The organism is Natrialba swarupiae (genome assembly GCF_008245225.1).
Taxonomy (GTDB): Archaea; Halobacteriota; Halobacteria; order Halobacteriales; family Natrialbaceae; genus Natrarchaeobius; species Natrarchaeobius swarupiae.
The window spans coordinates 115,344-162,510 of record NZ_VTAW01000005.1 but is presented as its reverse complement, the minus strand read 5'-3'; the positions used below and the strand labels follow the sequence as shown (position 1 = coordinate 162,510).

Below are 47,167 nucleotides of genomic sequence, written 5' to 3'. Positions count from 1 at the left end.
CTCTCAATCGAGTGATTATCCGTCAGACCCAGCCGTAGACCACGGAACGTGTGGTTATACTTCGGAAGTACTGCTAGTCCGAGCACAAACTGGGACATTTATTTATATTTTTGTTGTGGACGGCACGCCGGAAGGAGGTTCAGGTGCGTTTCGGGCGCTTCCCTCGGACGGCTACTGACCCCGTGTCCCGGAGGGGCTGTCGTTCGGGCCACGATCCACCGAAACCGACGTCTAGTAGACCGTCTCATACGGTCTGCGATGACTGATTTCCGGCCGATCGCACGCCGGTCTGCGATCGACCGGTACCGACTCATCGCGGTCCGTCTCACGCCTCGAGTATCTCGTCTTCGTCATCCTCGGGGACGACCAGCGAGCCGTCGAGGACGGTGACGCCACGACCACCCACGCGCAGTTCCGACTCGAGGCGGACGCGGACGACGCCCGGCCGGTCGACGTAGTGGCCCTGCTCGAGGCGCATCTCCTCGGGCGTGTCGTCGTCGAACGCGCCGAAGTGATCGAGATACGCACAGACTGCGCCGCTTGCCGTTCCCGTCACCGGATCTTCCGGAACGCCGGCACCGGGTGCGAACATCCGCCCGTGCAGGGTCGACTCGGCCTCGAGTACGTCGAACGAGAAGAGGTAGACGCCGGCGGCATCGACGTCGTCGGCGAGTTCCGCGAGTGCGGCCATATCCGGTCGCGCACTCCCGACGTCCGAGAGGTACGTGATCGGTGCAATCAGGAAGGGGAGTCCGGTCGACGCCACCGCCAGCGGGAGGTCGGCGCGTGCGCCCTCGAGCGCGGCCCGGCCGACCCCGAGCGCGTCGGCGACCCGGCCGTAGCCGACGTCGACCTCGTGGACGGCCGGCGCATCCTGGGTCATCCAGACCGTGCCGTCCGCGGCGACGTCGATCTCGAGGACGCCGACGTTGGTCTCGAGCGTGGTCGTCCCCGGCTCGAGGCCATCCTCGTGGAGGTGGGCGAACGAGCCGATCGTCGCGTGTCCACAGAGGTCGACCTCCTGGCTCGGCGTGAAATACCGGATCCGACGGTCGGCGTCGTCGCTCTCCCGTAGGAAGGCGGTCTCGCTGACGGCCATCTCGTTGGCGATCGCCTGCATCTGGCTTTCGGAGAGGCCGTCCGCGTCGGGGACGACGCCCGCGGGATTGCCGGTACACGGCTCGTCGGTGAACGCGTCGACCTGGACGATCCGAGTCGTGTGCATACGCGGTGATGAGACGGAACGCCCTTCGCTCTTTTCACTTCGTGGACCTCCCCGGGCGACGGCGGATGGCTACGTCGTCGCGCTCGAGCCGCCGGATCGGCGCGTCCACAGGCGGCCCACGCCGTACTCGAGTGCGCCGACGAACAACGCGATGCCGAGGACGACAACCCACATACCGACGTACAGGACGTAAGGATCACCTGGGCCGCTTACGTGCTGTTGGGAGTGGACGCTGTTGACGAACAAACCGATTGTGACGGCAGTCGGTAGGCTCAGCTCGTGACGAACCAGAAGATAGACGGGAACTGCGAGTACGACCACGCCGCCGATAGCGGCCCAGGTGATGGTGGCCGCGGAATCCGTCATCCCCCACCCGGTGGCAAATCGGACTGACGCGAAGGCGTGAACGATGCCAACCGACACGGCGAGTACTCCTGCCGTCCGCCGATCGGTCGGCACCGGGACGTCCCAAGCCGGATCGGGGAGCCACGTGCTTCGAGTGCGGACGACGTGTTCCCAGAATCCCACGACTGCGGTACCGACGAGCCACGCGTACCAGGCGGACACGTACCGGGTGAGGTACAGTCCGTCGCTGACGACGGTGTGGCCGGTCGGTTCGTCGATCGCGGGTTCGATCTCCGCGACGTCCTGAAACGTCGGTGCGGGCGGCGTGAGTTCCCAGTAGAGTGCGAGTCCCGCTAGCAGACCGACGACGAGGACGGGGACGACGAGTCGATCCTCGAGGGCGAGCCAGATCGGGACCGCGCCGAGCGCGATCAGGCCGCCGTAACGAACGGCCGACTCGAGGGGCGCGGCGAGCGTCGGGCCGACGCCGTACCCCAGTCTGATCGCGACACCGACGACGAGGGCGGCGTGAGCGATTCCGACGGCGACCGCGATGGCGGCGTGGAGGGCGCGCCGTTGCATATCGACTTTTCGAGGGAGGATCCTGTTAACGTTTTCTCACGTTCGGGTGCCGACGAGACGGGCTTGCGGGTGCGATCAGTCGTTACTCGGAGTCTCGAGTGACACGTCTTCGCCCGGGTCGTCGTCCAACCCGCCGTCCGGTGTCGCACTCGTATCGTGCGTGCCAACTGGCGGCAAGTTCACCTCCGCCGCGGCCGACGCCTCGAGATCCGTCTGCGTCTCGAGGTGGTTCATCTCGCCGTCAGCGTCGCGGGCGTCCTGGTCGATCCGCATCGAACAGAACTCGACGCCACACATCGAACAGAAGCGGGCTTCCTTGTAGTTGTCTCCGGGCAGGGTCTGGTCGTGATACTCCCGAGCGCGGTCGGGGTCGAGCGCGAGGTTGAACTGCTCGCGCCAGTCGAAGGTGTATCGGGCCTCCGAGAGCGCGTCGTCCCAGTCTCGAGCGCCCGGTAGACCGTTGGCCACGTCACCGGAGTGGGCGGCGATCCGGTAGGCCGCGAGGCCGTCGCGGACGTCCGCCTCGTCGGGGAGGCCGAGGTGTTCTTTCGGCGTGACATAACAGAGCATCGCCGCGCCGGCCTGGGCGGCCATCGCGGCGCCGATCGCGCTCGTGATGTGGTCGTAGCCGGGCGCGATGTCGGTCACGAGCGGGCCGAGGACGTAAAAGGGCGCGCCGTCACAGACCTCCTGCTGGCGCTCGACGTTCTCCGCGACCTTGTGCATCGGGACGTGGCCGGGGCCTTCGACCATCACCTGCACGTCGTACTCCCAGGCGCGCCGGGTGAGTTCGCCCAGCGTGTCGAGTTCGGCGTACTGGGCCTCGTCACAGGCGTCGGCCAGCGACCCCGGCCGCAGGCTGTCCCCGAGGCTGAAGGTGACGTCGTGTTCGGCGAAGATCGAACAAATCTCGTCGTAGACCTGGAACAGCGGGTTCTGCTCGCCGTTCTCTTCCATCCACTTCGCCACGATCGAGCCGCCACGCGAGACGATGCCCGTTTTGCGGCCGTCGGTCAGCGGGAGGTGTTCGGCAAGAATGCCGGCGTGAATCGTCATGTAGTCGACGCCCTGTTCGGCCTGTTTCTCGATCACCTCGAGCAACAGCTCCGTCGTGATCTCCTCGGGACCCCCCGCCTGCTTGACGGCCTCGTACAGCGGCACCGTCCCGATCGGGACCGGCGAGTGTTCGACGTGAGCCTCACGAATCTCGTCCAAGTCGCTTCCCGTCCCGAGATCCATCACGGTGTCCGCGCCGTAGTGGACCGCCGTGTGGAGCTTTTCTAACTCGGTCTCGAGGTCGCTCGTGGTCTCGCTGTTGCCGATGTTGGCGTTGACTTTCGTCGAGAACTCGCTGCCGATGATCATCGCGTCCAGCGCGTGGTGGTTCCGATTCGCCGGGATAACGGCCTGCCCCTCGGCGACCTGCTCCCGGACGAACGCCGGATCGCGGTTCTCGCGTTCCGCGACGCGTTTCATCTCTTCGGTGACGGTTCCCTCTCGAGCCGCTGCGATCTGCGTGTTCGCCATCGATAACTAGGTTGTATGATTGAGTTATAAATAGTTATCTCGTCGTCTCGAGGCGAAAACGAGGGCGATCGCTGGCTACTCGACAATCGTCGTGGCGGCCCCGTTCGAACAGCGATGGCTAACGGGTATCGTCGGATGGAGGAACGGCGCGTATTCAGCCCACTTATATCGATAGCGACCCCTGACTCGAGTAGGTGGCCACCAGTGTCCGAGTTACCGGACGATTTCGACTGTACGATCACGAACTGGGAGTACATTTACAGCCTCTGTCGGGACGTCAGCGACGAGGTTCGTCACGACGAGTTCGAGCCGGACGTCGTCGTTGCCCTCGCACGCGGCGGGTGGTTCGCGGGCCGGTGTCTCTGTGATTTCCTGGGGCTCGACGATCTGACGAGCCTGAAGATGGAACACTACGTCGGCACCGCCGAGAAGACCGGCGAGCCGACCGTCCGCTATCCCATGCCGGAGGGCAGCGTCGAGGGAAAAGACGTCCTCATCATCGACGATATCGCCGACACCGGCGGCTCGATCGAGCGCGCTTACGAGTACGTCGACGACCGCGGCGCCGAGGAAGTCCGCACCGCGACGCTTCAACTCCTCCAGACGAGCGAGTTCGAGCCCGACTACATCGGCGAACGGTTAGAGGAGTGGACGTGGATCGTCTACCCGTGGAACTTCATCGAGGACATGATCGATCTGATCACCGGGGCGATGGAGCGGGCCGGCCAGGAGACGTTCTCCCAGGAGGAGATCCGTCACTTCCTCGCCGAGTATCACAGTATCGAGCGCATCGAGATGGAGATCGCCCAGCCAAACCGGATCCCGGAAGTCCTCTCGGAGATGGAACGGCGTGATCTCGTCGAGATGCAACGCCCCGACGAGTGGGCGTTGCTCGAGAGGTGAACACCGCCGGTGTCGTGAGCAACCGGACGACCTGGCATCTCACGCGCCGTCGACGAGCGATCTGGACGCGTTAGCGGCGACGAGTGCGGCGGTCACGACCGCTGCGGCCGTCGCGAACAGCGGGTTCAACAGGCCAACGACCGCGATCGGAACCGCGATGGCGTTGTAGACGAGCGCCAACCCAAGATTTTGTCTGAGCCGACCGCGCGCAGCGGTCGCGAGATCGAACGCGCGCTCGACGCCCGCGAGTTCCTCGTCGACGATCGCGAGATCGGCGGCATCGGACGCCAGTGCGGTTCCGCTGCCGAGCGAGACGCCGAGGTCCGCCTCGGCCAGCGCCGGGGCGTCGTTCGTTCCGTCGCCCACCATCGCGACCCGGCCCTGTCCTTTGAGCCGTTCGACCGCAGCCGTCTTTCCGTCCGGCGGAACGGCCGCAAAGACGTGATCGACGCAGGGGTGGTCCACGAAGCGTCCGGCCGCCGTCTCGGCGTCCCCGGTCAACACGACGACGTCGACGCCGCGTTCGTGGAGACTCGTGACCGTCTGCTCCCAGTCCGCTCGCGGCTCGTCGCCGACGACGATCAGCCCTTCGACGTGGCCGTCGCGGCCGACGACCACCGGTAGTCCGCCGTTTTTCCGCTCTCGTTCGATCCGCTCTTCCAGGGCCGGCCCGAGCCCGCCCGTCCGTTCTCCCACGAGGTCGGGGTGACCGACGACGACTCGGTCGCCCGCGACGATCCCTTCGACGCCGATCGCGTGGCTCCGAAACTCGCGAACGTCCGTCGCCGGCGTCCCGTCGCCCGCATCGGGTACCGCCGCGTCGGATTCGCCGCTCGAGCCGCCGTCCGACCGTGGCGATTCGGTCGCTGCTCGCCGGCTACGTCCGTCACGGGGGCCTGGCCCGTCGTCGGCGGCGTCGACGATCGCTTCGGCCACCGGATGCGACGAGTGTCGCTCGAGTGCCGCCGCCACAGCCAGGAGGTCGTCCGATAGGTCGGTTTCGCGGACGCTCATCTCGCCGGTCGTCAGCGTCCCCGTCTTGTCGAAGACGACGACGTCGACGTCTCGAATCCGTTCGAAGACGGTTTCGTCGAAGACGACGATCCCCCGTTCGAGCGCCTCGTGGACGCTCGCGGCGACGGAGACCGGCGTGGCGAGTGCGAGCGCCCACGGGCTCGCGGCGACGACCGTCAGGAGTATCGCCGCCGTGGCACCCGTCGCACCCGAACCGACCCCGTAGCCGACGACGCCCGCGAGGATCGCCACGCCGATGACGGCTGGTGCGACCTTCGCTGCGAGCGCGTTGCCGTGGCGTGTCATCCCGTGTGTCGCACTCTGAACGTTCCAGACGGTCTCCGTGAGCTGCTCGAGTCGGCTCGTCGGTTCTCCGCCCACGTCGATCACTGCACTCCCGTCGACGACGAGCGAGCCGCCGACCACCGTCTCGCCCGGTGTCACCACTACTGGCAAGGACTCCCCCGTGACCACCGCTTCGTCGACGGTACACTCGCTCTCGAGCAGGACGCCGTCGACCGGAATCCGTTCGCCTTCGCGGATGAGGACCCAGTCGCCGGGCTCGAGTTCCCCGACCGGAACCGATCGCGTCGATCCGTCCGCCTCGAGTCGCCGCGCCTCGTCGACCTGGGAAATCGTCAGATCGACGAGGCAATCCATCGCGCGTCGTTTGACCATCGCGTCGGCGAAGACGGCGGCCATCACCAGCGCGGCGACGACGATCGTCAGGTCGTAGTAGACGTCGATCCGTCCGAACGCGAGCGAGAGCGTGCCGTAGGCGTACGCAGCGAGGATGGTGAGCGCGGCGAGCAGGTGGGCATTCGGCTCGCGCAGCCTCAGGCCGACGTACGCCCCACGAAGGAGGGGCCAGCCGGTCAACAGCAACACCGCGCCGGTCAACACGAACAACACCGGGAGAAAGACGCCCCCTTCGAGGGACGTAAACGCACCCTGGTAGTGAGCCAGCACGCCTCGACTCGAGTACGCCGAGAGATAGACGGGGTAAAACACCGTCGCGTACGGGACCAGCAGAAACGTACCGAAGACGACGCCAGCGACGTACCGCATCTCGAGAATATCGTCGCTCCGGCGCTTTCGGACGCCGCTCATCTCGCGTGATCGCCGGGTTCCGCCGGTCGATTCGCCGCCGACATCGCCACCGCTTGCCCCCCGATCTTCGGGGTTTGCCTCTTCGCGCCGGTAGGCGGTGTACCCCAATTGACTCACCGCGCGCTCGAGTTCGGTCTCGGAGATTCGGTCGGGGTCGTGGTCGACGGAGAGCGCTTCCGCGACGTAGCTCGCCTCGGCGCGTTCGACGCCCTCGAGAGCGCCGGCGACCGACTCGAGGTACGTCTCGCAGGTCGCCGAGTGCATCCCGTCGATTCGAAGGTGTGTTCGCTCGAGGCGACCATCTCGGGCCCTCTCGTCGTCCCCGACGGTCGTCGACGCCGCTCGCTCGCCCGAACGTGCCGGGAGCGCGTCGTCGACGGCACGACAACCGGTCGAACAGAATCGCGTGCCCGCCGCTGTCTCGACTGGGGTCGTCGAGTCGGAAAGCGGCGCTCGACAGAGCGAACACCGCCGTTCTGGCTGGCGGTCGTCCACGTCGGACGTCCGCGCTCGAGGGCAATAACCGTGACCGTCACCCACCGAAATCGAGGTGGATCACTCCGCGACCGACTCGCCCTCGGGTGTGGCGGGCTGGCCGCGGTCGCCGTCCTCGAGTATCGAGCTCTTCCACGTGCCGCGGGTGAACCAGGCGGTCGCGGTGAGCGCGCCCACGAGGTCGCCGACGACGACGCCGACCCAGATGCCGGTCTCCCCCCAGCCGGCGACGAAGACGAGGTAGGCGGTGATCGGGAGCCGGACGATCCACAGCCCGAGCACGGCGAAAACCAGTGCCGTCTTCGTGTTCCCCGCGCCACGGAACGCGCCCAGGATCACCTGGAGGACGCCCATGAAGACGAACGCGAACGCGGCGATCCGCAGGTAGTCGACGCCGTGGGCGATCGTCTCCGCGCGGCCGGCTTCCTCGGCCGTCAGAAACACCGAGACGAACGGCTCCGGGAAGAGGAAAGCGACCAGGCCCGCGAGCGCCATGATCACGCCGACCACGGCCGCCCCGAGCCACGTGGCTCGCTCCGCTCGCTCGGGTCTGTCCGCACCGAGGTTCTGGCCGACGATCGAGTCCATCGCCTGGCCCATCCCCATCGCCGGCAGGAACGCAAGCGAGATCAGCCGATTGCCCAGCCCGTAGGCCGCCACGACGGCCGGCGGGAACGTCACGACGATCGCCGTCATCACGACAAGCGCGAGCGCCGTCATCGACTGCTCGATCGACGTCGGCACGCCCAGGCGTGTGATCTTGCTGACGTACTCGAGTCGCGGTTTGAGGTGTTCGGGCTGAATGTCGGGGCCGACGTCGGTGTAGTACAGCAGGTAGAAGCCGATCCCCGTCGCGACGCCCCTGGAGATAACGGTCGCGACCGCCGCACCTGCGACCTCGAGGCGGGGGATTGGACCGACGCCGAAGATCAGAAGCGGGTCGATCGCGAGGTTGATGACGACGCTGACGGCCATCACGCGCATCGGCGCGCGAGTGTTCCCGTAGCCGCGCATGAGCGAGACGAAGACGAAGAAGCCGAAGACGAACGGGAGCCCGAGGAAGAATATCCGCAGGTAGTCGGCGGCCAGCGGAACGATCGCGGCTTCCGTGTCGCCCTGTGCCGGCAGGAGCGCGAGCATCGGATCGGTCGCGACGAAGCCGACGATGCCGAGACCGATCGCGACCAGCGAGACGAACGAGAGCGTCTGTCCGGCGATCAAGCCGTCTTCACCGCTCTCGGCACCCGTGTGCTGGGCGATGAGAATTGCGCCAGCGGTCGTAAAGCCACCGCCGAGTGCGATCATCAAGAACAGAAGCGGAAACGCCAAGCTGATCGCCCCGACCGCGTCGGGCGAGAGCGCACCCAGCCAGAACGTGTCGCCGACGTTGTAGGCCACTTGCAGCAACTGAATCACGACGAGCGGCCAGGCCAGCATGAACATCGGCCGGACGAGCGATCCCTCCGTGAGATTGCTCTCGGCCGACTCCGCACCGGAGGACATATCTCAGCAGTATCACTGGACGCACTTGACATCTCGTGAGATGTGATATCACACTCGTCGAGACCCAGTTCGAACACTACGCTCGACCCTACTCGAGTCCCACCGGATCGATTCTACTCGAGGCACCCCACGTCGGTCTGTCCGACGTTCACGACCGATCGAACTCGCGGTCGGGCGGTGCCGTCGATCCATGGTCTGGACCGGGTTCGGAGCGCGGTGGTGCGTCGTCGGAGTGTGGTGGGCCGTCACCGGAGCGTGGCGCGTGACCGTTGACGTCCGACGACCGATCTCCGGGCCGCGACCGCCCGTCGGCCGCGGAGTTCTCGTCGACGGCGTCGGCGCCACCCGCGTCCGCGAACGGGTCGCACGGATCGACCGCACACGTTTCGCAGTAGACGTTCTCGCCCGATTCCAGGACGGCGATCGTCGACCCGAACAGGACGCGCCGTTTTTCGTACCGGCGGTACTATCCCCCGTCGGCGGGCTCTCCGCACTCGTCGCAGGCGACGTCCGGGGCGTCGACGCGGCCCGTCCGGACCTCCCGTTTCGTCCCGATCGTCTACACGGGGTCGCTCGAGGCCGTCGCGGCCTGCCAGCAGACGATCAACCCGACGAGAAACAGGAATCCGCCGATCCACGGGTAACCGAGAAATCCCGGCACGAACAGCACGGAGACGAGGATCCAACACCACAGCAACGCGAATCCAGCGTCGTTCGCGAGGCGGCGAAGCCCTTCCCCTGCGCTCGGACGTCGACCTGGCCGTGTCATCGCCGTGTCACTCGATACGATCGCCCCGCGAGAGATAATAGTTCCGACGACGACCTGACCGGCTCGCCCTCCCCCGTTTCGCGAGCGTACAGGGTCGAGCCGTGACGAAATCACTTTGTGCCATCGGTTCGAGAACCGACCGATGCCCTCCCTCCGTACGCTCGCCGTCAGTGGCTTCCTCGCGCTCGCGGTGTTCCCCGCCGGCGTGAGCGCCCAGGGAACGTCCGACCCTGCCCTCGAGTTCGGACTCCAGTTTCTCGTCTCGTTGACCATCTACGCGATTCTCGGCGTCGCACTGGTCGGAATCGGACCGCAGTACGCCCGCGAGACCGTCACCGAACTCCACGAGGAGCCGATTCGTGCCCTCCTGTGGGGACTGCTGGCCGGGGTCGTCGTCCCGATCGTGCTCGTGTTGTTCGCGATCACGATCATCGGGTTGATCGTCACGATCCCTGGACTGATCGTCCTCTTCTGCGTCGGCGTCGTCGGCCTCGCGGTGGCGGTCGTCTGGGTCGGTGATCTCTTGACCGGCGGCCACGGAGCGGTCGGTGCCGGGACGGCACTGGTCGGTGCCCTCGTCCTCGCCATTCTCTCCGCGATACCCGTCCTCGGCGAATTGGTCACGACGATCGTCGGCTACCTCGGGATCGGCGTGGTCACGAGACGGCTCTATCGCTCCTGGAGCGGGTGAGTCGACAGCTGACGATCACTACGGAAAAGCCGTTCAGTCCGCGACCGCCTCTCCGGCCTCAGCCTCGAGCGTCGGCCGCTGGATCCAGAGATCGCCGAACAGTTCGTCTTGCTCGAGTTCGATCCGGCCGCGGTGGGCGAGAAAGAGCAACGCGAGGTAGGTCATCACGCGCGAGCCGCCGACCTCCTCGATCTCGGCGTACAGCACTTCGGCGCGTCCGTTCTCGTACTGTTCTTCGAGCGCGGCGTCGACGCGGTCGATGACGGTCTCGATGTCCGCCTCGTGAGTCGCGTGTGTGACGTCGTCGCTCGTCGGCTCGTCGTCGACGCGGAACTCGTCTTCGGCGTGGTAGGACAGCTCCTGGACGCCACGGTCGTACCCCCGCGGCGAGTCGCTCGTGTCGTAGCTCCGGGACTCCTTCCACCAGGTGCCCCGTTCGGCGTTCCTGAGCTCGCGGACCAGCTCGTCGAGCGTCTCGGGTTTCCCGCGGGCGTGTTTGCGCTCGAGTCGCCGTTCCATCTCCGCCTCGAGGTTCTCGACGGGGTCGAACCCTGGCGGGTGGTCTCCGTCTTCACCACTGTCCATCGGTCCACCCGCGTCGTCGGCGAACGGTGCCTCCCACGGCGGCAGTTCCTCCTCCTCGGGTTCGTCGGGCGCGAACAGTTCGTCGCTTTTCATCCGCAGGAGCACGCTCGCGTAGAACAGCGCCCGTCCCGAGGTCCGCAGGTCTGCGTCGTCTAGCGCCTCGAGGAACTTGTCGGTGACCTGCACGACGTCGATATCCCACGGATCGATCTCGCCGTCTTTCGCGAGTTGGACGAGGAGTTCGACGGGTTCGACCTCCTCGTCGCCGTCGTCGGAATCGTCACCTGCGTCGGCTGTGTCGTCGTCCGAATCGCCGCCGACGTCGCCCTCCGAGAACTCGAGGACGGTGCCGTCGTCGTTCGACGGCTCGGAGTCACTCGACGGACGTTCCCGGTCTCCGTGGCCGACGATGTTCAGCGGGATGTCGTCGTCGCCGCCATCGGTTCGGACCTCACGATAGAACTCCTCGTGGCTCGCCTCGCTCTCTCGCGGGTCGTCACTGCGCTCCTCCCCGCTCACGGGTCGCTTTGCTCCCCGCTCGCGTTTCCGCGGCGCGTTGCGCCGCGCTCCGGTCGACTGTTCGGAGTCGCTTCGCGACTCGTTGCTCGCGGCGTTGCCGCTCGCTTTCTTGGAGGACCCCGTCGTCGCCTTCGGCTCCTCGGGCCCCTCGCTGTCTCGCGGGTCGCTTCGCTCCCCGCTCGAGTTTCCGGAGCCGCGTGGCGGCTCCCTAGTCATCAGCCGGCACCTCCTCACTACTCAGATCGATGCCGGTGACCGCGCTCACGTTGTCCTGTTGCATCGTCACTCCGATCGCCCGCTGGGAGCGCTCGAGCATCGCCGAGCGGTGGGAGACGACGACGAACTGGGCCTGATCGGCCAGTTCCTCGACCATCTCGCCGATCCGTTCGGCGTTGACGGCATCGAGGAAGGCGTCGACCTCGTCTAACGCGTAGAACGGCGCGGGGTTGTGTCGCTGGATCGCGAAGATAAAGGCGAGAGCAGTCAGGGACTTCTCCCCGCCGGACATCGCATCCAGACGCTGGATCGGCTTGTCGCCCGGCTGGGCTTTCATCGTCAGCCCGCCCTCGAACGGATCGTCGTCGTCCTCGAGATGGAGGGTTCCGGTCCCCTCCGAGAGCTTCTCGAATATCTCCGTGAAGTGTGCCGAGATCGCGTCGTAGGCGTCCATGAACGTCCGTTTCTTCTGGGACTCGTAGCGCTCGATCCGGTCGCGAATGCCGTCGGCCTCCTCGACTAAGGTGTCGCGTCCCTCCTCGAGATCGTCGAGATCGGAGTGTACCTCGTCGTACTCGTCGATCGCGAGCATGTTCACCGGCTCCAGTGTCTCCATGTCCGCCTCGAGCAACTCGATCATCTCGAGGACGGTGTCGTGGTCCGGCACGTCTTCGGGGTCGTACTCGCCGACCTCGCCCTCGAGACTCTCGATCTCCCACTCGAGGTCGGAGACGCGCGTGCGTTTGTCCTCGAGTTTGCTCTCGACGGCGTTTACCCGGTCCTGTTGCTGGTCACGGGCCGTCCTCGCGTCCGCGAGTTCGTCTTTCAGCTCGCTTCGGTCGGCTTTCAACTCGGTGAGTTCCTCCTCGAGATCCGCGACGGCCTCGCGTTTTTCCTCGAGGAGGTCGCGTTTGTCGTCGATAGCCTTCTCGCAGTCGTCGATCCGTTCTTCGTGTTCTGCCACCCGGTTTTGGGCGGTCTCGATGTCGTCGTGGAGGTCCTCGATCGCGTCTTCGGCGTACTCCTTCTCGAGGCCCAGTTCGTTCAACGTCCCGTCGATCTCGTCGATCCGGCCCTCGCGCTCGTCGATTTCGGCCTCGAGGTCGTCGATTTCGGCGGTGAGTTCGGGAATCTTCGAGTCGGCCAGTTCTGCCTCGAGATCGTCGATGTCGGCCTCGATCTCTTCGATCTCGGCCGTCTGCTCTTCGATCGCGGTCGAAATCTCGTTCATCCGCTCGTCGACCGACTCGCGTTCCTCGCGTTTCTCTTCGAGGTCGGCCTCGAGGCTCTCGATCTCCGTTTCGATCGATCCGCGCCGATCGTCGAGTTTCTCGATCTCGGCTTCGATCGAGCGAACCTCGTCGGCGGCGTCGGTCTTCCGGTCGCGGGCGTCGTCGAGGCGCTCCTCGACGCCTCGGAGCTCCTCGCGTAGCGAGTCGCGTTCGTCCTGGAGTTCGGTGATCTGTTTCGCGACGCGTTCGAGTTGGCCCTCACCGCCGCCGGTGAACGAATAGCGCGACCCGCCGCCGGAGCCGCCGGTCATCGCGCCGCTTTTCTCGACCAGGTCGCCGTCTAGGGTGACCATCCGGTACTCTCCCATGTACGCTCGAGCGGTCTCTACGTCCTCGACGACCAACGTATCGCCGAGAACGTACGAGAAGATCCCCGAGTACTCCGGGTCGAACTCGACCAGATCGTACGCGAAGCCGACGACGCCCGGGTCGGTCGGCGCGTTCGGCAGCCCTCGCTCGCGCATGTCGGTCAGCGGGAGAAAGGTTGCCCGGCCGGCGTTACGGGATTTGAGGTGTTCGATACACTGCTGGCCGATGACGTCGTCGTCGACGACGACGTTCGCGAGTCGACCGCCTGCGGCAGTTTCACAGGCGACCGCGTACTCGCCGGAGACGGTGCCCAACTGGGCGACCGCCCCGTGGACGCCGTCGATCCCCGAGTTGAGTATCGTCGTCACCGCACGGCCGAACGAGGAGTCGCCGCTCTCGCTGGCGTTTGCTTCGAGTTCGGCGTACTCCTGTTGTTTCGCCTGGAGCTCGTCGTCGATCTCGTCGAGGTCTCCCTGGAGGCCGCGCTTTTCGCCTTTCAAATCCTCGACGACGCTCGCGATGCTCTCGCGGTTCTTCTCTGCTTTCTCGAGTTCGCGTTCTAAGTCACCGCGTTGGCTCTCGAGTTCCGGAATCTCCTCGCGGCGGTTCTCGATCGTCTGTTCGTTCTCGCTGATGGCGTTCGAGCGACGGCGGGCTTCGTCGAGCAGGCGGTCCTGTTCGCGCTGGAGGTCGTTCTTCTCGGTTTTGGCCTCCTCGAGGTCCGCCTTGCGGTCGGCGAGATCCGCTTTGAGTTCGTCGAACTCGGTGTCGACGGAGTCGATCTCGGCTTCGAGTTCCTCGCGTTTCGTCTCGCGTTCGGCGATCTCGGTCTTGATGGAGGCTTTCTCGAGTTTGTGTTCGCGGATCTCGTCCTCGAGGTCGGTGATCTCCTCTTGTTTGCGATCGATCTGGACGAACGCCTCGCGGCGGTTCGACTCGGCTTCCTCGATCTGTTCCTCGCTGGCCTCGATCCGGTCCTCGAGCCGGGAGATGTCGCCTTTGATCTCCTCGATCTCGCTTTTGATCCGGAGCTGTTCGTCCTCGCCTTTTCGCTCGATTTCGGCGTTTAAATCCTCGAGGTCCTCCTGGAGGCGGACGAGCGTGCCCTGGCGCTCGTCGAGTTCCCGTTGCAGATCCTCGAGGTCGTCTTCGAGGCTCTCGACGCGGCCTTCGGCGGCCTCGAGTTCCTCTCGTTTCTCCTCGAGTTCGCTGGCCTTTTTGTACCCCTCGTACTCGGCTTTCTCGTCGCGAAGCCGGCGATACCGGAGGGCAATCCGACGCTCGTCTTCGAGTTGGCCGAGGCGGTCGCGTTTCTCCCCGATTCGGAGTTCGGCCTCGTCGATGCGCTCCTCGACGACCTCGAGTTCCTCGAATGCGTCCTCTTTTTTGGCGTCGAACTCGGCGACGCCGGCGATTTCGTCGATGATCCCCCGACGGGCGTGGGGCGTCATGTTGATGATCTCGGTGACGTCGCCCTGCATGACGACGTTGTACCCCTCGGGCGTGACGCCCGCTTGCGCGAGCAGGTTCTGAATGTCAGAGAGGTTCACCGAGCGGTCGTTCAGGTAGTAATAAGAGTAGTAGTTGTCCTCGGTCTCTTTGACCCGCCGGCGGATGCGAATCTCGTCGACGTCGCCGATCTCCTCGCTGCCGGCGGCGTTGACGACCTGCGAGCGGGTGAGCGTCTCGTCGTCGTTGTCGAGGACGACCTCGACGGTTGCCTCGCGTGGGCCACCGCTTCGCTCGCCGTCCTCGTGACCGGGGTTGTAGATGAGGTCAGTCAGTTTCTCTGCGCGGATACCGCGGGTGCGGGCGAGTCCGAGCGCAAAGAGGACGGCGTCGATGATGTTCGACTTGCCGGAGCCGTTCGGGCCGGTGACGACCGTAAAGTCCTCGTAGAACGGAATCTTCGTCTTCCGGCCGAAGCTCTTGAAGTTGTCCAGAACGACTGCTTTGATGTACATTTCCTCCTCGAGACCTCCGTCGGAACGCTCACGGCGGTTCGTCCGTCACGCGGTGATTCGTCGGCCGTGTGAGCGTCCGCGACCGGCAGTTCGCCGGTCACGCACCCCACAGCCGAGCATGCGGTTACGCGACAATTATGTCGTCGCTACCTGAGTCTTCCGCTTCGTCACCGGGTACTCCGTCGTCGGCGTCGGCCGTCGCGGCCGCGACGTCGTCGGGTTCGGCCTCGGGTGTAGACTCGTCGTCCGACTCCGCCGATTCGCTGTCTCGTCGGTCCGGGACGCGGGTCGGCGTCTCGGTATCGAGCTCTGCCTCGAGAACGCGGATGCGTTCTTTCGCTTCGATGAGCTCGTTCGTCAGACCGTCTACCGTCGACTCGAGTTCCGCAACCGTTGATTCGAGCTGCTCGACGCGGTTGTTCGACATATTCCCTAGGGGCGTACCCTGACACATAAACGTACGTCAGACACAGCTAGTCGTGCTGGCAATAACGAGGACGTTCCTGTCGACGGCGTAGTAACGATGTGGACGTTCTCGGCGGCAGCCGTTAGCGCTGTCGCGTCCGTCTCCTCGGCGAACCTGCGGAAGCGCGTGGCCCGGCACGGAGAGTGGGTCGGGTGGCGTTAACATGTACACATCCGCCTATTTGCAGTGTGAATCTGTACCATAGGTATGGCGAACGAGCCACAGGACGGTGCAATCTGACTATGACGACTGATCCAACCGCAGGTTCGACGGAAGGGGGTATGGACAGACGAACGGTGATGAAAGCAGTCGGTGGCACTGCGCTTGCCGTTGCGCTCGCGGGCTGTAGTGACCTCCTTCAGGAGGAGGACGATCCGATCGAGGACGCCGAGGTTCCCGACGAGCCGATCGAGGCGGGTCTCCAGACCTTCCTCGAGGGAGCGCCGGCGGTTCTCGGCGTGCAAGCCCAGTACGGTGCCGAAACCGCCGTTCGGCGGATCAACGACAACGGCGGGATCGCGGACCGCCAGGTCGAACTCGAGGTCGTCGAGGAAGGAGAAGAAGCGCTGGAGAACTACCAGCAGTTCGTCGACGACGGCATGGACGTCACGTTCGGCCCGATCTCGAGTGGGAACCACGAGGCGATGGTGCCGGAGATCAACGACCAGGGGGTGATCAACGTCGCGACCGACGGGACGGTGACGACGCTGTACGAGGAGGACCACCCGCCCGAGGACAACCAGTACTCGTTCCGGTTCCAGAACCACGACGTGATGGAGGCGCTGGCCGCAGCGATCGAGGCGGTCGAACTACTCGGCGAAGACGAGATAGATACGTACGCGGGGATCAACCCGGGCTACGCCTTCGGGTTCGACGAACAGGAGATCTTCGCCGCCGGTATCGAGCAGTTGACCGGTGCGGAGCTGGTGTACGAGGGCTTTCCGGACCTCGGGACCGACGACATGTCGACACACATCGAGGAGGTCAACAGCGAGGAGCCGGACGTGTTGTTCTCGAGTTGCTGGGGTGGCGACGCGACGCTCCTGCTCGAACAGGGCCACGGTGCCGGGATGTTCGACAACGTGGAGCTACTGGTCGGTCCGGTGTTGTATGGATCGGCGAACGACCTGAGCGAGGACCTCACGGACGGACCGATTCGGGCCGGCTCGCGGAACTTCTACTGGGACCAGCCGGACACGGAGCGCTGGAGTCCCGGCGATGAACTGGTCGCGGAGGTACAGGACGAGTACGGCGTCCTACCGACGGCCCACTTCATGAGCGGCTACGGCGCGGTGACCGCGTGGGCGACCGCGGCCGAGAAAGCCGTCAGGCTGCTCGGTCGCTGGCCCGACCAGGAGGAACTCGCCGAGGTACTCACCAATCACGGCTTCTTCACGCCGGCGGGCTACCACACCATCGGCCCGGACCACCAGGGATACTCGAACGCCCACTTCGGCGAACTCGCGTGGTCCGGCGAGTACGACGCCGCAGTCATCGAGGACGTCAACGTCTACGCGGCCAAGAACGTCTCGCCGCCGCAGGGTCAGACCTCCCTGGACTGGATCGAGAGCTGGTGATCGTGACGCATGATCGAATCGTTCGTCACCCACACGCTCAACGGGCTCTACTACGGGTTCATCCTGTTTATGATCGCGTCGGGGCTGACGATCATCTTCGGCGTGCTGGGGGTCCTCAACCTCGCTCACGGCGAACTCTACGCGCTCGGTGCGTTCGTGACGTTCACGATCGTCGGCTACCTGACCGGGCTCGTCGCGAGCCCAACCGGCCCGGTCTCGGCGCTCGTCTTCGCGGTGGTCGTCTTGCTCGGCTCGCTCGCGGCCGCCGCCGTCCTCCTGCCGGTCGGGGCGATCGTCGAATCGGTGTTCGTGCGGCCGATCTACGAGCGGGCAGAGGTCTATCAGCTCCTGTTGACCTACGCGTTGCTGTTGATCTTCATCGACGTGATGAAGTTCGGCTGGGGGGCGACGCCGGTCGACCCCGGCGTCTACAGTACGCTCAATCAGGTTCCGACGACGGAGCTGGTCGGATTCGGCTACCCCAGCTACAACGTCATCGTGATGGTCGTCGGGCTCGCCGTGTTTCTCTGGCTCGTCTGGTTTTTCGATCGGTCGAAGACGGGCCGAATCGTCCGTGCGACCGCGATCAACCGCGATATGGCGACCGCGATCGGCGTCAGCACGGACCGCACGTTCACGCTCGTCTTCGCGATGGGCGCGTTCTTCGCGGGCTTCGGCGGCGCGATGGTCTCGATCGGCCCCGGCACCGCCTTCCTCGAGATGGGGCTGGACCCTCTGGTGCTGTCGTTCGTCGTCATCGTCATCGGCGGTCTCGGGAGTCTGAAGGGAGCGTTCGTCGGCGCGTTGCTCGTGGGCGTCATCAGCCGGTGGGCGATCTGGCAGTATCCGCCCGTCGAGTTGGCCGCGCCGTTCGCGGTGATGCTCGCGATCCTGTTGGTCAAACCGGAAGGGCTGTTCGGAACGTGGGGTGAGATCGAATGAGTCGCTTCCCGCTGGTCGAGGACCGCGACGGTCAGACCGTGGTTCGGATTCCGCTGACGCGCGGGCTCGGCCTGACGCCGCTCCAGACGGTGTTCGCGTTCCTCGGTCTCGTGGGTCTGTTTGCCCTTCCCTTCCTGGCCGGTCTCGTCGGCCTCTCCTGGGAACGACTGTTCCGGGGGATCCTGTTCGGCCTCGCGGCCGTCGGTCTCAATCTGTTGTTGCGCCACACCGAACTCGTCTCGTTCGGCCACGCCGCCTTCTTCGGCGGCGGCGCGTACGGCGTCGCCGTGCTGGCCGCCCACTACAACGTCTCCGAGGGGCTGTTGTTGCTCCTCGGGGCGGTGATCGTCGGCACGACGCTCGCCGTCGTCATCGGTTACTTCGTCGCTGGCTACGTCGACATCTACTTCGCCCTGCTGACGCTCGCGTTCAACCAGGTACTCTTCGCCACCGTCTTCCGGAGCGGCTTCTTCAACTACAACGACGGCCTCCAGGTCCGGATCGGTGGCGACAGACCCACATTGTTCTTCCTCGAGTGGACGACGCTCGGCTACGATCTCGTTCTCTACTACACGACGATCGTGCTCATGCTCGTCATGCTGTTGGCGATGTGGAAGCTGATCAACTCGCCGTTCGGCCGGGCGCTCGACGCGATCGGACAGGATCGCACGCGAGCGCGATTCATCGGTATTCCCGTCGAGAAGTACGTCTGGCTCTCGTTTACCATCTCCGGGCTGTACGGCGCGTTCGCCGGCGGCGTCTACGCCTTGCTTCGGCTTCACGTCCAGCCCGAGCCGACGCTGTACGTCTTCGTCTCCGGCGAGATCCTGTTCATGGCAATCCTCGGCGGCTTCACGACGCTCGTCGGGCCGCTGATCGGCGGCATCATCCTCGTCTACCTGCTCGAGGCCGCCCGGTTCTGGGTCGAGTACTACCACGCGCTGACCGGCCTCGTCTTGCTGGCGATCGTCTTCTTCATGCCGAAGGGGATCGTCGGCTCGCTCCCGGATTTCAACGCCTGGGTCGCCGGCAGAGTTCGGGAGCCGGGACGGTTACAGGAGGACGTCCGCAGCGCCACAGCGGCCGTTCGAGAGGGCGTCGACCGCGCTACGACGACGGTTCGAATCATCGTATTCGGGGTGAAATGAGATGCTCGAAGCACGCGAGTTACGAAAGGAGTTCGGCGAACTGCGCGCCACCGACGACGTCTCGGTTCGGTTCGGCAAAACGGAGGGCGAACGGGTCTTCATCGTCGGCCCGAACGGTGCTGGTAAGACCACGCTCGTGAACCTCTTGACCGGGCTGCTCGAGCCCGATCGGGGCGAAGTCGTCGTCCACCGCGAGCAGAACGGTTCGACGGTCGAACGTGACATCACCGAAATGGCTCCCGAGAAGCGGGTCAAAGCCGGGCTAGTCAGAAGCTTCCAGATCGTCCACGTCTTCGAGGAGATGACGGTCAGGGAGAACGTCCGCACCGCAGCACTCTCTCGTCACGAGAAGACGCTGAGCATGCGCTCTCGCGATGACGGACACGGAGACGTCGAACGAGACGTCGACGACCTCTTGGCGGACTTTCGCCTCGAGGGGATCGAAGGCGAGATCGCCGAGACGCTCCCCCACGGCGATCGGAAGCTGCTCGACGTCGCGATGTCGTTCGCGCTCGATCCGGAGTACCTGTTGCTCGACGAGCCGACGTCGGGGGTGGCCACCCAGGAGAAAGAGTACGTGATCGAGACGATCGTCGAGGCCAGCGAAGCCGAGAGCGTCACGACGGTCACTATCGAACACGACATGGATCTCGTCAAGGAGTACGCAGACCGGCTCGTCGTGCTCCACGACGGACAGGTTTTCAGGGAGGGCGATCCCGACCTGCTCGAGACCGATCCCGACCTCCGGCGGGTCCTCCTGGGGGTGGACGAATGACGTCCGATCCCCTCCTCGAGGTGTCGAATCTCTCGGCGTTAGTCGAGGGGTTCGAGGTGACCCACGGTATCGATCTCGAGGTTCGCGAGGGCGAGGCGGTCGCACTGGTCGGACGAAACGGTGCGGGCAAGACGTCGACGTTTCGCTCGATCATGGGTCTGACGCCCGTCGCGAACGGGTCGGTCCGGTTCAAAGGGGAGGAACTGATCGACCGCCGTGCGGAACTGATTCCGAAACGCGGCATCGGCTACCAGCCGGAAAACCGTGACCTCTTTACGGGGATGACCGTCGAGGAGAACTTCCGGCTCCCGATCTGGACCTCCGGCGACGCCCGCGACATCGAGGACGAGGAGGCCGTCGTCGAGGACGTCTTCGACCTCTTTACCGAACTCGAGAACCGACGTAACGCCGAAGTGCAGAACTTGAGCGGCGGGCAAGGGAAGATGACTGCGATCGGGCGTGCGCTGGCGCTTCAGCCGGATCTACTCTTGCTCGACGAACCGCTCGAGGGACTGGCCCCCGTCGTCGTCGAGAACCTCAAACGCTACATTCGGGAGATCATCGACAGGGAGATCTCGGTGTTGGTTGCGGAGTCGAACGCGAGTCACGTCCCCGAAATCGTCGACCGGATGTACGTGATCGAACGCGGCGAGATCGTCGATAGCGGTGATCCCGAGGTACTCGCCGAGAACGAGGAGATTCAGCTACTGATGCAAGGCGGCGGTGAGTAACGCGGTCGCCGATGAAAAACGAAAATCACGTACTCCGCGGTTCGACCGCGGTGGATGCCGTTTGCGCCGCGTTTCGGCCGGTAATCGCGACGACGACCATCGAGAGACCGGTCGCGAGGAGGCCGACACCGACGAGAACGCCGATCGCCCAGGCCGCGTCGGCGGGAAATCCAAACCAGAGGAGGCCGGCGAGGACGAGTGAGAGCAGTCCGCTGACTGCGACCGACGTTCGGCCGGGCTGGTCGTCCATTCGCATCGCCATCCACAGTTCGGCGACGGCGTCGACCAACAGATACGCGATCGCCAGAGCCGTGAGGGTCACGAGTCCGATCACCGGGTTCACGAGCAAGATTACCCCTGCGACGACCGAGACGACGCCGAGGGCGACCTGCCAGAGCGATCCGCTCCACCCGCGTGCGGCAAACGCGTGTGCGCCGTGGACGATCCCGCCGAGGATGAGGAGGATGCCGAGGCCGATCGTTACCGAGAGACCCGTTACCAGCGGAAACGCGACTGCGAGGAGGCCGATGAGGCCAACCACGCCGCCAGCGATTGCGAGGGTCCGCCATCCACGCTCGAGGGAGTAGCCGTACGATTCGTCGGTTGCTGTAACTGCGTTCATAAGAACACCGGTAACACATACGGTCTGTCAATGCATAAACCTATTTTGCGAATTTATAGTAGGTCTGACCGATTGATCGGTCCAAAACATCGGGAACAACGTGGTGAAACCCGAATCAGGATTATGAACGGTCAGGAATCCACCGTCAGTTCCCAGCCGCGTTCCGTCCGACGAACGATTCCCTCGTCGGCCATCCGCTCGAGTAGTTCGGCGACGACCTCGCGAGAGGCACCGATGTCTCCGCTGAGTTCGCCGACGGACTTTGGCTCCGATCGGACGCTCGCCAGGAGATCCGCGTAGATTCGACTCTCCGGCCCAGCGCCGACCGTCTCGGAGATGTCGTCCAGGACGTCACAGAGTCGTCCCTGGACCCACCGCTGGGCGAGTGAGAGTTCGTTTTCGAGCTGTTCTAAGTCCTCGAGTGCGCGTAACAGGTCGTCGAGTTCGCCCGCGTTGTCCCAGGAGACGTCGAGCGAGAGGTGTCGACAGGTGGTGATGTCGAAGCTACTGTTTTCGGGGTAAGCGCTCTTGCTCGCGAATCCGTACGGGGAGACGTTGACCTCGAGTCGAACGTTTCGAGCGATATGAAAGTACTTCCGACGCTGATCGTCGACCCGGCTCTCGACGAGACCCGCCTCCTCGAGCTTTCGAAGGTGCTCGATTACCGCCTTGGGACTCACGCCAAGATAGTCGGAAATTTCGGTCACATAACAGGGTTTTCGGGCGAGCAGTCGAAGGATCCGTCTGCGGTTTTCGTTTCCCAGTAAATCCAGCAACGCGGCGGAGTCCATCGAGCGAGCGTATGGTGTCGGCGCTGAAAAGGGTGTCTGCTCGAGCGAAGTCGATCGGTCGGAACACACTACGTGTCGTCGGATCCGAGGTCGGGACCCTGTCCCTCGTTTCCGCCGGATTGGTCCGGCGGACCGGCATCGTCGGCTGGGCTCGAGTCGGTACCGGTGGCGGCCGAACTCGAGCCATCGCCCGACCGATTGGCCGGGTGGTCGTCGTCGCTCTCGGCGACGGCGGCGTCGAGGTCGATCTCAGTCGCTGCGGCGTTCTCGTCCTGCGCTGGTGGTGTCCAGTTTCCGTCCCCGTCGAGAACCGAGTCGTTCTGACCGGGTACCGTCCAGTTTCCGTCCTCGTCGAGAGCCGAGTCGTTCTGACCGGGTACCGTCCAGTTCCCGTCCTCGTCGAGAGCCGGTGGACCACCGTCGAACTGTTCGAGGCCGGCGATTCCGCGCGCCTCGGCCGCAACCGCCGAGCCCGAGAGATCGGACGCGTTCGATCGGAGATCGTCGAGGCGATCCCGGTCGACACCCGTTTCGTTCGCTCGCGGAATGGTTCGCTCGAGTGAGCGCTCGAGGGCGACGATTCCGATCGCGAGTTTCGCCGATCGCGCCCGGTACTCACCGGTGGAGACGTTCTCGTCGACTTCTTCGAGTAGCTCTCGCTCGGCTTCGAGCGCCTCGAGTTGTGTCTCGAGAGCGGCCGTACGATCGTCGACGAGCGCCGCTCGCTTATCGTCGTCGGCGTTCTCGTATTTCGTCTCGAACAGCCCGGATTCGACCGAACTTTCCGCGTCAGCGGCGCTCGATTGCATGAACGACGAGACGGTGAGGTTTCCGCCGGATTGAGTGCTCTCGTTCGATTGCGCGTCGAGGGACGGGGTCGTGACATCTCCGGCGGCGGCTGGTGCGGCCGTCAGCCCGAACATCACGGCGATCGTGAGGAAGACGACCAGCCGAGTGGATCTCATCGACGATACGTCCACCCGAACGACGTAAAAAGAGCGAGAGTCGTTCGAACCGTTTACGCGAACGTGACGACAAACGAGCGTATTCAAAAGCGTTTATACTCCGCTCTCTCCTTTTCACTCACACTATAAATTTAAGAAATATTTAACTAGGTCGGGACCGTCACCGGTCGATCGACCGTTAAAACCGACCGTACCCTCCGTCAAGAGATCTAACGAACGACATGAATAGTCGACTCGAGTGGCAGATCAGGTACTAATCTGGTCGACGAGTTTCAAGACAAGTACATTGATAGCGATACTGTTTAAATCTATCCACAAATAGTTATCCCGCGCCAGACCATGTGTCTAGTTAGCATGTTCGAGGTGTTCTCCGGAAGCTACTATCTCGGACGGTTGTACGTGACTCCCACCGACGGAGAGTGTGCGGTCATGCACCGAGCGCAACACGAACGCATCAACCAAGAAGTGTATGCGACCGGCGACGGCGTCGAACGGCTCGATGCACCGCTCGTGATGAAACTCGAGTCCACACACTTCCCGGTTCACGGCGACGAGGCCGTTCCGTCGAACACGCTCGCCATCCCGGAGTCGATGCTCGAGGGGACGCGGATCCGGAACCCGCCCTCGCTACGGGAGGTGTTTCTCGCCCGTCGAGAGCGTGCCCGACAGCTACTCGAGTTCGCCGGGGGATAGCAGCCGGCCGGAGACGATTCGTCTCACGTCGACGACGGGACCGCGGGCTAACGCGTGGCGTTCGGGGCCCGAGCCGGGAGAACGTCACGACCCCCGAAGGCCCCACACGAGAGACCGGCGCGATCGGACTCCGTCTACGTTCGAGCCGGGTGACGGGCGATGCTCCGCAGGACGGGGACGGCTTCGCTCGCTCCCCGGAACCTAAAAGTAGCTCCGCTTCGCGTCTTCGCCCGGATGTTCGACGTCGACGAGTTGCTCGGACGCGCATCGCTCAGAGAGCGCATCGACGAACTTGAGGATGAAAACGAGCGACTGCGAAAGCGCTACGAGGCCGAGTCCGACCGCCGTGCGGAGGCAACGACGGCGAGACAGGACGCCGAAGAGCGGATCAATCGTCTCGAAGACCGGATCGCACAACTGGAAGGGGAACTCGACCAGGCCGGGGAGGACGACCGCGGCCTCGAGTTTCGACGTCGCGACCGGATCGGTGGGACGGAACTCGCCGGTGTCGTCGATCGACTCTCGTCGTTTCGAACCGAACCAGAAGGTGCGCTGACGGCCACGCTCGGCGGCGACGAGCCGATTCGTGACCTCGATCTCGATCTGGAGGGTCGTCTCGGCGAGCGCATCGCCCTTCTGGAGGACGCCACGCCGTGTCTGTACTGCGCCGACGACGCTGGCCTCGTCTCGGTCGCCCTGAAACCGCCGGTCGAGCCGACGATCGAATCGGGTTGGGACGATCGGTTCTCCCTCGAGCGCGAGTGGTTCCTGCCGACCGGACGCCACGTCCTGGCGCTCGTCCGAGCCGACCTGTTCGCACTGGGCGTCTACGACGGCGACGACCGAATCGAGTACCGGGGCTTCGAGAGCGACGTCAAGGGCAGTCACTCGAAAGGTGGATTCTCGCAGGCCCGGTTCGAGCGAATCCGTGACGACCAGATCGACGACCACCTCGATCGCTGTCGGGAGACCCTCGCGGAGTACGTCGCGGAGCCCTCGGCCGAGGAACCGCTGTATCTGGTCGGCCAACGCGGCGTCCTCGAGACGCTCGTCGACGAGTCGGGCCTCGAACCCGACGCAACCGCCGCCGTCGACGCGACCGGCGATCCGAACTCCGCCCTCGAGGACGCCGTGGATTCGTTCTGGACGACGGATCTGCTGGTTCTGTGATCCAGACGGAAACGTCGTCGGTCATGTAAGCTGTAAGGCGACGAGTGGGTCGTCAGTCGTGTGAGGCAGACGAGGGGTTTGGCCGGATTTGCTGGTTCTTTATGATCGCTCCGTCTGTACCGAGGGGTATGCGCGTTGCAATTTTGGCCCACGAACAGTTTCCCGACCGTGCCAAGACGGCCCTCGGCGTCCTCCGGTACGCAGACCACGACGTCGTCGCGGTCCTCGACCGCGATAATCCGGGGGAGCAGGTCTCGTCGTTCGTTCCGGATGTCCAGGATGCGCCGATCGTCACCGGGATGGACGACCTCGAGCCCGACGAGGTCGAGACACTCCTGATCGGTATCGCGCCCATCGGCGGCGGCCTCGAGGAAAGCTGGCGCGCGGACGTCCGGACGGCCCTCGAGTACGGCTGTGACGTCGTCTCTGGCCTCCACTACTTCCTCTCCGAGGACGAGGAGTTCGCCCGGTTGGCCGCGGAGAACGGCTGTGAACTGCGGGACGTGCGTCGGCCGCCGGACGATCTGACGGTAAGCGACGGCGTCGCTGGCGACGTCGACGCCGAGGTCATCCTGACCGTCGGCACCGACTGCTCGGTCGGCAAGATGACGACGACGATGGAGCTGGCTCGCGACGCTCGCGAGGCGGGGTACGACGCCGCGGTGATCCCGACTGGACAGACGGGGATTATGATCGAGGGGTGGGGGAATCCGGTCGATCGGGTCGTTAGTGACTTCACCGCGGGTGCCGTCGAGGAGATGATCGTAGAGAGAGGCGACGAGTACGACTACCTCTTCGTCGAGGGTCAGGGGAGTATCGTCCACCCAGCGTACTCGGCGGTCACCTGTGGTATCCTCCACGGCGCGATGCCCGATCGGCTTGTCCTCTGTCACGACGCTGGCCGCGAGGCGATCCACGGCTACGAGTCGTTCCCACTGCCGTCGATCCCGAGTTACGTCGACCTTTACGAGAGCCTCGCCGCGCCGGTCAGCGAGGCGTCCGTCGTCGCCGGCGCGCTCAACACCGCCGGGCTCGACGACGACGCGGCTCGAGACGCCCTCGAAGAGTACGCCGCCGAACTCGACGCGCCCGCGACGGACGTGATCCGATTCGGAACCGACGACCTGCTCGAGGTCCTGCTATGAGTCTCGAGACCACGTTCAAGCGACGGTCACTCCCACTCGACCGTCCGTTTACCATCTCGCGGGGAACGACGACCGAGACCGAGATCGTCACCGTCGAGATCGTAGACGAGGATGGGACGGTCGGTCTCGGTGCCGCCGCACCGGCCTCACACTACGGCGAGACCGCTGCGACGGTCGAGGCAGTCCTCCCCGACCTGCTCGAGGTGGTCGAAGACGTCGGCGATCCCCACCAGCTCGCGCGGATCGAACGCCGGATGCGCGAGCGAGTGAATCGAAACCCGTCGGCGCGGACGGCGGTCAGCACCGCGTTACACGATCTCGTGACGAAACGCCTCGAGATCCCGCTGTACCGGTACTGGGGGCTTGATCCGGCGGAAACGCTCGAGACGTCGTTTACGATTGGACTCGACGACACCGAGACGATGCGGGAGAAAACCGAAGCGGCCGTCGATGCGGGGTACGGAACGCTGAAGGTCAAACTCGGCACCGACCGCGACGTCGAGATCGTTCGAGCGATCCGAGAGACAGCGCCCGACGCCCGACTGTTCGTCGACGCGAACGAAGCGTGGACGCCCCGCGAGGCAGTCGAGACGATCGATCGCCTCGCCGAGTTCGACCTCGCGTTCGTCGAACAGCCCGTCCCGGCCGAGAATCCCGACGGGTTGCGATTCGTCTACGAGCGCTCGCCGGTTCCGATCGCGGCCGATGAATCCTGCGTAACTGTCGCGGACATCCCGCGGATCGCAGACCGCTGTGACGTCGCGAACCTGAAGCTGATGAAGTGTGGCGGCCTCCGGGAGGCACGGCGGATGATCCACGCCGCCCGCGCACACGGTCTCGAGGTGATGCTTGGCTGTATGCTCGAGTCGAACGCCTCGATCGCCCCGGCCTGTCATCTTGCGCCGACGCTCGATTACGCCGACCTCGACGGCGCGCTCTTGCTCGCCGACGACCCAGCCGAGGGAGTCGGGACGCCCGATGGCCGGATCGATCTCGACGCGCTGGATCGACCGGGAACCGGTGCCGTCCTCGAGTAATCGGACGAGAACCGTCGATCAGGGCTCCTTCGCCGGGTTCTCGAGTCGCTCGGCCCCGACCCGGCCCCCGTCGCACTCGAGGGCGAAGCCGAACGTTCGGAGGCAGTCGGGTGCACGCCCCGGCCCGTGAATCAGGACTTCGACCAGATCGTCCGGTTCGTCGACGTCGGTCCCGAGTCTGAACGAGTCGACCTCCTCGAGCGATACGCCCGCCTTGCGAGCGATTTCGCAGTGATCGAGATACGACGTTCCGTGGTAGTCGACCCGAAACTCGGGGGTGCGAACGACGAGTGCGTTCGTTCCACCGCCCCGACCCGGTGCGATCGCGACGTCCGCGTCGGTCGCGAACAGCGACTCGAGTGCGGCCGGGGTCGCGAGCGCGAGGTCGGCCATGACGACGGCGATGGGGTCACCGCCTCGATCGGGGAGTCGAGCGTCGACCGCGTCCGTCAGCGCACGGTCGTCGATCTCGACCGAAACCGACGACGGAACCGACTCGAGTTCGCCGTCGAACGACAGCGGCGAAGTCGAGACGACCGTCGGCTCGTGGCCCGCCGCGTCGATCGCCGCCAGAACGTCCGCGAGCATCGCTCGAGCGAACCGGAGGCGCTCTGAACGCGTGAGTACGCCCTCGAGGCGGGTTTTTGGTGTTTCGGCGGCGAACGGGACGACGACCTGCATCTCGGCGGGGGTTACCCGTACGCGCTCAAAAGAGCGTCGGCTCGCGTCGGAAAACGTGTTCGTTATCGATACCGCACGGTCGAAGACGGGTCTGAAACAGCACACCACAGCGACCGCAGCATCGTGTCCCCCGACACGAACGCGACCACAAGTTCGCAGCGTCGTACGATTGCTGTACCGGTATACCGCCGCATCCGGAGATCGGGTCCAGGGCGTGGCAGTACTGGCTGATAGGGATCATCGTCGCCAACCGACAGTTTCGCCCCCGTCTGTCGTGGCTGTCTCTCGATTCGTCACAGGAAACCGATGAACGTCTCCGATAATCTCTATAACAGCAGGCCGTATCAGAACAGCGGCTCGAGTTCGTCCTCGTCGTCTTCGACGAGTTCTTCCAGGTTCTCCTCGCTTTCGGCCTGGATATCCTCGATGTTGTCCTGTGCTTCGATTGCGACCTGCTGGAGGCGCTTGATCCGCGGGACGTTCGTCACGCCCGAGAGCAAGATCGCCGCCGCGACCTCCGGTTCGCCACGGGGGTAGTCCCCGCCACGAACCTCCATGCTCCCGGTTTCTTCTTCGAGCCACTTTCGTCCGCGCTCAATTCCTTTCCGATTCAAATACTCCGACGGCCCGGCGAGGACGAGCAGCGCGCGTTCGGTTCCCTCGATCTCACACGGTAACGTGAGCCGGCCGAGTGCGGCCTTTCGAACGAGGCTCGTAATTCGGTTGGTCGTGTTCGCAGCGTCCAGATCGTCGTCACCCCCATCGTCGGCCGTAAACCGCGACAGGAGACCACCACCATTCGTGAGTTCGACGCCCTCGCTCGCGTAGCCGACGGTGGAGACGCCACCACCCGAGAGCGTGTTGATGATCTCGGAGGAGTCGACGACGCTCTCGGCGACCTCCTGGTCGCCGGTTACCTCACCCGCGCCGAAGAGGATGCCGAACCGACGGACGATCTCCTCGTTGATCTGCTCGTAGCCACCCTCGACGGATTCGCCGGTCTGTCGCCAGGAGTCGTTGTCGAAGACGAGCAGGTTGTCGACCTCGCGGACGAACGTCTGGAACGAGCGGGCGGCGTTGAGCGTGTAGATACCCCCTTCGTCCGTTCCGGGAAGAACGCCGAGTCCGTAGACGGGAATCGTATAGATTCGCTTCAGATGTTTCGCGAGCACCGGCGCGCCACCGGAGCCCGTTCCGCCACCCATCCCGGCGACGATCAGAAACGCGTCGACCTCGTGGGTCGGGATCTGATCGATCGCGTTCTGGACCTCGTCGATGTCCTCCTCGGCGATTTCCGCGCCGAGCTCGTTGTCCGCACCAACACCGTGGCCCTTCACGCGAGCCTGGCCGATCAGTACACGATTGTCCTGCGGGATACGCTCGAGACCCATCAGGTCTGCTTTCGCGGAGTTGACCGCGATCGCAGCCCGGACGATCCCGCTGTTCGTTCGATCGTCGTAATCGAGAAATCGATCGACGATCTTGCCACCGGCCTGTCCGAATCCGATCATCGCCAGCTTCATTGTTTGTCAGGGGGCTCCGTTGGATTGGAACAGTGCGATTAAGACTATAAGTCTTTTGATGATGTGAATTTCTCGCATAATTCCATATTACCCGAAATCGGGAGACTGCGTCGATTTTCGGACGTCGACTCCGATATGTAAAATATAATATATTGTTCCGAGTACTACTCTTTATACTATTGTTTCGGCCGGATGGGGTGGTCGTGACCGCGGTGGCAGCCACGACGGCCACGGAGTGTCAGCGAGGCGGTCTTCCGAGATACGAGCCAAGCGTCGTCAACTCGGCCTCGTCGACGCCGAAGGCCGTCACGTCGTTGGTCGCGACGGTGTTGTTCATCTCGAGCGAGCGTGCCTGATCCGGACCGAACGGGACGAACGGGATGGGATTCGCGAGCGCCAGTCCAATCTTCGCGAACGGCATCGGAATCGGGAGTACGGTGACGGACGTTCCCTCCGCATCGTACGCGAGTTCGGTCACGTCGGCCAGGGTGAGTACCTGCGGTCCGGCGACCTCGTAGATCTCGCCGAGATGCTCGTCCTCGAGGCCGTCGGCCAGTATCGGGACGAGGTCGCCGACCCAGATCGGCTGGAACCGGGTTCGTCCGCCGCCAGGTAGTCCCGTCACGTACGGCGTCGTCAGCGTCTTCGTAAAGCCGACGAACTCGTCGCCCTCGCCGAAGACGACCGACGGGCGGAAGATGGTCCACGCGAGATCGGAGTTTCTGAGGTACTCCTCGGCTTCTCCTTTCGTGCGGAGGAACTCGGTGTCGGCGTTCGGATCCGCATCGAGTGCGCTCATCTGGACGAACCGATCGGCGCCGCCACTCTCGGCCGCTCGAACGAGATTCTCCGTTCCCTGCAGGTGGACCTCCTCGTGGCTCGTTCCCGCAGGCGGCTGAAAGAGCGGCGACAGCGAGACGAGGTTGACGACCGCGTCGTGTTCCGCGACCACGTCGACGATCGAGTCGTAGGCGCTGACGTCGCCCATCGCGAGGTCGATCTCGGTCGGAAGATCTCCTCGGTCCGGATTTCTGGAGAGCGCCGTCACCTCGTGTCCTCGGTCGTTCAGTTCCGCACACAGGTTCGTTCCGATGAAGCCGGTGCCGCCGGCGACGAGGACTCTCATACACGTAATCCAATGCTCGAGCGATAAATAGGTACTCGACTCCACAGCGGAGGGTGGGCCCGACAGTTCGTTTCGATAGCCACAGTAATGTATCCCGCCCGATGAGGTGCCAGCATGCTCGTCACGCTCGAGGGGCTGGATGGCAGCGGGAAGACGACGGTGTGGGAAGGCCTGCAGGACCGGTATCCCGAGGCGACGTTTACGCGGGAGCCGACCGACGACTCCTGGTACGGCGAGGCCGTCTACCGCTCGATCGCGGACGGCGACGCCGACCCGCTGGCGGAGCTGTTTCTCTACACCGCCGACCACGCCGCTCACCTCTCGCGAGTGGTCGAACCTGCCCTCGAGCGCGGCGACCTCGTGATCTCGGACCGGTACTCCGACTCTCGCTTTGCCTACCAGGGCGCGACGCTCGAGGCGTGGAGCGACGACGCCGGTGAGCGCGCACTCGAAGATCCCCTCGAGTACGTCGTCGATGTCCACGAACCGATCTCGATCGTACCGGAGCTGACGATCTACCTGGATCTCGATCCCGAGACGGCCGCCGAGAGAGCGGGGACGACGAACAAGTTCGAACGCGCCGAGTATCTCGCGTCCGTCCAGGAGAACTACGAACGACTACTCGAGCGCGAGCCGGATCGGTTCGTCCGGGTAGACGCGAACGACACACCTGAGGCCGTCCTCGAGGGCGTGGTGACTGCACTCGAGGGAGCACTCGAAACGAAGTAAATACTCGCCCGCAAGCAGCGTTAGCCCATCTCGATGTACGTCTTCGTGTCGGTCACGCCTTCGAGTCCCTGAATGCCCGAGGAGACCGCCTGAAGAACGTCGTAGATCTCGTCGGCGTCGACCTCGGCGATGATGTCGTAGTTGCCTGCGACGATATGGGCTGTGGAGACGGCCTCGATCTCCCTGATCGCATCGAGGAGTCCCTCGGACTTTCCGGCGGCCGTCTTCACCATGATGAACGCGTGAACCATCGGTCGCTGGTGTGGTACTCTCTGACACGACTAAAGCTTTTGCCCGAGAGACGTCGCCAGGTGTGTCACACTGGGGCAAACTTATTGACGGGGGGCGGCGTATCGCTTTCCATGCGGTTCGTGATTATCGGCGCTGGACGGGTTGGGCTGCGGACGGGACGCGTCCTGCGCGAGGAAGGCCACGAGGTAACGCTGATCGAACGCGACGAAGCGAAGATCAGACGTGCTCGTAATCAGGAGTTTCCCGTCGTCGACGGAGACGGATCTCGAGAGTCGGTTCTCGAGGACGCCGGTGTCGCGAACGCCGACGTGTTGGGTGCGCTGACGGCCGATCTGAACGTGAACTTCACCGCGTGTATGATCGCCAAACACTACGGCTGTCGGACGGTCATGCGCATCGACGAGGGGTATCGCGAGGAGATCTACCGCAAGTACGCAGACGAGGTCGACGAGGTGATCTATCCCGAGCGTCTCGGCGCTCTGGGCGCGAAAAACGCCCTGCTCGGCGGGACGATTCGCGCGGTCGCTGACGTCGCGCCGAACCTCCAGGTCGTCGAGGTGACCGTCAGCGACGCAGCGCCGGTCAACGGCTACACGATGGACGAACTGGAACTCCCCGCCAACGCGACCATCCTCGCGTTCGGCAAACGAGAGGCCGACCTCGAGATTCCCTCCGCCGACGAGTCGCTCGAGGACGGTGACAGAATCGTCGTGCTAGCGGATTTCGACGTGTTGAGCGACGTCAGACAGCTGCTCGTCGGCGAGAGTCCGGAGCGTGCAACGGTCAACGCGGGAACCGGAGGTGTCAACTGATGGTCACAGCATTCGTCATGATCAAAGCGAACACGGGCGAGGCGGATCGACTACGGGAGGATATCGAAGCGATCGACGGCGTCCAGTCGGCACACATCGTCGCCGGCGATGTCGATATCATCGCGAAAGCGCGGGTGGGAACCCCCGCGGAGGTAAAGGACATCGCGGCGACTCAGATCCAGGGAGTCGACGGCATCGAAGACACCCAGACGTACATCGCGATGGACTAAGAACGAACTTTTACTCTGTAGGTGCGCCGAAGGCGCACCCTCGGTAAAATCTCGAGAGAGCAAGCTCTCTCAGACCTCGCGGAATCGAAGATTCCGCTTAGCTTCGATGAAAAGCACTCCTCTCTCCGTTCGTTCCTTCCAGTCCTCACATCGGTCGTCGGCGCGTTGCGCCGACTGCTCGAGGGGCCGGGTCCCTCACAGCTCGAAAGAGCGTGCTCTTCCGTAGAGTCGTGCGTCGCGAGCACTGCGAGCGGCGCACTCCCGGCCAGAAACTCCGTTCTCGTAATTCGTCCGACGAGCTACATCGGCATCCCGCCGCTGCCGCCGTTGCCGTTCTCGGGGCTCCCTTCGGCCGCTTGCTGGCCGCGGCTCTGGGCGCTCTCGAGCAACGTCGCCGCCGCGCCCCGGTACTCGTAGCCGGGGATGATCCCCTGGGCGAACGTTCCCTCGACGTATTCGACGAGCGCCTTGGCGTCTTCGACGCCTTCGCGGGCGTTCCACGAGGTATACTCGAGGGTCACGCGAACGTCGTCGCCGTCGCGTTCGACGATCGGATCCTCGTGGTCACTCGTGTGGGCGACGGTGAAAGCGTCGGCGAGTCGTCGCTCGAGGGGGTCGAACCAGCCCTCTTCGACGACGGGCGCGACGGTTTCGTTCGCGACGGCGGCGTCGAGCGTGGGGAAGGTGACGACGACGGAAAAACGGGCGTCGCGTTCGTCATCAGTCGCCGTGGCGGTTACGTGAGCGTCGAAGACGGTCGTCTCGAGTTCGTAGCCGTCGTCGGACGGTGCGAACGCGTCGTGGTCCGTGAGTGCGCGTTCGACGGGCGTCGGAAGGGATGTCATCATCCGTCCAAACGGTCGTGACGAAAAAGGATGTTGCGTTGCGTGCCGACTCGAGAAGGGAATCGGCCGAGGGGACGGCGAGTACGGTTCCATTTCGGATCGTTTCGACGATCAGTGACTCGTTTCCACTGAAAACGCCCCGTATAACTACAACAGATATCGACGTTTTCCGTCGGCATGTCCATCGATAGATACGCCGCCGAACGTCGCCGCTTCGCACGCCTCCTCGGAACCGACGACGAACTCGGTTCCGGCCTTCCGATCGGGGACGTCTCGAGTCGAGATGGCGACGCGAAAAGCGACGGCGGGCGACATCTTTCCATACCATCCCGTGAGGATCCCGTTCTGCCTGACGCCGACCACGATCTCCGAGATTCGCAGTCGGGTTCACAACGTGGAACGTCCTACACCGGACAGAACCCGGACCGGAACTGATACCGATCGCTATGAGTCGGAACTGGGCGAACCGAAGTGCAAACCCCGCGCGAAGTATCCCGACTACGCCGGCAGGAGAACCGCGTCGTTACGAAACCTCTCGGCTCTCGAGGAACGAACTGATCGCCGTCGCGACCTCCTCGAAGTCCTTGACGGTGAGGCCGTCGGTCGTGACGAAGACGCCGTCGCTCTCGGAGGTGACCCGGATCAGAAAGCCGTTGTCGAAGACGCGGATCGTGTAGTTGTAGTCACCGAGTTCCGAGCCCTCGTAGGCGGTCTGGGCCGTTTTGAACCCGCGCCACTCGTGGCCGATAAACGTCGAGAGATCAGCATCGCGCTCTAGGTCCTCCCGGAGATAGACCTGCTCGTAGTCGTCTCGAGTGAAGTAGGTGACCGACCGGAGGCTGTCGCCGATAGCCGTCCGACAGGTCGTGACGATCTGCTCCGCTGCCGCTGACGTGAGTAGCCCAGTGGCCATATCGAAGTGGTCGAACCCCGGGACCTTAACGCCGGGGGCAGATGTCAGGTGTGTGAGAACGAGGGGACGACACCGGGGTGTCGGGCCAGCAATCCGCCTCAGTTGGCAGCGTCGATCGCCTGCTCGAGGTCGGCGATCACGTCGTCGACGTCCTCGATGCCGATGGAGATGCGAACGAGGTCGTCGGTGGTTCCACTCGCCAGTTTCTCCTCCTCGGTGAGCTGCTGGTGGGTCGTACTCGCGGGATGGATGATCAGCGACTTCGCGTCGCCGACGTTTGCCAGCAGACTGAACAGTTCGACCTCGTTACAGACCGTCTCGGCGGCGTCGTAGCCGCCCTCGAGGCCGAACGTAATCATGCCGCCGTAGCCGCCCTCGAGGTACTCGCTTGCTTCCTCGTGGGTCTCGTGGCTCTCGAGGCCGGGGTAGTTGACCCAGGCGACCTCGTCGTGGTCCTCGAGGTACTCCGCGACGGCCATCGCGTTCTCGCAGTGTTTCTCCATTCGCAGCGGCAGTGACTCGAGTTTCTGGAGGGTGACCCAGGCGTCGAACGGCGACTGCTGGTTGCCCAGATCACGCAGCCCGCGGGTTCGGGCGACGACGGAGAAGGCCATGTCGCCGAACGTTTCGTAGAAGTCGACACCGTGATAGGCCGGGTTCGGCTCGGTGATCTCGGGGTAGTCGCCGTCGGGCCAGGGGAACGAGCCGCCGTCGACGAGGATGCCGCCGACGGTCGAACCAGCGCCGTGGATCCACTTGGTCGTCGAGTTCCAGACCAGGTCCGCGCCGTGCTCGAGCGGGCGACAGAGATACGGCGTCGCGAACGTGTTGTCGACGAACAGCGGGACGTCGTGGTCGTGAGCGATGTCGGCAACGCGCTCGATATCCGGCGTCACCAGAGCAGGGTTGCCGATCGTCTCGAGGTGGACGAACGCGGTGTCGTCGTCGATGGCCTCGGCGTAGGCATCGTAGTCGAGCGTATCGACGAATTTGGTCTCGATACCCCGTTTCGCGACGGTGTGGGTGAGGTAGGTGTAGGTGCCGCCGTACAGCGACGACGAGGAGACGATGTTGTCGCCCACGTCGGCGAGGATGAAGGTTGCGAGGTCGAACGCCGCCATTCCCGACGAGGTCGCGAGGGCCCCGACCCCGCCCTCGAGGGTCGCGATGCGCTCTTCTAACATCGCGTTCGTCGGGTTCATGATCCGCGAGTAGATGTTGCCGAACTCCTCGAGTCCGAACAGAGCAGCCGCGTGATCGGTGTCATCGAACTCGTAGGAGGTCGTCTGGTACAGCGGCGGGGCGCGTGCGCCCGTCGTCGGGTCGGGCTCTTGTCCGGCGTGGATGCTGTCGGTTGCGAACTCGTGATCGGCTGGATCGTCACTCATGTTCGTGTTCCACTCACGGGAGGTAATAAAACGTTATCGCGAGATGCCGCGGAAGTTTTAACCGGCTGACAGGAGGTGTCTGCGGAGGACTAGTTCGGTAATTCCATGCATAACCTATCGAATCAGTTGACCAGTAGACGTCTACAGATAATTCAACTCGAACTCGAACGGTCGGAGTCGGTCGATTTCCGGCCGGCTACCGGTGGGAGTTCTCCGTCACGCGAAAGCGTTCGAGGTCCGGCATAGCCGACGATCACGAGAGCGACCACGAGGTAGGTTAGTTCCCTAATCGGTAGCGTCGCCACGAGTTCGGGTGTTTCACCGGTAACTGCGAGAAACGGCGGAAGATTGCCTGCTGCGTGTGCGATTATCACGACTAACAGCCCGCCACCTGTGCTGTTGTACAACCAAGCGAGAACGATCGCCCAGAGAATCGTCGTCAGATAGTAGCTGTGAAGCGTCGCTGGGTCGTACGCAGGCAGGTCGTACAAGAGGAACAGCGGGAGGTGCCAACTCGCCCAGAGGATACCGACGAGAACGGCGACGACTACTGCGCTGTGTGGTTCCTGGAGTCGGGGCTGAGCGAATCCACGCCACCCAAACTCTTCGAGTCCCCCAGCGAGAAAGAGCACGACGAGGAAATTCACGAGATACAGTACCAGTGGTGCTGTCGGCTCGAAGCCAATGGTAGCGCCGAACGCCAGCGCAACGAGTGTCTCACTGTCGGTGAGCAACAGCGGGATGGCGACCCCGATCGCGTACCAGTGGATACCGACACGGACGTGTTTGACCTGTCCGACGTACGACCGAACGTCTTCGTCGAGTAGCCACACGACGACACCGCCCGCGACGAGCGGACCCCAGGCACGAGGTACGCTGTGAAGTTCACTGGGTCCTTCGAAGGCGAGCAGTGCAATCGCGTCGATCGCCCACGTGTAACCGAAGGCGAACAAGACGAATGCAACGACGGGTGAACGTGCGACGGTCCGTTTCAGCCTACCGAGTGCTCGAGGGTGATCGTCAACGGATTCGACTTCCGTTGACCTGTCGATCGGCTGATCGCTCATACCTCAGCCATCGATATGTTTGCATAAAAAATTCGGTACTAGACCATCGGCTCGTCGCCGACGGCGGGATTCTCGAGTACGTACGCGAGGAGTCGATCGACGTAGGACTCGAGCGGGGGCACCTCGAGTCCGCTCCCCTCGAGTGCCTGTCGCGTCTTCGGACAGGCGTACCGCGTCGGATGGTCGAGGTAGTCGAGGGTCGCGGGCTCGAGGGGCAGCGACGACGAGAGCCGACTCGAGACCGTTCGTGCGATCGGTTTCGTCGTCGGCAGCGTGACGGTTCGGTGACCGGCCGCCTCGGCGAGAACGTCGACGAACCGCGGGACGGAAAGCGGCGCGGGATCGCAGAGCTGGTAGACCTCGCCGACGGTCTCCTCGCGGGCGCTGAGGGTGGCGATCGCGTCGACGACGTAGTCCCTGGGAACGACGTTGAGTTCGGCGTTGCTCGACTCCGGCAGCGTAACCGTCACCGAGAGCCACTCGGGTTGGGCCAGCAAGAGTCGGAGCAGGTAGTAGGGGCCGTCGTACTTGTCGGTCTCGCCAGTCCGGCTGTCGCCGACGACGATCGCGGGCCGGTAGATCGTTGCGGGCAGGCCGGCGTCCATCCGGTCCTGGACCGCGACCTCCGCGCGGTACTTGGTTTCCTCGTAGTGGTTGTTGAACGGCTGGCCCTCCTCGAGGTGGTCTTCGGTGAACACGCCGTCGTACCGGCCGCTGACGTAGCAGGTGCTGACGTAGTGGAACCGATCCACGTCGCGCTCGGCGGCGAACTCGAGGACGTGTTCGGTGCCCCGGACGTTGACTGCCTCCGCCAAGTCGCGGTCGACGGCGAGGTCGTAGACGGCCGCGAGGTGGTAGACCTCGCGAACCGCCGTGAACGACTCGTCACCCAGTCCGAGGTCGGGTTCGGTAATGTCACCCTCGTAGAGCCGAATCTCGTCGTCGTCGACTCCGTCGATTCCGTCGGTGAGCTCCCGCGCTCGCCGGCGTGCTGTCTCGAGGTACTGCGACTGGACCAGACAGGCGACCGGCCCGTCGCCGCGGGCGAGGATTCGCTCGAGCAGCGCGGAGCCGAGAAAGCCCGGGAAACCGGTGAAGAGAACCGCGGCGTCGCTCACGGCAGCCACCTCGCGAGTCGTCGCTGAATCGTCGTCAGTCCGAGCATGAAGCGGGCGAACCAGCGCGGCGGGACGCCCGGCGGCGCGTCAAGCGGGCCGATTCTCGAGGTCGCGATCGTCCGGGCGTCGACGTACCGCCGAAGTCCCTCGGGCCCGTGACGACGGCCGAGTCCCGAGTCGCCGACGCCACCCATCGGCGCGTCCGTCGCCGCCCAGCCGACGGTGTAGGGGTCGTTGACGCAGACGGTACCACACTCGATCTTGCGGGCGACCCCACGGCCGCGTTCGCGGTCGGTCGTCCAGACGCTGGCGTTCAGGCCGTACTCGGAGTCGTTCGCCCGCTCGAGTGCCTCGTCGATACCCGAGACCGGGTGGACGGAGACGACGGGACCGAACGTCTCCTCACAGGCGACCCGCGAGTCGGGGTCGACGTCAGTCAGGATCGTCGGCTCGTAACAGAACGGGCCGACGTCGGAACGGGCGCGGCCACCCGAGAGCAGCGATGCGCCGTCCGCGACCGCGCTCTCGACGTGTTCGCGGACGCCCTCGAGGTGATCGCCGTCGATCAGCGAGCCGACCTCGGGGCCGTAGTCGAACTCGAGACCGAGTTCGAGACGCCGTGTCGCGCCGACGAAGGCGTCCACGAACTCGTCGTACTGCCGGTCGTCGACGTAGATCCGTTCGGGGGCGAGACAGAGCTGTCCTGCGTTGGTGAACGCACCTTTGACCGCGCCGCGAGCGGCCGTCTCGGGGTCGGCGTCGTCGAGGACGACCATCGGGTTCTTCCCGCCGAGCTCGAGCGAGCAGTCGATCAGGTTCCGGCCAGCCCGTTCGGCGACCGTTCGACCCGTCTCGGTGCCGCCGGTAAAGGCGACGTAGTCGACCGCGTCGATCAGCGCGGGACCGACCGTTTCCCCCTCGCCGGTGACGATCTGGAACAGACCGTCCGGTAGGCCGGCCTCCGCCAGCAGGTCCGCGAGCGCCAGCGCGATAAACGGCGTGCGCTCGTCGGGTTTGCAGACGACGGCGTTGCCCGCGAGCAGGGCAGGGATCGCGTCGGTCATCGCGAGCGTCAGCGGGTAGTTCCACGGCGAGATCACGCCGACGACGCCGACGGGATCGTACGTGACCGTCGCGTCCGAGGCCAGCGGCACCGCACCCGACCGGTCCGCGTCCGCGAGTATCGAGGGGCCGTTCGCCGCGTAATACGAACACGTCAGCGGGACGTCGAGTATCTCCTCGAGGGCGTGCTGACGGGACTTCCCGGTCTCGAGTTGCACTACGTCGAGCAACTCCGCACGACGGTTCAGGACGAGATCACCGAACCGCTCGAGGATCGCCGCCCGCTCGTCGACCGTCGCCCGTTCCCAGTCGGCCTGGGCCGACCGAGCACGGTCGACCGCAGCCGCGACGTCGTCGGCCGTACAGGCCGGGATCGCGCCGATCGGTTCGTCGGTGACCGGTGTCCGAACCTCGAGCGAGGAGCTGTCACCGGACGTCTCGATGCGAGCCGCGAGCCCCTCGAGGCGCTCACTCTCGATGGTCGTCTCCTCGAGGATCCGCGAGCCACTCGTCCGTGCCATGTCTCGGTTTTCGGCTCGAGCGCACCTGTAGTTTTGGTTAGATGACGTTCCGACCGTCTCGCCGTTCGAGACGTCTCGGACGGTTTGTGGTGACTGATACGGATTGCTGTACCGGTTTACCGGTGAAACCACAGACGGCTCGTGGTTTCGCCGGTACCGATTTACAGCAGACCGTATGATTGCCGGTCGATCGCTCGCCGGTCTACCATCGACTGTGACGGACACACTGCAGTTCGTATCAATCGGTGCCGAACGAGCGCGACGAGCCGGGAGTGATACGGATTGCTGTCACGATGGACGGGCGCACCCGCGGGAGCTGGAGTCGTCCGCCGTGGTGAACGCGAATCGTGCGCCACCGTCGTCGCTCTCCTCGACGGAGATAGACCAGCCGTGGGCGTCGACGACCGTCGCGACGATCGACAGCCCCAGACCAGTTCCGTCACCGCCAGTGTACCCCTCCCGGAAGATTCGGTTACGCTGTTCGACCGGAATGCCGGGACCGTCGTCCTCGACGACGAACCCGTCTTCCGTTCCGACCACCGTGACGGTCACCCGAGCACCGGCGTGTTCGATGGCGTTTCGAAAGAGGTTCTCGAATGCCTGCTGGAGCCGCCCAGGGTCGCCGTCGACCGTTCCTAGCTCCCGCGTCACCAGTCGCGCATCCGCCGTGTCGACGGCGTTCCAGGCCCTCCGAGCGACGTCCTCGAGGTCGACGGGCTGGCGTTTTTCGAGGTTCTCGCCCTGTCGAGCGAGCGTCAGCAGGTCCTCGATCATCGTCTCCATGCGATCCGCGGCCATGGAGACGTCCTCGATGTGTTCCGGATCGCCCGTTTCCTCGATGAGTTCGATGTACCCCGAGAGAACGTTGAGCGGATTCCGAAGGTCGTGACTGACGACCGAGACGAACCGCTCGAGTCGTTCGTTCTGTCTGGCGAGTTCCCGCCTGCGTCGTTCCCGGTCGAGCGTGTAGCCGACGAGTTCGCCGAACGTCTGTATCTGTTGGCGCAACAAACGGGGCCAGGGTCGTCTGGCCTCTTGTTCGACGACGAGGATACCGATCAGTTCCCAGTCGACGACGATCGGAACCGCGAGCAACGACTCGAGGGTTCGCTCCGCGAGATATCGGTGACTGTCGGCGTCGGCTGCGACAGTGTCGTTACGGTCGGCTGACGTTCCGAGGTCTCCGAGGAAGCCGTCGGGGACGTCGAACTCCAGGTCGTCGACCTCGGCGGGCACGGCGTAGGGATCGAACGACTTCGAGAGCGTGTCGAACCCAGGAAACGCCGAGGGCGAGATGGGGTCGGCTTCGGCCGACGACGTCGAGCGACGGTCCCAGACGTGAGTTGGATCGAGGACGTCGTCGGCGTACTCGAAGACCAGACACCGATCCGCGTCGAGCCGCTCGCCGACGAGTCGAAGCCCCCACTCGATTTCGATGTCGGTCTCGTCGGGTGCTGCGCCCATCAGCGATCGAGAAATGTCGAAGACGGTCTCCCTGATGTCCGAGATCGATCGGTGGTAGTATTCGTCGACGTACGTCCGGAGGCGCTCTACGTCGTGGTCGGAGATCCCTTCTTCGTCGGGTACGTCGACGAGTTCGGCGGTGTCGACCTCGAGTAACGCACGGAGCACGGCCGAGTCAGCAGACGGCGCGATGGCGACGACCGACACGTCGGTGGTCGAACCTCGGACGCCCTCGATGACGTCGATCGTTTCCTCGTCGGTCAGTTCGGGCCCGACGATGAGACAGTCGATCTCCTCGTCGAGTGCGTCGCGAGCGGCCGACGCCGAGTCGACGGTCCGAAGCTCGTAGATCGGCTCGAGTTCCTCGGAGACCCGCTCTCGGTCGGTCTCTCGTGTCCCGAGGTAGACGACGTGAAACCGCCGACGTGGACACCGCGTTTCGACGGATCCGCCCCCGTGTGACTCTCGCTGCGACTCGTAGTTCATATTACACCTCCGACCCGCCAAACTGACGGATTACATACCGTTCGCTCCGTCCACAACGCGTTCGTCTACCACAACGAGACGGACCGTCGACCGTCTCGGATGGTGGGCAGTCCGCTGGGAAACTGCGGGCGAAGCGAGCAGTGTTCGTGATAGTAAGAACGGCCAGCCAAATTACGATAAAGATAACGGCTATCTCGGCCGTCGAACTGGCGTCACGAGCGAGTTCGAAACCACAATTCGGACGGCTCCCAGAAGGAGGCGACATAGCAGCGCAAATCGACCAGTCTCGTCCCGGTCCGTCTTGGCCGACCACCGGCTACCGTTCGGCCGCCTGCGGCGGCTCCGACGACTCCGACGACTCCGACGGCGATCCGATCGGTTCGGCCACGGTTGGCAGACGAACGGTGACGGTCGTCCCGCCGTCGGTCTCGAACGACAGGCCACCGCCCAGCATCCGCACACACCACGTAACGAGCCACAGTCCGAGTCCACTCCCGTGCTCGAGGGGAGTTTCCTCGCCTCGCTCGAGGACGGAGAGTTCGTGCTCGGGAATACCCGGACCGTCGTCGCTGACCGAGACGGCGGCCGTTCGACCATTGACGAGTCCCTCGAAGGAGACGGTGACGACCGGAGTCTCGCTGTCCGCGTGTTCGATGCCGTTCTCGACGAGGTTTTCGAACAGTTGGACGAACAGTTCTCGCTGTGTCCACAGAACGAGATCCGCCGGGACGTCGACCTCGACGCGCCCTTCGGTCACCGCTTCGACATCCGTCGCGATCTCTGAAAGTGCCTCCTCGACGACGACCGTCGATGGGGACTCCTCCATCGAGTCGAGTGCCTGTTCGAACGCCCACGCCTTCTCCGCCATGTCGACGACATCCGCGACGTTCGCTCGGGTTCGCTCGAGCGTTTCGTGTAATCCCTCGTCGCTCGTCCGGTCGGCCGCGATGTCGAGATATCCCTCGACGACGTTCAGGTCGTTTCGAAGGTTGTGTCGAAGAATCCGGTTGAGGATCTCGAGACGCTGTTCCCGTCGGCGTTGGCTGGTAATGTCCTGGATGAGGATCGTGTAGCCGACCCGGTGGCGAGAGGAGTCGTGGAGCTCCGAGACCGACACCGCCAGTTCGCGAAACTCGCCGGGACTGTCGTCGGTGACGATCTGGTCGCCGGCGGTCAGTTCGACGTCGAGGTCGGTGGCGTTCTCGAGGCGTTCGCCCAGAACGGTCGGTGACGTCACGTCGAACGTCGCCTCCGCCGCCGGGTTCAGATCGACGATCCGGTGTCGGGTGTCCACGACGACGAACGGGCTCTCGAGTTCTTCGATTGCGGACTGTTCGGCCGCCCGGCGAGTCGAGGGGTTGAACGTGAACATGCGCCCGCCGACGAAGGCGTACGCGTCCAGCGCCGCGTGAGGGAGGAACATGATCGGTGCGAGGTTGAGTTGCGTCACGGGACCGAGTTCGAACAGCCAGACGAGGACGGCGATCCCGGGTGGGGCGGTGCTGATCGCGACCGCAATCGCTTCCGATCGATAGAGCGGGCCGTAGTTGACGATGGTATCGAACAGCAAGAGGACGCCGAGTGCGACGAACAGGACGCTACTGAGGATCGTCAGGTACGCCCAGACGCCGAACTCGTAGGAGACGGTTGCAGTACCGAACACCTGGTCGAGCTGGAACCCTGTCCAGACGAGGCCATGTATCGGATTGGTCACGAGGAGGAGCGTCGTCGCCGCGGGAACGAGCGTCAACGCGCCGAACCACGGGGTTCGGACGAACGCGCCACGACCGGTGTACTCGAGTGCGAAGCCGAGAAACGTCAGCCCGATCCACGCCATGGCGATCCAGGTCACCACCTCGAAGAGCCATCGGACCACCGGGTCGAAGACGAGCAACGACAATCCGTACGAGAAACACCACGACATCTGCACCCCGAGCGTCAGCAGAAACCAGTTTGCGCCCGGGTTGCCACGATGTTGCCAGAGATAGCCGAACAGCGCTGCCGTTCCGATCCCCGCGAGCACCGATCCGACCACGGGCCAGGGGAACGGTACCATACAGGTCAGACCTCTGATCACATGCTCTTTGGTGTTGTGGCCACTGGAATCTACGGCGCGTTCGTCCCGTTCCGGGGAACACTCGTGGGCGAAGGATCGTCAGTGTGCGCGACGAAACGAAGGCGTTTTGCTCACTCGAGCAACGGCTCGCCGGTCATTTCGGGCGGTCGATCGACGCCGATCAACTCGAGTAGCGTCGGCGCGAGATCGGCGAGCGTGCCGCCGTCACGAACCGTGTGGCTCCTCCCGTTGCCCACGGGTCGTTCCTCCCCGTTCGCGTTTTCGAGGTCGGTCCCCGACTTCGCTCCGGGGGCGAGATAGACGACCGGCACGTCGTTGTACGTGTGTGCGGTGTGAGGATCGTCCTCGGTCCCCATCTGGTCGGCGTTGCCGTGGTCCGCGGTGATGAGGACGTGTGCGCCCGCCGACTCGAGGGTCTCGACGAGCCGTCCCAGCTGGTCGTCGACGGCTTCGACGGCCTCGATCGCGGCCTCGTAGTCGCCGGTGTGGCCGACCATGTCTGGGTTGGCGTAGTTGAGGACGAGCACGTCCGGGTTCTCCGATTCGACGACGTCGATCGCGGTGTCGGTCACCTCCGGGGCGCTCATCTCGGGTTGCAAGTCGTAGGTCGGCACGTCCGGGCTCTCGACGATCTCGCGAATCTCGCCGTCGAACTCGACCTCCCGGCCGCCGTTCAAGAAGTAGGTGACGTGGGCGTACTTCTCGGACTCGGCGATCCGTAGCTGTGTCTTGCCCTCGTCGGCGAGTACCTCCCCCAGGACGTTCTCGGGCTGGGTCGGCGGGTACGCGATCGGGAGGTCGAACGTCTCGTCGTACTGGGTCAGCGTCACCACCTCGACCTCGGGTGGATTGGTCTCGAACTGGTCGGCCCAGTCTTCGGACCGAATGTCGGCGAGCATTCGGGTGAGTTGACGGGCGCGATCGGAACGGAAGTTGAACCAGACGACTGAATCACCGTCCTCGAGGGCCGGTGTGTCGGAAACGGTGGTCGGCTCGAGGAACTCGTCGGTCTCGCCGCGGTCGTAGGAGCCCTCGACCGCCTCGAGGGCCGACGCCGCCTCGTACTCGGCTTCCCGGTTTACCATCGCGTCGTAGGCGCGTTTCGTCCGCTCCCAGTTCTGGTCGCGGTCCATCGCGTAGTACCGCCCCGAGACGGTGGCGACGTGGCCGGTCCCGTGTTCGGCGACGACGTCCTCGAGCGTCTCGAGGTACTCCCGGCCGCCCGTCGGCGAGGTGTCCCGACCGTCGGTGATCGCGTGGGTGACCGCCTCGACGCCCCGATCACCGGCGAGTTCGATCAGCGCGTGGAGGTGCTCGTGATCGGAGTGAACGCCGCCGTCGCTGACGAGGCCGAGAAAGTGGACGCGCCCGTCGGTTTCACGCGCGGCGTCGAAAGCCGCGTTGATCGCGTCGTTCTCGCGAAACGAGCCGTCGGCGATCGAGTCCGAGATGCGGGTGTACTCCTGGTAGACGACCCGCCCGGAACCGATATTGAGGTGTCCGACCTCGCTGTTTCCCATCTGTCCTTTGGGGAGTCCGACGCGGCGGCCGGCGACCTCGAGCCGGCCCGACGCGCCCGTCTCCGCGAGTCGATCGAAATTCGGCGTCTCGGCCGCCTCGACCGCGTTCCGGCCGTCGCCAGTGGCGAGTCCCCAGCCGTCGAGAACGATCAGCGCAGCGTCCATATCCGAGGGAATGCCCATCCTCGCGTAATTACCTATCGTTGTCGACTGTACGCAACGCGTCGCCCCCAGTCACAGCCATCTCGGAGTCGACGTCCGGATCGCGTGCCGGCGAAATGGCGCTGGATTTTTGCGGGTGCGCTGGGAGCGACCTGTATGACCCTCGATCCGGTCCACTTCGACGGCATCGCCCAACTGGCGCGACGGATCGACCACGGTGCCGACGAACGCGACCGCCGGGCGTTCGCCGAGACCGTCTGGGCGAAGTTTCTCGACCCACTTCGCTTGGACGGGCGGACCGTCCTCGAGCCGGTCGACGAGCAGTCACGGCGTGTCGTCGACTGCGAGGAGATCGCACTCTGTGAGCCCGAGTTCCCGACCGAACACGGTCTCGACGCGGGGACGATCAACCCGACGACGTTCAAAAACGGCCTCGTGATCGATATCGCCCAGGCGGCGATGAGTTCGACGCCCTCGGACCTCGAGTTACACCGGTCGCGAACGACGGTGATGACGGTCCACTCGAACGACGAGACGATGACGGTCGACGAGACGTGGGGGAAGTTCGACGAGGGATACAGCCGAAGCCGGGCGGTGAAAGTGCCACAACTCCCCCGCTTTGCGGAGGGCGTCGTCCACGCACTCGCGCTGTATCTCGCCGAGAGCAGACACGCCCTGGATCACGCCGAGGACGTCACGGATCTGCTCGTCCTCGACGGCCCGCTGTATCCTCGCGGATTGCTTCGCTGGACCGACCAGCATCCCGACCTGGCCGACCTGCTGCTCGAGGATCCGCGACCGACGACGGTGCTCGAAAACTACGTGCGCCTGGTCGAAGAGTTCGTCGACCGGGACGTGCCGCTCGTCGGGTTCGTCAAGAATCCCGCGACGCGGGTCGTCACGCGGACGCTGAAGTCCGACCGAAGCGTCGACGTCAGCGTTCCCTGGGCCGACGATACGGCGATGTTCACCCGCTTACTCGAACGCGGCGAGTACGTCGACGACGTCGACGGCGAACGCTGGGTGCGTGAGACGTCCACGCTCTCGTATACGAACTGGTTCCGGTCGCGTGGCGGCGTCGATCGCCCGCTCTCGATCGAGGGCGATGCACTCGGCGTCGACCGGCGACTCGAGCCGGCGGCCTACGAGGTCACGTTCTTCGTGGTCTACGATCCGCGGGACGACCTGGTCTACCGGATCGAAGCGCCGTACGCGTTCACTTGCGATCCCGAGGTGCGCGAGCGGTTGACGAGACAGGTGCTCCAGGACGTCGCCGTCGCCCACGGGCCGCCGACGATCGTCGCGAAGGCGGACGAACTCGCACGGATCGGCCGCTCGGAGAAACGGTCGCTCCGGGAGACCCTCGAGACGCAGTTCGATACGAGCCAGCGACGGAACTACGACGATCTCCGCTGGGATGTGTAGCGATCACCCGTAGTTTTCGGCCTCGATACTCCCGTTTTCGGTTTCGAATTCGACGTCTGTGGGATCGAGTCCGATCCGGGCGAACTGCGTTCGAATGTGTTCTTTGGCACACTCGAGGGCCTGCTCGCGGGTGTCGAACCCGCGGGGCATCGGGGATTCAAACGCGAGGTTGATCTCCCGACCGTCGACGACCTGAACTGTGCCGCCACTCGAGACCTCGTAGAACTCGTCGCAGACCCAGACGTACGCGGCGTCTTCGTCCGGTGCGCCACGGAACGAGGGTGCCTGCTCACCTCGTTCGTACAGTGTTCCGGTCAGGTCGGTTCCTCCCGCCAGACCGCGTACGATGAGCATGCGTCGTCCTACGATCTCTGAACGCAAAAAGCCCGTGACCGAACTCGAACGAAGAACTCGGAGCGACATTGAGACACCGGCGGTGAGCGAATCCCGCTGGTGAGACGGAGTAATATAATCATTTATCGCCACAATGGGTCGTTCAGAGTCGGGTATTCCCGGACTACGGGAGTTGGTGCTGGGTTACCGACCCAAATCGTTTTGGAAGCGGGCTTATCCTCGTTGCACTGGTGTGTATCGATAATGAGTTCAGACGTTCATCACGGCGGCGACCGATCGCCCCTCAATAATGTTTCGGCCG

43 protein-coding genes (1 of these 43 running past the window's edge) are annotated in these 47,167 nt (G+C 64.3%); 18 read left to right on the top strand and 25 right to left on the bottom strand.

Annotated features, from left to right (window positions below):
* Positions 1 to 325 precede the first annotated feature (325 nt).
* From FYC77_RS06415 to thiC, 3 genes are all read right to left on the bottom strand, one after another.
* On the bottom strand, positions 326 to 1,225 hold the full coding sequence (locus tag FYC77_RS06415) for a PhzF family phenazine biosynthesis protein (RefSeq protein WP_149080670.1): 900 nt from the start codon (positions 1,223 to 1,225) through the stop codon (positions 326 to 328).
* Positions 1,226 to 1,294: 69 nt separating this feature from the next.
* The gene (locus FYC77_RS06410) at positions 1,295 to 2,152 is read right to left on the bottom strand and encodes a hypothetical protein (RefSeq protein ID WP_149080669.1); all 858 of its coding nucleotides are present in this window, start codon (positions 2,150 to 2,152) and stop codon (positions 1,295 to 1,297) included.
* Between the two features lie 75 nt (positions 2,153 to 2,227).
* A complete protein-coding gene (gene thiC, locus FYC77_RS06405; protein ID WP_149080668.1) occupies positions 2,228 to 3,679 on the bottom strand; it encodes a phosphomethylpyrimidine synthase ThiC in 1,452 nt (483 codons plus the stop codon).
* 204 nt (positions 3,680 to 3,883) lie between these two features.
* On the opposite strand from thiC, the gene FYC77_RS06400 reads away from it, so the two are divergent.
* Positions 3,884 to 4,582: a phosphoribosyltransferase gene (locus FYC77_RS06400; protein ID WP_149080667.1), complete on the top strand. Its 699-nt coding sequence runs from the start codon at positions 3,884 to 3,886 to the stop codon at positions 4,580 to 4,582.
* Positions 4,583 to 4,621: 39 nt separating this feature from the next.
* Here the strand turns inward: FYC77_RS06400 and FYC77_RS06395 are convergent, their stop codons facing one another.
* Together FYC77_RS06395 and FYC77_RS06390 are read right to left on the bottom strand one after the other, a co-directional pair.
* Positions 4,622 to 7,201 carry a heavy metal translocating P-type ATPase gene (locus tag FYC77_RS06395; protein WP_238386801.1) on the bottom strand — a complete coding sequence of 860 codons (2,580 nt, stop codon included), beginning with the start codon at positions 7,199 to 7,201 and terminating at the stop codon, positions 4,622 to 4,624.
* A gap of 60 nt (positions 7,202 to 7,261) precedes the next feature.
* The gene (locus FYC77_RS06390) at positions 7,262 to 8,704 is read right to left on the bottom strand and encodes an MATE family efflux transporter (protein ID WP_149080666.1); all 1,443 of its coding nucleotides are present in this window, start codon (positions 8,702 to 8,704) and stop codon (positions 7,262 to 7,264) included.
* Positions 8,705 to 8,966: 262 nt separating this feature from the next.
* Between FYC77_RS06390 and FYC77_RS06385 the strand changes: the two genes are divergently transcribed.
* Together FYC77_RS06385 and FYC77_RS06380 are read left to right on the top strand one after the other, a co-directional pair.
* Positions 8,967 to 9,578 carry a hypothetical protein gene (locus tag FYC77_RS06385; RefSeq protein ID WP_149080665.1) on the top strand — a complete coding sequence of 204 codons (612 nt, stop codon included), beginning with the start codon at positions 8,967 to 8,969 and terminating at the stop codon, positions 9,576 to 9,578.
* Between the two features lie 37 nt (positions 9,579 to 9,615).
* Entirely contained in the window at positions 9,616 to 10,164 is a 549-nt protein-coding gene (locus tag FYC77_RS06380; RefSeq protein ID WP_149080664.1) for a hypothetical protein, read from the top strand.
* 33 nt (positions 10,165 to 10,197) lie between these two features.
* Here the strand turns inward: FYC77_RS06380 and FYC77_RS06375 are convergent, their stop codons facing one another.
* From FYC77_RS06375 to FYC77_RS06365, 3 genes are all read right to left on the bottom strand, one after another.
* Positions 10,198 to 11,484, bottom strand: coding sequence for a segregation and condensation protein A (locus tag FYC77_RS06375; protein WP_202911783.1), 1,287 nt, complete (start codon positions 11,482 to 11,484; stop codon positions 10,198 to 10,200).
* Entirely contained in the window at positions 11,477 to 15,049 is a 3,573-nt protein-coding gene (smc, locus tag FYC77_RS06370) for a chromosome segregation protein SMC (RefSeq protein WP_149080663.1), read from the bottom strand. The genes FYC77_RS06375 and smc overlap by 8 nt, the downstream gene beginning before the upstream one ends.
* A gap of 124 nt (positions 15,050 to 15,173) precedes the next feature.
* Complete coding sequence (locus tag FYC77_RS06365) at positions 15,174 to 15,476, bottom strand: DUF7518 family protein (RefSeq protein ID WP_149080662.1); 303 nt, start codon at positions 15,474 to 15,476, stop codon at positions 15,174 to 15,176.
* A gap of 281 nt (positions 15,477 to 15,757) precedes the next feature.
* Between FYC77_RS06365 and FYC77_RS06360 the strand changes: the two genes are divergently transcribed.
* Genes FYC77_RS06360 through FYC77_RS06340 form a run of 5 tightly spaced genes read left to right on the top strand, consistent with a single transcriptional unit; the run spans position 15,758 to position 20,688 of the window.
* The gene (locus FYC77_RS06360; protein WP_238386800.1) at positions 15,758 to 17,092 is read left to right on the top strand and encodes a substrate-binding domain-containing protein; all 1,335 of its coding nucleotides are present in this window, start codon (positions 15,758 to 15,760) and stop codon (positions 17,090 to 17,092) included.
* A gap of 9 nt (positions 17,093 to 17,101) precedes the next feature.
* Entirely contained in the window at positions 17,102 to 18,034 is a 933-nt protein-coding gene (locus tag FYC77_RS06355; protein WP_149080661.1) for a branched-chain amino acid ABC transporter permease, read from the top strand.
* Positions 18,031 to 19,182: a branched-chain amino acid ABC transporter permease gene (locus FYC77_RS06350; RefSeq protein ID WP_149080660.1), complete on the top strand. Its 1,152-nt coding sequence runs from the start codon at positions 18,031 to 18,033 to the stop codon at positions 19,180 to 19,182. Before FYC77_RS06355 ends, FYC77_RS06350 begins: the two co-directional genes overlap by 4 nt.
* A gap of 1 nt (position 19,183) precedes the next feature.
* Positions 19,184 to 19,957 carry an ABC transporter ATP-binding protein gene (locus tag FYC77_RS06345; RefSeq protein ID WP_149080659.1) on the top strand — a complete coding sequence of 258 codons (774 nt, stop codon included), beginning with the start codon at positions 19,184 to 19,186 and terminating at the stop codon, positions 19,955 to 19,957.
* Positions 19,954 to 20,688 carry an ABC transporter ATP-binding protein gene (locus FYC77_RS06340; RefSeq protein ID WP_149080658.1) on the top strand — a complete coding sequence of 245 codons (735 nt, stop codon included), beginning with the start codon at positions 19,954 to 19,956 and terminating at the stop codon, positions 20,686 to 20,688. The genes FYC77_RS06345 and FYC77_RS06340 overlap by 4 nt, the downstream gene beginning before the upstream one ends.
* 25 nt (positions 20,689 to 20,713) lie before the next feature.
* On the opposite strand, the gene FYC77_RS06335 is transcribed toward FYC77_RS06340, so the two are convergent.
* The 3 genes from FYC77_RS06335 to FYC77_RS06325 all read right to left on the bottom strand — a co-directional run bounded on the left by FYC77_RS06335 (position 20,714) and on the right by FYC77_RS06325 (position 23,066).
* Positions 20,714 to 21,310, bottom strand: a complete 597-nt coding sequence (locus tag FYC77_RS06335) for an HdeD family acid-resistance protein (protein ID WP_149080657.1) — start codon at positions 21,308 to 21,310, stop codon at positions 20,714 to 20,716.
* A gap of 131 nt (positions 21,311 to 21,441) precedes the next feature.
* Positions 21,442 to 22,101, bottom strand: a complete 660-nt coding sequence (locus tag FYC77_RS06330; protein ID WP_149080656.1) for a metalloregulator ArsR/SmtB family transcription factor — start codon at positions 22,099 to 22,101, stop codon at positions 21,442 to 21,444.
* 68 nt (positions 22,102 to 22,169) lie between these two features.
* On the bottom strand, positions 22,170 to 23,066 hold the full coding sequence (locus tag FYC77_RS06325) for a hypothetical protein (RefSeq protein WP_149080655.1): 897 nt from the start codon (positions 23,064 to 23,066) through the stop codon (positions 22,170 to 22,172).
* A 354-nt stretch (positions 23,067 to 23,420) separates the two neighbouring features.
* Between FYC77_RS06325 and FYC77_RS06320 the strand changes: the two genes are divergently transcribed.
* The 4 genes from FYC77_RS06320 (at position 23,421) to FYC77_RS06305 (ending at position 27,111) form a co-directional block, all read left to right on the top strand.
* Complete coding sequence (locus FYC77_RS06320) at positions 23,421 to 23,759, top strand: DUF5802 family protein (RefSeq protein WP_149080654.1); 339 nt, start codon at positions 23,421 to 23,423, stop codon at positions 23,757 to 23,759.
* Between the two features lie 234 nt (positions 23,760 to 23,993).
* Complete coding sequence (locus FYC77_RS06315) at positions 23,994 to 24,929, top strand: Vms1/Ankzf1 family peptidyl-tRNA hydrolase (RefSeq protein WP_149080678.1); 936 nt, start codon at positions 23,994 to 23,996, stop codon at positions 24,927 to 24,929.
* A 128-nt stretch (positions 24,930 to 25,057) separates the two neighbouring features.
* Positions 25,058 to 26,074, top strand: a complete 1,017-nt coding sequence (locus FYC77_RS06310; RefSeq protein ID WP_149080653.1) for a DUF1611 domain-containing protein — start codon at positions 25,058 to 25,060, stop codon at positions 26,072 to 26,074.
* Positions 26,071 to 27,111, top strand: a complete 1,041-nt coding sequence (locus tag FYC77_RS06305; RefSeq protein ID WP_149080652.1) for a dipeptide epimerase — start codon at positions 26,071 to 26,073, stop codon at positions 27,109 to 27,111. The genes FYC77_RS06310 and FYC77_RS06305 overlap by 4 nt, the downstream gene beginning before the upstream one ends.
* 18 nt (positions 27,112 to 27,129) lie before the next feature.
* On the opposite strand, the gene cofC is transcribed toward FYC77_RS06305, so the two are convergent.
* The 3 genes from cofC to FYC77_RS06290 form a co-directional block, all read right to left on the bottom strand.
* Positions 27,130 to 27,792 carry a 2-phospho-L-lactate guanylyltransferase gene (gene cofC, locus FYC77_RS06300; protein WP_149080651.1) on the bottom strand — a complete coding sequence of 221 codons (663 nt, stop codon included), beginning with the start codon at positions 27,790 to 27,792 and terminating at the stop codon, positions 27,130 to 27,132.
* Positions 27,793 to 28,136: 344 nt separating this feature from the next.
* Positions 28,137 to 29,315 (bottom strand): tubulin/FtsZ family protein, encoded by a 1,179-nt coding sequence (locus FYC77_RS06295; protein ID WP_149080650.1) that lies wholly within the window; start codon positions 29,313 to 29,315, stop codon positions 28,137 to 28,139.
* A gap of 238 nt (positions 29,316 to 29,553) precedes the next feature.
* Positions 29,554 to 30,441 carry a complex I NDUFA9 subunit family protein gene (locus FYC77_RS06290; protein ID WP_149080649.1) on the bottom strand — a complete coding sequence of 296 codons (888 nt, stop codon included), beginning with the start codon at positions 30,439 to 30,441 and terminating at the stop codon, positions 29,554 to 29,556.
* 114 nt (positions 30,442 to 30,555) lie between these two features.
* Here FYC77_RS06290 and tmk point away from each other — a divergent pair, with 114 nt between their 5' ends.
* Entirely contained in the window at positions 30,556 to 31,170 is a 615-nt protein-coding gene (tmk, locus tag FYC77_RS06285) for a dTMP kinase (protein ID WP_149080648.1), read from the top strand.
* Positions 31,171 to 31,190: 20 nt separating this feature from the next.
* Here the strand turns inward: tmk and FYC77_RS06280 are convergent, their stop codons facing one another.
* The gene (locus FYC77_RS06280; protein ID WP_149080647.1) at positions 31,191 to 31,421 is read right to left on the bottom strand and encodes an Lrp/AsnC ligand binding domain-containing protein; all 231 of its coding nucleotides are present in this window, start codon (positions 31,419 to 31,421) and stop codon (positions 31,191 to 31,193) included.
* 111 nt (positions 31,422 to 31,532) lie between these two features.
* Here FYC77_RS06280 and FYC77_RS06275 point away from each other — a divergent pair, with 111 nt between their 5' ends.
* Entirely contained in the window at positions 31,533 to 32,234 is a 702-nt protein-coding gene (locus tag FYC77_RS06275) for a potassium channel family protein (RefSeq protein WP_149080646.1), read from the top strand.
* Positions 32,234 to 32,464: an Lrp/AsnC family transcriptional regulator gene (locus tag FYC77_RS06270; protein ID WP_149080645.1), complete on the top strand. Its 231-nt coding sequence runs from the start codon at positions 32,234 to 32,236 to the stop codon at positions 32,462 to 32,464. Before FYC77_RS06275 ends, FYC77_RS06270 begins: the two co-directional genes overlap by 1 nt.
* 299 nt (positions 32,465 to 32,763) lie before the next feature.
* Here the strand turns inward: FYC77_RS06270 and FYC77_RS06265 are convergent, their stop codons facing one another.
* The gene (locus FYC77_RS06265; protein ID WP_149080644.1) at positions 32,764 to 33,309 is read right to left on the bottom strand and encodes a DUF5813 family protein; all 546 of its coding nucleotides are present in this window, start codon (positions 33,307 to 33,309) and stop codon (positions 32,764 to 32,766) included.
* Positions 33,310 to 33,486: 177 nt separating this feature from the next.
* On the opposite strand from FYC77_RS06265, the gene FYC77_RS06260 reads away from it, so the two are divergent.
* Positions 33,487 to 33,744 (top strand): hypothetical protein, encoded by a 258-nt coding sequence (locus FYC77_RS06260; RefSeq protein WP_149080643.1) that lies wholly within the window; start codon positions 33,487 to 33,489, stop codon positions 33,742 to 33,744.
* Positions 33,745 to 33,832: 88 nt separating this feature from the next.
* On the opposite strand, the gene FYC77_RS06255 is transcribed toward FYC77_RS06260, so the two are convergent.
* From FYC77_RS06255 to gpmI, 8 genes are all read right to left on the bottom strand, one after another.
* Positions 33,833 to 34,222: a DUF7522 family protein gene (locus FYC77_RS06255; protein ID WP_149080642.1), complete on the bottom strand. Its 390-nt coding sequence runs from the start codon at positions 34,220 to 34,222 to the stop codon at positions 33,833 to 33,835.
* A 98-nt stretch (positions 34,223 to 34,320) separates the two neighbouring features.
* Complete coding sequence (locus FYC77_RS06250; protein WP_149080641.1) at positions 34,321 to 35,610, bottom strand: O-acetylhomoserine aminocarboxypropyltransferase/cysteine synthase family protein; 1,290 nt, start codon at positions 35,608 to 35,610, stop codon at positions 34,321 to 34,323.
* A 152-nt stretch (positions 35,611 to 35,762) separates the two neighbouring features.
* A complete protein-coding gene (locus tag FYC77_RS06245; protein ID WP_149080640.1) occupies positions 35,763 to 36,677 on the bottom strand; it encodes a CPBP family intramembrane glutamic endopeptidase in 915 nt (304 codons plus the stop codon).
* Positions 36,678 to 36,715: 38 nt separating this feature from the next.
* Positions 36,716 to 37,804, bottom strand: a complete 1,089-nt coding sequence (locus FYC77_RS06240; protein ID WP_149080639.1) for an SDR family oxidoreductase — start codon at positions 37,802 to 37,804, stop codon at positions 36,716 to 36,718.
* A complete protein-coding gene (locus FYC77_RS06235) occupies positions 37,792 to 39,378 on the bottom strand; it encodes a succinic semialdehyde dehydrogenase (RefSeq protein ID WP_149080638.1) in 1,587 nt (528 codons plus the stop codon). The genes FYC77_RS06240 and FYC77_RS06235 overlap by 13 nt, the downstream gene beginning before the upstream one ends.
* 288 nt (positions 39,379 to 39,666) lie before the next feature.
* Entirely contained in the window at positions 39,667 to 41,328 is a 1,662-nt protein-coding gene (locus FYC77_RS06230; protein ID WP_149080637.1) for a sensor histidine kinase, read from the bottom strand.
* Positions 41,329 to 41,644: 316 nt separating this feature from the next.
* Positions 41,645 to 43,384 carry a histidine kinase N-terminal 7TM domain-containing protein gene (locus FYC77_RS06225; RefSeq protein ID WP_149080636.1) on the bottom strand — a complete coding sequence of 580 codons (1,740 nt, stop codon included), beginning with the start codon at positions 43,382 to 43,384 and terminating at the stop codon, positions 41,645 to 41,647.
* A gap of 131 nt (positions 43,385 to 43,515) precedes the next feature.
* Positions 43,516 to 45,090, bottom strand: coding sequence for a 2,3-bisphosphoglycerate-independent phosphoglycerate mutase (gpmI, locus tag FYC77_RS06220; protein WP_149080635.1), 1,575 nt, complete (start codon positions 45,088 to 45,090; stop codon positions 43,516 to 43,518).
* A 153-nt stretch (positions 45,091 to 45,243) separates the two neighbouring features.
* Here gpmI and FYC77_RS06215 point away from each other — a divergent pair, with 153 nt between their 5' ends.
* The gene (locus tag FYC77_RS06215) at positions 45,244 to 46,512 is read left to right on the top strand and encodes a DNA double-strand break repair nuclease NurA (protein WP_149080634.1); all 1,269 of its coding nucleotides are present in this window, start codon (positions 45,244 to 45,246) and stop codon (positions 46,510 to 46,512) included.
* 3 nt (positions 46,513 to 46,515) lie between these two features.
* Here FYC77_RS06215 and FYC77_RS06210 read toward each other — a convergent pair whose 3' ends face one another.
* Positions 46,516 to 46,866: a DUF7113 family protein gene (locus FYC77_RS06210; RefSeq protein ID WP_149080633.1), complete on the bottom strand. Its 351-nt coding sequence runs from the start codon at positions 46,864 to 46,866 to the stop codon at positions 46,516 to 46,518.
* Positions 46,867 to 47,109: 243 nt separating this feature from the next.
* Between FYC77_RS06210 and FYC77_RS06205 the strand changes: the two genes are divergently transcribed.
* Positions 47,110 to 47,167 carry the start of a DUF7344 domain-containing protein gene (locus tag FYC77_RS06205; RefSeq protein WP_149080632.1) on the top strand. 551 nt of this gene lie beyond the right edge of the window, so 58 of the gene's 609 nt are visible here — the first part of the coding sequence; its start codon is at positions 47,110 to 47,112; its stop codon lies off the right edge, out of view.

Bases quoted from the DNA above. Each gene is read 5' to 3' on its own strand.
- thiC (WP_149080668.1), bottom strand. From the start codon at position 3,679: ATGGCGAACACGCAGATCGCAGCGGCTCGAGAGGGAACCGTCACCGAA.
- FYC77_RS06235 (WP_149080638.1), bottom strand. From the start codon at position 39,378: ATGGCACGGACGAGTGGCTCGCGGATCCTCGAGGAGACGACCATCGAG.
- FYC77_RS06295 (WP_149080650.1), bottom strand. From the start codon at position 29,315: ATGAAGCTGGCGATGATCGGATTCGGACAGGCCGGTGGCAAGATCGTC.
- FYC77_RS06365 (WP_149080662.1), bottom strand. From the start codon at position 15,476: ATGTCGAACAACCGCGTCGAGCAGCTCGAATCAACGGTTGCGGAACTC.
- smc (WP_149080663.1), bottom strand. From the start codon at position 15,049: ATGTACATCAAAGCAGTCGTTCTGGACAACTTCAAGAGCTTCGGCCGG.
- FYC77_RS06345 (WP_149080659.1), top strand. From the start codon at position 19,184: ATGCTCGAAGCACGCGAGTTACGAAAGGAGTTCGGCGAACTGCGCGCC.
- FYC77_RS06315 (WP_149080678.1), top strand. From the start codon at position 23,994: ATGTTCGACGTCGACGAGTTGCTCGGACGCGCATCGCTCAGAGAGCGC.
- FYC77_RS06340 (WP_149080658.1), top strand. From the start codon at position 19,954: ATGACGTCCGATCCCCTCCTCGAGGTGTCGAATCTCTCGGCGTTAGTC.
- FYC77_RS06330 (WP_149080656.1), bottom strand. From the start codon at position 22,101: ATGGACTCCGCCGCGTTGCTGGATTTACTGGGAAACGAAAACCGCAGA.
- FYC77_RS06360 (WP_238386800.1), top strand. From the start codon at position 15,758: ATGACGACTGATCCAACCGCAGGTTCGACGGAAGGGGGTATGGACAGA.
- FYC77_RS06255 (WP_149080642.1), bottom strand. From the start codon at position 34,222: ATGGCCACTGGGCTACTCACGTCAGCGGCAGCGGAGCAGATCGTCACG.
- FYC77_RS06390 (WP_149080666.1), bottom strand. From the start codon at position 8,704: ATGTCCTCCGGTGCGGAGTCGGCCGAGAGCAATCTCACGGAGGGATCG.
- FYC77_RS06350 (WP_149080660.1), top strand. From the start codon at position 18,031: ATGAGTCGCTTCCCGCTGGTCGAGGACCGCGACGGTCAGACCGTGGTT.
- FYC77_RS06260 (WP_149080643.1), top strand. From the start codon at position 33,487: ATGTCCATCGATAGATACGCCGCCGAACGTCGCCGCTTCGCACGCCTC.
- FYC77_RS06245 (WP_149080640.1), bottom strand. From the start codon at position 36,677: ATGAGCGATCAGCCGATCGACAGGTCAACGGAAGTCGAATCCGTTGAC.
- FYC77_RS06215 (WP_149080634.1), top strand. From the start codon at position 45,244: ATGACCCTCGATCCGGTCCACTTCGACGGCATCGCCCAACTGGCGCGA.
- FYC77_RS06210 (WP_149080633.1), bottom strand. From the start codon at position 46,866: ATGCTCATCGTACGCGGTCTGGCGGGAGGAACCGACCTGACCGGAACA.
- tmk (WP_149080648.1), top strand. From the start codon at position 30,556: ATGCTCGTCACGCTCGAGGGGCTGGATGGCAGCGGGAAGACGACGGTG.
- FYC77_RS06325 (WP_149080655.1), bottom strand. From the start codon at position 23,066: ATGAGATCCACTCGGCTGGTCGTCTTCCTCACGATCGCCGTGATGTTC.
- gpmI (WP_149080635.1), bottom strand. From the start codon at position 45,090: ATGGACGCTGCGCTGATCGTTCTCGACGGCTGGGGACTCGCCACTGGC.
- FYC77_RS06305 (WP_149080652.1), top strand. From the start codon at position 26,071: ATGAGTCTCGAGACCACGTTCAAGCGACGGTCACTCCCACTCGACCGT.
- FYC77_RS06310 (WP_149080653.1), top strand. From the start codon at position 25,058: ATGCGCGTTGCAATTTTGGCCCACGAACAGTTTCCCGACCGTGCCAAG.
- FYC77_RS06380 (WP_149080664.1), top strand. From the start codon at position 9,616: ATGCCCTCCCTCCGTACGCTCGCCGTCAGTGGCTTCCTCGCGCTCGCG.
- FYC77_RS06320 (WP_149080654.1), top strand. From the start codon at position 23,421: ATGTTCGAGGTGTTCTCCGGAAGCTACTATCTCGGACGGTTGTACGTG.
- FYC77_RS06265 (WP_149080644.1), bottom strand. From the start codon at position 33,309: ATGACATCCCTTCCGACGCCCGTCGAACGCGCACTCACGGACCACGAC.
- FYC77_RS06415 (WP_149080670.1), bottom strand. From the start codon at position 1,225: ATGCACACGACTCGGATCGTCCAGGTCGACGCGTTCACCGACGAGCCG.
- FYC77_RS06230 (WP_149080637.1), bottom strand. From the start codon at position 41,328: ATGAACTACGAGTCGCAGCGAGAGTCACACGGGGGCGGATCCGTCGAA.
- FYC77_RS06355 (WP_149080661.1), top strand. From the start codon at position 17,102: ATGATCGAATCGTTCGTCACCCACACGCTCAACGGGCTCTACTACGGG.
- FYC77_RS06275 (WP_149080646.1), top strand. From the start codon at position 31,533: ATGCGGTTCGTGATTATCGGCGCTGGACGGGTTGGGCTGCGGACGGGA.
- FYC77_RS06225 (WP_149080636.1), bottom strand. From the start codon at position 43,384: ATGGTACCGTTCCCCTGGCCCGTGGTCGGATCGGTGCTCGCGGGGATC.
- cofC (WP_149080651.1), bottom strand. From the start codon at position 27,792: ATGCAGGTCGTCGTCCCGTTCGCCGCCGAAACACCAAAAACCCGCCTC.
- FYC77_RS06270 (WP_149080645.1), top strand. From the start codon at position 32,234: ATGGTCACAGCATTCGTCATGATCAAAGCGAACACGGGCGAGGCGGAT.
- FYC77_RS06290 (WP_149080649.1), bottom strand. From the start codon at position 30,441: ATGAGAGTCCTCGTCGCCGGCGGCACCGGCTTCATCGGAACGAACCTG.
- FYC77_RS06250 (WP_149080641.1), bottom strand. From the start codon at position 35,610: ATGAGTGACGATCCAGCCGATCACGAGTTCGCAACCGACAGCATCCAC.
- FYC77_RS06335 (WP_149080657.1), bottom strand. From the start codon at position 21,310: ATGAACGCAGTTACAGCAACCGACGAATCGTACGGCTACTCCCTCGAG.
- FYC77_RS06280 (WP_149080647.1), bottom strand. From the start codon at position 31,421: ATGGTTCACGCGTTCATCATGGTGAAGACGGCCGCCGGAAAGTCCGAG.
- FYC77_RS06375 (WP_202911783.1), bottom strand. From the start codon at position 11,484: ATGACTAGGGAGCCGCCACGCGGCTCCGGAAACTCGAGCGGGGAGCGA.
- FYC77_RS06410 (WP_149080669.1), bottom strand. From the start codon at position 2,152: ATGCAACGGCGCGCCCTCCACGCCGCCATCGCGGTCGCCGTCGGAATC.